40 protein-coding genes are annotated in these 45,420 nt (G+C 42.4%); 19 read left to right on the forward strand and 21 right to left on the reverse strand.

The window, feature by feature from the left end; translation table 11 throughout:
* Positions 1-70: 70 nt before the first annotated feature.
* The 7 genes from B3143_RS08730 to rpiA form a co-directional block, all read right to left on the reverse strand.
* Positions 71-424, reverse strand: coding sequence for a YnfA family protein (locus B3143_RS08730; protein ID WP_004786008.1), 354 nt, complete (start codon positions 422-424; stop codon positions 71-73).
* Between the two features lie 107 nt (positions 425-531).
* The gene (gene clpA / locus B3143_RS08735) at positions 532-2,808 is read right to left on the reverse strand and encodes an ATP-dependent Clp protease ATP-binding subunit ClpA (RefSeq protein ID WP_004786010.1); all 2,277 of its coding nucleotides are present in this window, start codon (positions 2,806-2,808) and stop codon (positions 532-534) included.
* Between the two features lie 9 nt (positions 2,809-2,817).
* The gene (gene clpS / locus B3143_RS08740) at positions 2,818-3,231 is read right to left on the reverse strand and encodes an ATP-dependent Clp protease adapter ClpS (RefSeq protein ID WP_034170359.1); all 414 of its coding nucleotides are present in this window, start codon (positions 3,229-3,231) and stop codon (positions 2,818-2,820) included.
* 18 nt (positions 3,232-3,249) lie between these two features.
* Entirely contained in the window at positions 3,250-3,996 is a 747-nt protein-coding gene (locus tag B3143_RS08745) for a DUF6776 family protein (RefSeq protein ID WP_004786014.1), read from the reverse strand.
* 76 nt (positions 3,997-4,072) lie between these two features.
* A complete protein-coding gene (argC, locus tag B3143_RS08750) occupies positions 4,073-5,128 on the reverse strand; it encodes an N-acetyl-gamma-glutamyl-phosphate reductase (RefSeq protein WP_171064832.1) in 1,056 nt (351 codons plus the stop codon).
* 198 nt (positions 5,129-5,326) lie between these two features.
* Positions 5,327-6,007 (reverse strand): M48 family metallopeptidase, encoded by a 681-nt coding sequence (locus B3143_RS08755; protein ID WP_004786018.1) that lies wholly within the window; start codon positions 6,005-6,007, stop codon positions 5,327-5,329.
* Between the two features lie 129 nt (positions 6,008-6,136).
* Entirely contained in the window at positions 6,137-6,808 is a 672-nt protein-coding gene (gene rpiA, locus B3143_RS08760) for a ribose-5-phosphate isomerase RpiA (RefSeq protein ID WP_004786020.1), read from the reverse strand.
* 104 nt (positions 6,809-6,912) lie between these two features.
* Here rpiA and ilvA point away from each other — a divergent pair, with 104 nt between their 5' ends.
* The 3 genes from ilvA to B3143_RS08775 all read left to right on the forward strand — a co-directional run bounded on the left by ilvA (position 6,913) and on the right by B3143_RS08775 (position 10,609).
* The gene (ilvA, locus tag B3143_RS08765) at positions 6,913-8,451 is read left to right on the forward strand and encodes a threonine ammonia-lyase, biosynthetic (protein WP_104426159.1); all 1,539 of its coding nucleotides are present in this window, start codon (positions 6,913-6,915) and stop codon (positions 8,449-8,451) included.
* 164 nt (positions 8,452-8,615) lie between these two features.
* Entirely contained in the window at positions 8,616-9,272 is a 657-nt protein-coding gene (locus B3143_RS08770; protein WP_004786024.1) for a potassium channel family protein, read from the forward strand.
* Positions 9,269-10,609, forward strand: a complete 1,341-nt coding sequence (locus tag B3143_RS08775; RefSeq protein WP_286740111.1) for a TrkH family potassium uptake protein — start codon at positions 9,269-9,271, stop codon at positions 10,607-10,609. The genes B3143_RS08770 and B3143_RS08775 overlap by 4 nt, the downstream gene beginning before the upstream one ends.
* 63 nt (positions 10,610-10,672) lie before the next feature.
* Here the strand turns inward: B3143_RS08775 and B3143_RS08780 are convergent, their stop codons facing one another.
* From B3143_RS08780 to B3143_RS08790, 3 genes are all read right to left on the reverse strand, one after another.
* Positions 10,673-11,815: a phospholipase A gene (locus B3143_RS08780; protein WP_286740113.1), complete on the reverse strand. Its 1,143-nt coding sequence runs from the start codon at positions 11,813-11,815 to the stop codon at positions 10,673-10,675.
* A gap of 22 nt (positions 11,816-11,837) precedes the next feature.
* On the reverse strand, positions 11,838-14,777 hold the full coding sequence (locus B3143_RS08785; RefSeq protein ID WP_004786030.1) for an insulinase family protein: 2,940 nt from the start codon (positions 14,775-14,777) through the stop codon (positions 11,838-11,840).
* Positions 14,778-14,924: 147 nt separating this feature from the next.
* A complete protein-coding gene (locus B3143_RS08790) occupies positions 14,925-15,374 on the reverse strand; it encodes a GNAT family N-acetyltransferase (protein ID WP_004786033.1) in 450 nt (149 codons plus the stop codon).
* A gap of 261 nt (positions 15,375-15,635) precedes the next feature.
* Between B3143_RS08790 and B3143_RS08795 the strand changes: the two genes are divergently transcribed.
* Genes B3143_RS08795 through B3143_RS08805 form a run of 3 tightly spaced genes read left to right on the forward strand, consistent with a single transcriptional unit; the run spans position 15,636 to position 17,604 of the window.
* Positions 15,636-16,640, forward strand: a complete 1,005-nt coding sequence (locus B3143_RS08795) for an adenosine kinase (RefSeq protein WP_004786035.1) — start codon at positions 15,636-15,638, stop codon at positions 16,638-16,640.
* Positions 16,641-16,654: 14 nt separating this feature from the next.
* A complete protein-coding gene (locus B3143_RS08800; RefSeq protein WP_373684488.1) occupies positions 16,655-16,963 on the forward strand; it encodes a Rieske (2Fe-2S) protein in 309 nt (102 codons plus the stop codon).
* Positions 16,964-16,983: 20 nt separating this feature from the next.
* A complete protein-coding gene (locus tag B3143_RS08805) occupies positions 16,984-17,604 on the forward strand; it encodes an OB-fold-containig protein (protein ID WP_004786039.1) in 621 nt (206 codons plus the stop codon).
* A 58-nt stretch (positions 17,605-17,662) separates the two neighbouring features.
* On the opposite strand, the gene B3143_RS08810 is transcribed toward B3143_RS08805, so the two are convergent.
* Both B3143_RS08810 and B3143_RS08815 read right to left on the reverse strand, forming a co-directional pair.
* Positions 17,663-18,337 (reverse strand): YidB family protein, encoded by a 675-nt coding sequence (locus tag B3143_RS08810; protein ID WP_004786041.1) that lies wholly within the window; start codon positions 18,335-18,337, stop codon positions 17,663-17,665.
* Between the two features lie 113 nt (positions 18,338-18,450).
* Positions 18,451-18,921: a DUF6231 family protein gene (locus B3143_RS08815; RefSeq protein ID WP_004786043.1), complete on the reverse strand. Its 471-nt coding sequence runs from the start codon at positions 18,919-18,921 to the stop codon at positions 18,451-18,453.
* A 35-nt stretch (positions 18,922-18,956) separates the two neighbouring features.
* Here B3143_RS08815 and B3143_RS08820 point away from each other — a divergent pair, with 35 nt between their 5' ends.
* Positions 18,957-19,829: a DUF2797 domain-containing protein gene (locus tag B3143_RS08820; RefSeq protein ID WP_004786045.1), complete on the forward strand. Its 873-nt coding sequence runs from the start codon at positions 18,957-18,959 to the stop codon at positions 19,827-19,829.
* A gap of 116 nt (positions 19,830-19,945) precedes the next feature.
* On the opposite strand, the gene B3143_RS08825 is transcribed toward B3143_RS08820, so the two are convergent.
* The 3 genes from B3143_RS08825 to B3143_RS08835 form a co-directional block, all read right to left on the reverse strand.
* Positions 19,946-21,811, reverse strand: coding sequence for a SurA N-terminal domain-containing protein (locus tag B3143_RS08825; RefSeq protein ID WP_286740118.1), 1,866 nt, complete (start codon positions 21,809-21,811; stop codon positions 19,946-19,948).
* A gap of 130 nt (positions 21,812-21,941) precedes the next feature.
* Complete coding sequence (locus B3143_RS08830; protein WP_004786051.1) at positions 21,942-22,214, reverse strand: HU family DNA-binding protein; 273 nt, start codon at positions 22,212-22,214, stop codon at positions 21,942-21,944.
* A gap of 157 nt (positions 22,215-22,371) precedes the next feature.
* On the reverse strand, positions 22,372-22,851 hold the full coding sequence (locus B3143_RS08835; RefSeq protein ID WP_004786053.1) for a phasin family protein: 480 nt from the start codon (positions 22,849-22,851) through the stop codon (positions 22,372-22,374).
* A gap of 205 nt (positions 22,852-23,056) precedes the next feature.
* On the opposite strand from B3143_RS08835, the gene B3143_RS08840 reads away from it, so the two are divergent.
* From B3143_RS08840 to fdx, 8 genes are all read left to right on the forward strand, one after another.
* Positions 23,057-23,707: a hypothetical protein gene (locus B3143_RS08840; RefSeq protein WP_004786056.1), complete on the forward strand. Its 651-nt coding sequence runs from the start codon at positions 23,057-23,059 to the stop codon at positions 23,705-23,707.
* A 111-nt stretch (positions 23,708-23,818) separates the two neighbouring features.
* Positions 23,819-24,292: an Rrf2 family transcriptional regulator gene (locus B3143_RS08845; protein ID WP_004786058.1), complete on the forward strand. Its 474-nt coding sequence runs from the start codon at positions 23,819-23,821 to the stop codon at positions 24,290-24,292.
* A 1-nt stretch (position 24,293) separates the two neighbouring features.
* Positions 24,294-25,511, forward strand: a complete 1,218-nt coding sequence (locus B3143_RS08850) for an IscS subfamily cysteine desulfurase (protein ID WP_004786059.1) — start codon at positions 24,294-24,296, stop codon at positions 25,509-25,511.
* Between the two features lie 104 nt (positions 25,512-25,615).
* On the forward strand, positions 25,616-26,002 hold the full coding sequence (gene iscU / locus B3143_RS08855; protein WP_004786061.1) for a Fe-S cluster assembly scaffold IscU: 387 nt from the start codon (positions 25,616-25,618) through the stop codon (positions 26,000-26,002).
* A gap of 36 nt (positions 26,003-26,038) precedes the next feature.
* A complete protein-coding gene (gene iscA / locus B3143_RS08860) occupies positions 26,039-26,359 on the forward strand; it encodes an iron-sulfur cluster assembly protein IscA (protein ID WP_004786063.1) in 321 nt (106 codons plus the stop codon).
* Positions 26,360-26,490: 131 nt separating this feature from the next.
* Positions 26,491-27,006, forward strand: a complete 516-nt coding sequence (gene hscB, locus B3143_RS08865) for a Fe-S protein assembly co-chaperone HscB (RefSeq protein WP_004786065.1) — start codon at positions 26,491-26,493, stop codon at positions 27,004-27,006.
* 39 nt (positions 27,007-27,045) lie between these two features.
* The gene (gene hscA, locus B3143_RS08870; RefSeq protein WP_286740122.1) at positions 27,046-28,905 is read left to right on the forward strand and encodes a Fe-S protein assembly chaperone HscA; all 1,860 of its coding nucleotides are present in this window, start codon (positions 27,046-27,048) and stop codon (positions 28,903-28,905) included.
* A 15-nt stretch (positions 28,906-28,920) separates the two neighbouring features.
* On the forward strand, positions 28,921-29,259 hold the full coding sequence (gene fdx / locus B3143_RS08875; RefSeq protein ID WP_004786069.1) for an ISC system 2Fe-2S type ferredoxin: 339 nt from the start codon (positions 28,921-28,923) through the stop codon (positions 29,257-29,259).
* 71 nt (positions 29,260-29,330) lie between these two features.
* Here fdx and B3143_RS08880 read toward each other — a convergent pair whose 3' ends face one another.
* From B3143_RS08880 to aspA, 5 genes are all read right to left on the reverse strand, one after another.
* Positions 29,331-30,821, reverse strand: a complete 1,491-nt coding sequence (locus B3143_RS08880; RefSeq protein ID WP_004786070.1) for an adenylate/guanylate cyclase domain-containing protein — start codon at positions 30,819-30,821, stop codon at positions 29,331-29,333.
* 57 nt (positions 30,822-30,878) lie between these two features.
* The gene (locus B3143_RS08885; protein WP_004786072.1) at positions 30,879-31,313 is read right to left on the reverse strand and encodes an HIT domain-containing protein; all 435 of its coding nucleotides are present in this window, start codon (positions 31,311-31,313) and stop codon (positions 30,879-30,881) included.
* Between the two features lie 226 nt (positions 31,314-31,539).
* Entirely contained in the window at positions 31,540-35,001 is a 3,462-nt protein-coding gene (gene mfd, locus B3143_RS08890) for a transcription-repair coupling factor (protein ID WP_004786075.1), read from the reverse strand.
* A gap of 124 nt (positions 35,002-35,125) precedes the next feature.
* Positions 35,126-35,485 carry a hypothetical protein gene (locus tag B3143_RS08895; RefSeq protein ID WP_004786077.1) on the reverse strand — a complete coding sequence of 120 codons (360 nt, stop codon included), beginning with the start codon at positions 35,483-35,485 and terminating at the stop codon, positions 35,126-35,128.
* Positions 35,486-35,609: 124 nt separating this feature from the next.
* Positions 35,610-37,058: an aspartate ammonia-lyase gene (aspA, locus tag B3143_RS08900; protein WP_286740126.1), complete on the reverse strand. Its 1,449-nt coding sequence runs from the start codon at positions 37,056-37,058 to the stop codon at positions 35,610-35,612.
* A gap of 415 nt (positions 37,059-37,473) precedes the next feature.
* On the opposite strand from aspA, the gene putP reads away from it, so the two are divergent.
* The gene (gene putP / locus B3143_RS08905) at positions 37,474-38,988 is read left to right on the forward strand and encodes a sodium/proline symporter PutP (RefSeq protein ID WP_286740128.1); all 1,515 of its coding nucleotides are present in this window, start codon (positions 37,474-37,476) and stop codon (positions 38,986-38,988) included.
* Between the two features lie 54 nt (positions 38,989-39,042).
* Here putP and B3143_RS08910 read toward each other — a convergent pair whose 3' ends face one another.
* Positions 39,043-39,540 carry an Lrp/AsnC ligand binding domain-containing protein gene (locus B3143_RS08910; protein ID WP_004786082.1) on the reverse strand — a complete coding sequence of 166 codons (498 nt, stop codon included), beginning with the start codon at positions 39,538-39,540 and terminating at the stop codon, positions 39,043-39,045.
* Between the two features lie 118 nt (positions 39,541-39,658).
* On the opposite strand from B3143_RS08910, the gene putA reads away from it, so the two are divergent.
* The 3 genes from putA to B3143_RS08925 all read left to right on the forward strand — a co-directional run bounded on the left by putA (position 39,659) and on the right by B3143_RS08925 (position 45,144).
* On the forward strand, positions 39,659-43,414 hold the full coding sequence (gene putA / locus B3143_RS08915) for a trifunctional transcriptional regulator/proline dehydrogenase/L-glutamate gamma-semialdehyde dehydrogenase (protein WP_004786086.1): 3,756 nt from the start codon (positions 39,659-39,661) through the stop codon (positions 43,412-43,414).
* Positions 43,415-43,594: 180 nt separating this feature from the next.
* Positions 43,595-44,677, forward strand: a complete 1,083-nt coding sequence (gene trmA / locus B3143_RS08920) for a tRNA (uridine(54)-C5)-methyltransferase TrmA (RefSeq protein WP_004786089.1) — start codon at positions 43,595-43,597, stop codon at positions 44,675-44,677.
* A gap of 242 nt (positions 44,678-44,919) precedes the next feature.
* On the forward strand, positions 44,920-45,144 hold the full coding sequence (locus tag B3143_RS08925; RefSeq protein ID WP_004786091.1) for a hypothetical protein: 225 nt from the start codon (positions 44,920-44,922) through the stop codon (positions 45,142-45,144).
* Positions 45,145-45,420: the final 276 nt, after the last annotated feature.

Below are 45,420 nucleotides of genomic sequence, written 5' to 3' on the forward strand. Positions count from 1 at the left end.
GGGATTCAGCGGACGCTTACGCTGCCTTTTATATTTAGATTAGTTCTAATTGCTAAACACACCTAGACGATTAACGAATCAAACCTTGTGGCTGTAAAATAATAATCAGCGCACCTAGAATGACCACCACTCCACCCAGCAGATCCCAACGTGAAAGGCTGACCTGATCCACGAATCTCAGCCACATCAACGCTGAGAAAATATAAATTCCCCCATAGGCGGCATAAACACGCCCAGAAGCGGCTGGATGCAAAGTCAAAAGCCAGACGAACGCAGCTAAGGCTAATGCCGCCGGAACCCACAACCACTGACTCTTAGCCTGATTTAAAATCAGGTAAGGAAAATAACAGCCCAAAATTTCCATCAATGCCGTTAATAAAAACAGAAAAAACGTAGTTAAAAGCTTGCTAATCTGAATATCCATATATTTCTCTAAATCAGAAACTCTTTAAACCAAGAGTACATAAATTAAGGGTAAATAAAACAACAAAACCCGTGCGAACACGGGTCTGATGATGATCTATTCAATGATTAAGCTGGTTCAGCAGTCTGGTCTTCGAAGACTTCAAGTTTCAGACCGACAGACCTACCATTTTCTTTCTTCACAGAAACTGAAACGTTACCACCATTTTCGGCCAGTTCACCAAACAGGATCATTTCAGCCAATGGTTTTTTCAGATGTTCCTGAATCAGACGTTGCATTGGTCGAGCACCCATCAAGCGATCATAGCCATTTTCAGCCATCCACTCACGTGCGCTTTGATCCACCTCCAGCACCACTTTCTTCTCATCCAGTTGTGCTTGAAGTTCAGTCAGGAATTTATCCACGACATTTTCAATAATGGTATTCGGCAACGCCTTGAACTGAATCACGCCATCTAGACGGTTACGGAATTCTGGCGAGAACGCTTTCTTCATTGCTTCCTGGTTGTCATTACTGTTGTCCTGTTCCATGAAACCAATGCTGACACGAGAAATACTTTCCGCACCAATATTAGTCGTTAGAACCAGCACCACATTACGGAAATCGGACTTACGACCATTATTATCCGTTAATGAACCATGATCCATGATTTGTAATAGCAAGTTAAATACATCTGGATGGGCTTTTTCAATCTCATCCAGCAGCAATACACAGTGCGGATTTTTGTGAATTGCATCGGTCAACAAACCACCTTGGTCAAAACCAACATAGCCAGGAGGCGCACCGATCAGACGAGAGACTGCGTGACGTTCCATATATTCAGACATATCGAAACGTACCAGCTCTACACCCAAAATTTTCGCCAATTGCTTGGTAACTTCAGTTTTACCCACACCGGTAGGACCAGCGAAGACAAAACTACCGACTGGCTTATCTGGAGATTTCAAACCTGCACGAGACAGTTTGATCGCAGAAGCCAAAGCTTCAATTGCTTCATCCTGGCCGAAGACCACACGTTTCAGATCACGCTCAAGGTTCTCCAGTACAGACTTATCATCTTTAGAGACGGTTTTCGGTGGAATACGGGCAATCTTGGACACAATGTCTTCGATGTTTTCAACCGTAATCAGGCTGTCATCTTGCTCAGCTTTCAAACGTCGTTGTGCGCCGGCTTCATCAATCACGTCAATCGCTTTATCTGGCAAGAATCGGTCATTAATAAATTTCGCTGACAGCTCAACCGCAGAAACCAGTGCCTGATCGTCATACTGTACATGATGGAAATCTTCAAATTTAGATTTCAGGCCACGCAAGATATCAATCGTTTCTGTAATCGAAGGTTCATTCACATCTATTTTTTGGAACCGACGTGACAAGGCATGATCTTTTTCAAAGACCTGACGATATTCCTGGAATGTGGTTGAACCGATGCAACGTAAAGATCCGTTCGCTAATGCTGGTTTGATCAGGTTCGATGCATCCATAGTGCTGCCCATGCTTGAACCTGCACCGATGATCATATGAATTTCATCAATGAACAGCACTGCATCCGGTTTTTTCTTCAAGGCATTTAATAGTTGTTTTAAACGCTTTTCGAAATCACCACGGTATTTAGTTCCCGCCACCAGCGCACCGATATCTAGGCTATAGATTTCAGCATTTTCTAGCGGTTTTGGTGCCTTACCATTTACGATCAACCAAGCCAGACCTTCAGCAATCGACGTTTTACCCACGCCTGGATCACCGACCAGCAATGGGTTATTTTTACGGCGACGGCATAAAATTTGCGCTGCCCGCTCAATTTCTTTTTCACGGCCAATCAATGGATCTGTCTTGCCGCGTTGAGCTTCCAGATTCAAATTGGTCGTATACAGCTCTAGCGGACCAGAATTATTGGAAGAAGCCGATTCACCATCCAGCTCTTCAATTTCTTCTTCAGACTGTACTTCGTCTTTACGCGTACCATGAGAAAGGTACTGAGTTAAAGTCAGACGGTTAATCTGATGACGTTTAAGCAGATAAACCGCAAAAGAATCACGCTCAGAATACATCGCAACCAGAATATCGGCGCCTTCTACAGTACGATCACCGCCACTGGATTGAACATGGAAAATTGCACGTTGCAAAATCCGGTCAAAACTTTCTGTAGGATGAGGTGCCTGATCACTATTTTCACCGAGTTTAGGGGTATGTTGTTCTACATACTCTTCTAATTCTTTACGCAAAACGATAATATCTGCACCACATGCTTTTAAGGCATTCACGGCAGAATCATTGTCGAGTAAAGCTAATAATAAATGTTCTACGGTCAGGAACTCATGTCTCTTTTGACGAGCCATGCTGACAGCCAAACGTAGTGATACTTCTAATTGACGACTGAGCATGCAACCCCCTTAATCTTTCGGCTCAATCTGGCAAAGTAAAGGATGACCTTGAGATCGAGCGTAATTATTGACTTGGTTCGCTTTGGTTTCCGCAATGTCTCGAGGATAGACCCCAGCTACACCTTTTCCTTCATAATGTACAGTTAGCATTACTTGTGTAGCTTGGTCAAGATTCATTGCAAAGTATTGTTGTAAAATTTCAATTACAAACTCCATTGGAGTGTAGTCGTCATTCAATAACACCACTGCATACATCGGTGGACGCTTCAGTTCAGGAGGTGCAGTCTGGACTGCAAGGTCAGCGTCATCATCGTGAAAAGGCTCGTCTGTTAAACGCGGGCTAATATGCCAATCAACCATGCCGGACTCGTAAAAAGAATTTTTGATCTCACTTAAACATTTTGGACGTTTATTGCTTGGCATACGATTTCTATTTCACACTTAATTTGCATTTGCTTCAGTTTTTGGAATCTCTGACAGGACTGTTGACTGGCTTTCAACAGCTTTCCCTTGATCCCAGCTAAAACGGCGAATTACAGGCTTAGCACCTGAGAGACGCACTTCAATAAATTCTGGTTTAAAGCCTTTAGGCATGGTCCAGCGACCAGTCAAACGTTCGTAATTGTCGAAATTAAAGTTTTTATCTTCAAGCGGCACGACCAGAATTTCAGTGCCCTTAATCAAGCGCAGTTCCACTGTACCAGAGGCGCGATTTTTGCCCGGACTGACCTGAACCAGATCAATCTGGTATTCAAAGGCATTATCAGGTAAAGCTTTGATCCCCAGATGTTGAACTGTTAATGCTAAACCACCGCGTTGACGCAAAATCTCGCGGTAGATCGTACCAACGCTTTCAGCCTGCTCCTGGGCATCACGCGCCTTATTTGCTGCAAGATAAAGATCATTGGCATTACTAACGGCCAGATCACGTTCTTGTACCGCTGTATTCAGAGATTTATTCAGTGTTTCCAAACTGGTTTTCTGTTTTTGTACTACTTCAACCAGTTGTTCCGCATCCGCCTCAAAACCCACCGCAGTCAAACCTTGCCGATGCCCGACCGTATAGCCCAGCAAGCCACTACCCAGAATCAACACAGCAGCACCGATTACCAAAGGTGTATTGCCTTTCATCAATGGTTTCTTTGTAGAGGGTTCCTGGATCGTCATGTTTGACTCATTATTCGGCATTTTGATCTCTGTATACTTTGTTCAAGACACACATTTAAATCCAAATCTAAATGTGTGTGAAGTTCTAATACGTTTTTTATGGTAATAAACCAATATTATTCAAGCCTGCATTTTCTGCAAAGCCAAACATCAGATTCATGTTTTGTACTGCCTGACCAGCTGCACCTTTGACCAGATTGTCCTGGGCCACCAGAATCACCAGTTTGGTTGGTTGTGGCTTATACAGTGCGATACGCAACTGGTTAGCACCACGCACCGAACGGGTTTCTGGCGAACTGCCTGCTGGCATCACATCAACAAACTGTTCATTGGCATAGAATTGCTCGTACAGTGACTGCAAGTCAGCTTCCTGGCCTGCTTCAGTCAAGTCGATATAAATCGTTGATAACATGCCACGAATCATCGGCACCAGATGCGGCACAAACAGGATATGGTCAAATACGCCTTTTTGACCTGAAATGTTTTCCAATGCTTCTACGATTTCAGGATGGTGACGATGGCCTGCAACGCCATAAGCCTTAAAATTATCAGCATTTTCAGAATAGATCATGCCCAGGCTTGCTTTACGACCTGCACCTGATACGCCTGATTTCGCATCGATAATAATGCTTTCTGGTTTTACCAAGGCTTCGTTTGATTTCAATACGGGTGCCAGACCAAGCTGAACTGTCGTTGGATAACAGCCCGGATTACCAATCACACTCGCCTGTTTGATCTGTTCACGATTAAGTTCAGACAGACCATAAACAGAATCTTTTAATACTTCTGGGCAAGCATGTTCCATGCCATACCATTTTGCGAATTGTTCCAGATTTTGCAAACGGAAATCCGCTGCAAGGTCAATTACCTTGGTATTAGCTGCAATAAGTTCTTCAGCATGTTTCATGGCAACGCCATGTGGTGTCGCGAAAAATACCACATCACATGATTTTAAAAGATCAAGGCTAAGGTCAGAAAATTGAAGATCCGTATGTCCACGCAGACTCGGGAACATATCGTCAACACGACGGCCTGCTTCAGTACGTGATGTCAGTGCTTTAACTTCTACATTCGGATGTCGCAGTAATAGACGTAAAAGTTCAACGCCTGTATAACCTGTACCACCCACAATACCCACTGAAATCACGATGATTACCTCAAACTAGATGTTTCCTTTATGGGCTGTAGTATGACAGGAACTTGAGGTTTTCTAAACTGTTTCACTAGGGATTGATGGTTTTTTATTTACGCTTCTATTTTGAGTGTTTTTAAAAACTTTAAGAGAATTATATCTTTTGCTTAGGCTATTTAGAAGTAAGTAAATACTATCTTCGTTCCTCTAAAGATATTCTTAAGCTGCCCACCAATATGGCATGACAGTATTTTTCAGAATTTTGCGGTGAGTTAAATAGTTTGGATCATGCTTTGCCACTTCCGCCCAGAAACGAGGACTATGGTCAAAATGCCGGGTATGGGCTAATTCATGCACACATAAATAACGCACGATATTTTCAGGAAACAGAATGATGCCACTATTTAGCATGATGTCATGTTTGGCAGAACAACTGCCCCATCGTGTTTTCGGTTGGCGAACATTACAAATGTTAAATGATAATCCTGTTTCTTGGCTTACTTTGTCCAGATAAACAGGCAACTGTTCTTTAGCATAAGAAATGGCAAAGGCTTTTAAATAGGTTTCAGGATGACGGTCACTGATCGATAGCTGTAATAATTTAGCATCAAAAACAAAGTTCTGCTTTTGACTTTGATACACGATCTGGATTGGCTGAGCCTGATCGAAAAGCTGCAATTCTGCTGGTAAAGATCTATCAATACTTTGATTTTTTTCCTGCTGCAATTTCCATGTTTTCAGTAGCCAGCTTTCAGCTTGATCAATAAAATTCTGAATCTGTTTTTTGCTACAAAATACAGGTGCGGTTAAACGGATTTGATCACCTTCTACACGCAGTCTGAGACGTGTTGAGCGAACATTTCGAGTAATTTGAATTTCAGGTAGGTCGTTTAGGGTCATTTTTTATATTTAATCGTTATTTAAATCCTCCTCCTTGCGCAGCAGTGCTGCTCACCTTTTCAAAGGAGGGAGAAAGCCCCTCTTTTTTAAAGAGGGGTTTGGGGAGATTAGCTCTTCAATGAGTTAAAATTAAACCGCAGTACGTTCTTCAATGCCGTTATTGGTCGCAACAATCGCTATATCCGCCTTGTTGATCGCAAAAATACCGTTACATACGACGCCTGGAATGTCATTAATGGTTTTTTCCAGCTCAAGCGCATTCAGAATATTCAGGTTATGCACATCCAAAATAACATTTCCATTATCAGTCACTACACCTTCACGGTAAGCAGGATCACCACCTAATGCCACCAACTTACGTGCGACTGCTGAACGTGCCATTGGAATCACTTCAACAGGTAGTGGGAAATCACGACCCAACTGCTCTACCCATTTCGAATCATCCACGATACATACGAATTTTTTCGCAATCGACGCCACGATTTTTTCACGTGTAAGCGCAGCACCACCACCTTTGATCATGTGCATATGACGGTCAATTTCATCCGCACCATCGACATAAGCATCCAGACCGCCCACGCTATTCATATCGACAACTTCAATGCCTAATTTTTTAAGGCGTTGTGCAGTGGCTTCAGAACTTGCAACTGCTGCTTCCAATTGAAGTTCAGGCAAAAGTTCGATTAAGAAGTTAACAGTACTCCCAGTACCGACGCCTAAAATGCCCCCTTTTGGTAAGTGCTTTAACGCAGCTTTTGCTGCAGCTTGCTTTTTCTCATCTTGGGTTGCATATAGACTCATGACATCACTCAACTATTTTGGACTTTCGCAGTATTTTTAAACCGCAAAGCCGCGTGGTTTGTTACAATAAGTGCTTATTTTAAACTGTTAGATGGAAAATTAACATGCTGTCTCGTTTGGTTCGACAAATTTTACAAGCAACTGTTTACGATGTTGCAATCGAAACCCCACTCGAAGCAGCGCCACGAATTAGCGAGCGCTTAAATAATAACATTCGCTTTAAACGTGAAGATTTACAACCGGTTTTTTCATTCAAGCTACGCGGTGCCTATAACCGTATTAGTCAATTACCGAAATCACAACTCGAACGTGGCGTTATCACAGCTTCAGCAGGCAACCATGCCCAAGGCGTGGCGCTGTCAGGGAAAAAGCTGGGGATTCGCGCGATTATCGTAATGCCAAAAACCACCCCTGATATCAAGGTTCAGGCGGTAAAACGCTTAGGTGGCGAAGTCGTATTGCACGGTGATTCATTTGATGTTGCCAATAAATATGCGATTCAACGTGCCCAAGAAGATGGCATGACCTTTATTCCACCTTATGACGATGAACTGGTGATGGCCGGTCAAGGCACCATTGCCAATGAAATTTTGCGTCAATGGCGTGATGTAGAATATGTCTTCGTTGCTGTTGGTGGTGGTGGTCTGATTGCCGGTGTTGCAGCGTACTTGGGAGATGTTGCTCCGCATGTCAAAGTTATTCCTGTGGAATATGATGAATCCGCGTGCTTAAAAGCGGCCTTAGAAGCCAATGAACGTGTGATTCTTCCATCTGTCGGTTTATTTGCCGATGGTACTGCAGTGGCACAAATTGGTGAAAAACCTTTTGAGGTCATCCGCCTGCAAAAATCAGATAACTCTGGTCCAATTGTTGAACCTGATGTGGTACTGGTCAATACTGATGAAGTCTGTGCAGCAATTAAAGATACCTATGACGAATGCCGTAGTATTGTAGAACCATCTGGTGCAATGGCGTTGGCTGGTATCAAAAAATATGTAGCGGAACACGGCATTGAAGGCAAGAATATCGTATCGATTGTTTGCGGTGCGAACATGAACTTCGACCGTCTGCGCTATATTGCCGAACGCACCGAGCTGGGCGAACGCAAAGAGGCCATCTTTGCCGTAACTATTCCAGAAGAAAAAGGCTCATTCCTGAAATTCTGTCGTGCCCTTCAAGGCCGTAATATCACCGAGTTTAATTACCGCTCTAGTGATGCTTCTGCAGCTCAGGTTTTTGTCGGCATCAGCCTAAAAAATGGCGAAAAAGAACGTCAGGAAATCTATGAAAACCTGAAATTCGACTATGACGTTGATGATCTGTCTGATGATGAAGTCGCAAAACTGCATATTCGTTACCTGATTGGCGGTCATGCCGATATTGAAAATGAACGCCTGTTCCGCGTGGAATTCCCGGAACGTCCAGGTGCGTTATTGACTTTCCTTGAACGTCTAGGCCCAACTCATAACATCACCCTGTTCCACTACCGCAACCACGGCGCAGCTGAAGGTCGCGTACTGGTCGGCTTGGAAGCGGAAGATGCAAAACAGAATCCAGATGGTTTGATTGAGACATTGGAAAGCATCACTTATCCATATGAAGAAATCACCAATAACCTGGGTTATCAGCGTTTCTTGAAATAATCAGTTTAATATAAACCGCCTTTCGAGGCGGTTTTTTTATATCCGGCTGAAAGAAAATGTATGAAGTATTTATGTAAGGCCAGATAGCTGAAAACTATAAAAATCTTTAAGATACTTACTTAGATACGAACTGATTTGAAATAAAAAGATTTAGGGAAATATGCATGGCATTATTTGCAGTCATTGGGCTGGGCAGCTTCGGTGCAACAGTAGCGACTCAACTGATCAGCCTGAAACATGATGTGATTGGAATCGATCTCGATAAAAAATATGTGGAAAATATTTCTGATCAGCTCACCCATGCGGTCATTGCCGATGCAACCGATGAGCATGTCCTGGATGAGCTGGATATCCAGCGCTGTGAAGCAGTCGTAGTCGCGATTGGTGAAGATATTGAAGCCAGCATTCTGTGTGTACTGCATCTAAAAAATATGGGTGTAAAGAAAATTTGGGCCAAAGCCAAATCCAAAGCCCACCATATGATTTTGACTCATCTGAACGTCGAAAAAATTATTCACCCTGAAGAAGATATGGGCGTCCGTGTGGCACAATCACTCAGCTACCCGATGGTTAGCCGTTATATGTCACTTGAAGATGATCACTATATTGTCAAAATCGAGATTCATGTCGATCATCATGACACTCCTTTACACAAGTTAATGAGTCAGGTTCCCGAAATCAAAGTTCTCTTGCATAAACGTGGCACTGAAATACAACATATCGTAGATCTTGGACTATTACTTAAGGAAGGTGACATTCTGGTGGTCGAAGGATTGCTGAACCCTCTACGCCGTTTGTCCAAGCATTTTAAGGTCATATGAAAAGCTCAAATTTAAACCAGAACAGGATTGTCAATCTCAGTCCACCGAGTCTGCTGGCCTTAGGTTTTCTCGGGCTGATTTTTATTGGTTCTTTATTACTGATGCTGCCCTTTGCCCATCAAACTGAAATCAGCTGGTTAGAAGCGATTTTTACAGCAACTTCTGCAGTGACGATTACCGGGCTATCTGTGGTCAATGTTGGTGAAGCTTATACACCTTTTGGGCAGGTCGTGATTATGTTCCTGCTGCAATGTGGTGGCCTCGGCTTTATGACCTTTGCCATACTCGCTTTCATGAGCCTGTCGCCTAAACTTGGCTTAAGACAGCAAGTGATGGCACAGGAATCTATTGGCCAGACCAGTTTAAAGAAAGTCAGTTTTACCATTAAAGCGGTATTCCTATATTCCCTGTTTTTTGAAGCGATTGGCACCCTGATTTTAACCTTGACGTGGCTAGAAGATTATCCTTTTGGTGAAGCACTGTTTTACGCAGCTTTCTATAGTGTTTCTGCGTTTAATAATGGCGGGTTTTCTCTTTTCCCCAATAGCTTAATGAGCTTTTCCGGCCAGTATTTCGTGACCTTCACGATCAGCATGCTCTATATCATTGGCGGGATCGGTTTTCTGGTTCTGATGGATGTAAAACAGAATAAAAGCTGGCGCAAGCTCAGTCCGAATAGCAAACTGATTCTGACTACCATTATGGGTCTTAACCTGAGTGCTTTTATTGTACTCTGGCTATTAGAAGCCTCTAATCCACAAACATTAGCGCTGATGAGCGTAGGTGATCAGGCGCTCAACGCCTGGTTTCATGCCACAGTTCCCCGCTCCTCGGGTTTTTATAGTCTGCCCATGGACCAGATGAGCGATGCCTCTAGTCTAGTCACCATTTTTTTAATGTTTATTGGTGGCGGCTCATTAAGTACGGCAGGCGGAATTAAAGTCGGCACCTTTATTATTGTGGTGATCAGCGTAATCAGTTTTCTACGCCGTGAAGATGAAATCCGCTTGTTCAACCATTCTATTTCTGAGAAAACTACTTTTAAAGCCTTAGCGGTTGTGTGTATTACTGCAGGTCTGGTCATGACCGGTTTTATGAGTTTACTTATTCTAGAACCCGATCATGATTTTTTAGATTTGCTGTTTGAGGCGGTTTCTGCTGCTTGTACGGTTGGATTAACGCGTGGTGTTACTGGAGAATTGCAGCCAGCGAGTTTAATCATTCTGATGCTAATGATGTATGCGGGTCGTCTAGGACCTTTGACCCTTGCTTATTTAATTGCAACACCGAAAAAGAGCCGTCTTAAACATCCGCCTTCAGAAATTCAGATTGGTTAAGATTTAAATGAATACGCATAAGCAAAAAACCACGCCTAAGCGTGGTTTTTTACATGAAACAGATTAGTACCAGTTCATTAATGACACACCCAGACCCACATAGGTCGCACGGTGATTGTAATCAATCAGACTTTCACCATAACCATCAAAGAGTTGGAATTGACCGCGTAGACGCCCACTGATCGGAAATGACCAGTCGAACTGGACTGCACCACGATTATCATCACCACCCTTAAGTGTATGACGTAACATTAAGGAGAAATCGTGGGCATTATGACGATAAAATGCAGTTAAATCCCCACGCCCGATATAGTTTTTAATCTCGGGATTATTGTCATCTGCACGATCTTCTTCAATACGATACCAAGGACGCAGCATCATGGCGAAGTTGTCTTTTTCAAAACCGAGATTCAGCATTACCCGGTTCCAGCTACGAGATAATGGATCGGAACGGCCATTTGATTGATGATTCAGGGTTAGTCCCAGCATACGCCAGTTCAAACCAAGCAGATCATAATTAGTACGGAAGATCAGGCTGGCTTCAGGCTCATAATTGGTTTCACGAAATGGTCGGGACTCTTCCGAGTTATACACCTGCCAACGTGAAGACTGGGTATAGCCCAGCCAGAGATCCCCATTATCACCCAGAATATTTTCAACCGCCTTGGTTTTTAAAGATAACTGGAATTTCCCCTCAATCGAGGTCAAATTCTGGTCTTCTTCAACGGTGTTATTTGGGTTTTCACTTTGCGGAAACTCGTTTTTCTTGGAAGTCCAGAATCCTGGCATCAGATAAATCGGCTGATAGGAACGGATATTCCAGGTACCCAGTTTACTTTCCGGCGACAGTTCCCAACGACTATCCAGCAAAGATAAAGCCGGAGTCAGCTTTGATCCTTCTGAAGCATAGATATTGGAAACGGTCTGTTCAATTTTCGCTTTGAGGTTATCGGGTTCGGGCGCAATTTCTATGGCTGCACGCCGTTCAGAAACAATCTCAGGCTTACTATCGGCCGGTATTTTAAATACCGCATCATAACAGGCCAAGCGTTCTGAATTGGTTTCAACCGCAGAGCAAGCCTCCGCCGTTGCCGGCATCGGACTACTCGCTACAGTTTTATCTTCCGCATTAACTTGCGTCCCAACTACACAGCCAAGCAAAACGCCCAGCTGCAAAGTTGAGCGCTTAATAGAATTAAGCGCCATCCTCTATCCTCATTGTTTTTATTTATTGAACTTGCTGAATTGTAAAGCCGAGTTGTTCTAAAGTTTCTCGTTTGGCAAATGGCGCAACCACCGCTTTTGAAGCTTGCTGTTCAACCAGATAAGTCTGTGCAACACGTTTCAAGTCATCTAAAGTGACATGCAACAAACGTTCCCGAAGCTGTTTACGGAATGCTGGCGTACGTTGATGCAGGTAGGCATAACAGGCAGTAATCGCTTCACCTGCTGGTGAGCCTGGTTTGTCCATACTGGCGATTAAACCTAAGATGGCTTCTTCCAGCTGATGCGGTTGTTGAGGTGCGTTCAGCAACCATTGGATACTTGCATCAAAGTCTTGGAAAGTCTCTGCCAAGCGTGGATCGCGGTAACTATAGAAGCGGAATGAACATGCATTGCCGTCATAGCTTGTGCCACCACCATAAGCACCGCCTTTTTCACGGATTGCGCTATGCAGATAACCATTACGCAAGTAGCCTGCCAATACCATCAAGGCAGCAGCATCAGGATGTGAAACTTCTACCGCAGGATAAGCTGCTGCACAGAACTGCACATTGGTCTGAATCAACCAGGCTTCATCATTGCTATGATTAACTTTTTCAACCTGAGTCAATTCTGCAGGTGCAGTATTCACTTCCAGCTTATCCCAGACATTTTGAATTTCTTCAATCAGACGCTCAGACTGCTGTTCTTCACACACCAACAGGAATTGTTTTGGTGCTTGCAGCAAGACTGCATGAATGCGTTTTAATTCATCAATCATGGCGTCATAAGCTGCTGGCTCTTTTTCAGCCTGATTGACCAAGTTAATCAGCCAGTTCAAAGCACCCAGACCGGTATTATGATAATCACGCAAGGCTAGAGCGCTATGCTGACGTGATGCCACTTGCATCGCATAGCTATGACCCGAACCGGAAATACGTGATTGCCAGCGAGTTTTACGCTGTTGTAATAACTCAATAATACGACCTTTTTCATCAAAGCGTAGCTGCTCAAAACCGATCTTTAACAGACGGATCGCATCTAGATGGCTGGCCAAAGATTTAGTCGTTAAAGTTAACCACGCACTGATCTTGTTTTTGTCATCCACTTTAGAACGCAATGAAGCGCCCATGCCCAGACCACCGCTGACTGCTGTTTGCAGTTGCTGGAATTGCAGGTAATCATATTCACCCGCACCAACTTCACCCATTAAAATAGACAACAGGTTGAAATACGGTGATTGCACCACTTTATCTGGAATTTTCACCAATACCTGTTGGTAATAAATCCCATTAGTACCTGCATGATAAAGATTCAACGGCGTATCTACGCGGTTACAGATAATCTCACGCAACTGGCCTTGAACAATCTGCAATTCCGCAGGCACATCTTCCAGACCAACTTTAGGTAACAGATTTAAATCGTCTGGGGTATCTTGGCGGATCTTTAATGCTTCAGTTTGGGCATTGATCTCTGCTTTTTGCTCTTCAGTTAAAGCTTTACCAATTTCAGCCAGACGTGCTTTTTCTTCTTCAGCTTCCTTGGTAGATTTGCTTGCATCTGGAACTAAAGTCAGTTGAACACGGTGCGGGTTATCTAAAAGATGATCTTTAATCAGATTTGATAACCACATTGGATCCTGTAGCTCTTCTTTTACTGAAGCAATTGCAGAATCTACATCCCAGACTTCTACCGGATCACGATGGTGAATTGCACTGCTTAAACCACTCAAGATCAGGCTTAGACCATACGGTGTACCATCGCCATTGATTTCACGCTGATGCAGCTCAATCTGATGCAGGATTGCATCCACTGCCTGTTGATCAACAGGTTTAGAGGCAACATCTTCCAGGACTTTGAAAACTCCGTTTTTGAATTCTTCAGCATGTTCAGGATTTGAACCTTGAACCGCACAGTAGAAAGTCATTTCAAAGTTGGAATCATCTACGCCCATGAATGGACCAGTTGACTGTGCATAACCACAGGTTTCCAAGTAATGACGTAGTGGAGATGCTGAATCTTCCAGCAAAATCCCTTCTACTAGACGCAAACCCAAACGTAGCTTGATATCACTCGCTTCCGGCAATAACCATGACAATACGTGATAAGTCTTGTCCTTCAGATCTTCGCCATCCACTGCATAGGTTTCTGTCACATTCAGAGGTGCAGTTAGACGGGTTTCTGGTGTTGAATAAAGTGTTTCACCTTTTTCAAATTTAGACAGCGCCAGATTTTCAAACTGTTCCTGTAACTCAGCAGCAGATTTATTACCAAAGGTCATAAATACAGCATTACTTGGGTGATAATGCGTTTTATAGAAGTTCACCAGCTCTTCATAAGTCAGATCTGGAATATCTTTAGGATCGCCGCCTGAGTTGTAGTGATAGGTAGTATCCGGGAATAGATGATGCGCCAAAGTATGATAAAGCTGATCTGAAGGTGAGCTCATTGCCCCTTTCATTTCATTAAATACCACGCCTTTGTACACTGGCTCGCCATTTTCCAGTTCAATACGGATGCCTTCCTGAGCAAAATCCAACGGATTCAGGTTCGCAGCGAAAGCCGCATCCATATAAACTTCTAATAAGTTCTGGAAGTCTTTATCGTTTTGAGTTGCGAATGGATAAGCCGTCCAGTCTGCCGCTGTAAAGGCATTCATAAAAGTATTAAGCGAACGGCGAATCATCAAGAAGAACGGATCACGTACCGGGAATTTTTCTGAACCGCACAGTGCAGTATGTTCCAGAATGTGCGCTTCACCTTTTGAATCCATTGGCTGAGTGCGAAACGCAACCAGAAAAACATTTTCATCATGATTGGTCGCCAGATGATAATGAGTGGCGCCAGTCACTTTATGCTTATATTCAGACACTAAAATGTCTAAAGCTTCAACATGTTGTTGACGTACCAACTGAAACGCAGGATGTACAGTTTGAGAAATGGTTTCAGTGACATCTACAGTCATGCGATCTCCTAATGCTTAAATTAAAAAATTATTATTCGCATTATAGCTGTAGTTGTTTGAATTATTCACGCAGAAAACCGAGGATTTTGATCGAATTAAGTAAACCTGATCATCTGATTTTTAAATGATCAGGTTTGGCAATGATCTCTAGATCATATACTTGAAATAGTTATAACTCGGGTGGTTTTCAACAAAGACGTAGTTCTGTTTCTGATAGAAACTGGCTGCCAGTTTGGTATCGGTCTGTAAACAAAGTGCTGAATAAAATGGGCGTGCCAACTGCTCCAGATAAGCCAGAAGCTGTTTACCTACACCATGTTGGCGATATTTTGGATGCACATAGAAACGACGTACCCGTCCAATCCGTTCTTCAATGCCGTTATCACCCCATTGCTGGTTTAATCCGCCACAGGCAATCAGTTTATTACCATCATAGGCACAGGCCAGAAATTCATTAGTTTGACTGAAACAGTTTTTTCCAGTGCGGTATTCTTCAATTAACTTATCAATCAGGTCATAACCTTCTTTACGCGCCAGTGTCGCTAAAGTGTCAATCTGATCAGGGAGTTGCTCGGCTGTTACAATCTTAATATCCATATACCCACACTGTTTTAGATGATTGTTCAAATGTCGCACCAGTATAACTGCTTGGTACTCTAATCTTATAAATAAAATCCAACCTTTAAATCAATGCCTGTACTCTCCACCGTTTAAAAATAAACCAATTCTTAGACCAAAGATTCAAGCTGAATAAGTTAGAGTATTTTTTAAAGTATTCTGAAAATGTTTCAGTGAACTACAGCAAACCCGAGCAATCGTGTAAACTTAGCACTTTCATTTTTAATGTGATATTTGAATATGTCTACTGTTGGCCTTTTTGCGATTGGCAATGCGCTGATTGACCAGGAATTTAAAGTTTCTGATGAGTTTTTAACTGCACATCACTTGCAAAAAGGCACCATGCAACTTGCGGATGGTGAAGCTCAGGCTACTCTGTATCAAAATTTAAAAGCAACTCAAACCTATAAAGGTCAGGCTTCAGGCGGTTCAGCAGCCAATACTACGGTTGCATTTGCAGCTTTAGGCGGCTCTGCATTCTATGCCTGCCGTGTCGGTGATGATGATCTGGGGCATATCTATCTGCATGGCTTAAATGAAGCTGGCATTAAAACCACAACCCAATCGATCAGCGAAGGTGTAACTGGCACCTGTATGGTTCTGGTCAGCCCAGATTCTGAACGTACCATGCATACCTATTTAGGTATTACTGCTGAACTCACAGATAAACAGATTGATTTCCAGCCATTAGCAACCGCTAAATGGCTCTATATCGAAGGCTATCTATCCACTTCAGAAACAGCGCGTCAGGCCGTAAAACAGGCGCGTGAAATTGCCAAAGCCAATGGGGTTAAAATCGCATTTACCCTTTCTGATCCTGCCATGGTGCAATATGCTCGTACCGGTCTGGATGAAATGATTGCAGATGGTGTAGATCTCTTATTCTGCAACCAGCAAGAAGCATTGATGTACACCCAAACAGATACCATCGAAGCAGCTTTGGCTAAACTCAAAGAATTAAGCCAATACGTTGTCATTACAATGTCAGCTGAGGGTGCGCTTATTTCCAATAATGGTGAAAGCTTTACTGTACCGGGCCGTGCTGTAACTGCAGTAGATGCCAATGGTGCTGGCGATGCTTTTGCGGGTGCTTTTTTATATGCACTTAACGCAGGTCTTGGCTTAAAAACAGCAGCAGAACTGGCAATTTTAGTGTCTAGCCAAGTGGTAGCGCAATTTGGTCCACGTCTGGCTGTTTCAGAATACGCAGCATTATTGAAAGATGTTCTTAAGGAATGTGCTTAATGTTTAAAATTTGCATGACTGACGATATTCCAGAGCGTGAAGCACGCTCTTTTGAACTTCCAAATGGGGATACAATTTTTATCACCCAGCGTGATGGTTCGTTTTATGCTTACCAGAATATTTGTCCACATTTACAGGTAGAACTGGAATTTCTGGAAAACCAGTTTCTGGACCGTGATCAGGAGTTTATTGAATGCTCTACTCATGGTGCGCTGTTCGTAGTAGAAAGCGGTGAATGTATTTCTGGACCTTGCCAAGGTCAATCACTTGAAAAAGTTGATATTACCGTGCATTCTGATGGCGGAATTTATCTTTCAGAATAATAGCTAAAACGGATTTTGCCATGCCTGAGTTTTTACTTGACTATAACCTGATGCCATTTCATCTCAGTTTATTGTTCATCATTCTGCTTGGTATGGCAAAAACAGTTGCCTTCTATTTTAAGCTTAAACCCAGTCAACTCCTGAAACGCATTTCCCCATATGACTTTCAGAATGTTGAATGGCTAAATGTTAAATTTTCCAAAACCCTGATTGTTTTTTTCTTCTTGATGAATTTTAGCTTTGCCGGCTATTTGCTTCAGTTTCTGATCTATTCAGAGGAATATCATTTCTTACCAGCCTATTACATCATTCTACCGGCATTGATCATTGCGATTTTCTTTACCGTATTTATGATTCATTGTCTGGATCAGGTCATTCCACCTAAATATAAAAAGAATGATGTAAACCTGTTAGGCCGTTTAGCCACAATTTCGAGCGGTAATGCCCGACCCGGGTTTTCTGCCCAAGCGCGAGTTCGGGATGAGTATGGTCAGTTGCACTATGTTCAGGTCGAACCTGAATTTGGCGAACTGGAATTTCAGTCTCAGATTATTTTAATCCGTCTTAGAAAATCGCATTATGTGGCCAAGAAGATCTGTAAATCCAACCGACTCTTTAGCTTGAATCTGGAAGAAGCTTAAAGAATTCAATAGAAAAAATCCCGGCTAAAAGTCGGGATTTTTTATTGGATAGATAGATTTATTTTTTAAACAAGCCTGAGACCATATTCAATACATTCTGAATATCATTATTGGCTTCCTGCTTGCTGGTTTGCTCACCTTGTGGTGTCAGTGAATCAATAATCTGCGGCAAGACCTGAGAAATGGCGCTATAGACATCCTGTTTAGGCACATGGGTCTGTTCTGCGACCTGTTCTACTTCCTGGTCATCAAACAGGTTTTGTACCTGCTGCGGATCAACATTGGCATTTTCACCCGGGCCAGTAGAGACCCAGTCATCGACCTGGCTATTTAAACCTTGTCCTTTGAGTTTGTCCAAGGCTCCTTGCAAACCGCCCTGTTTCTGAATCCAGGCCAAGACCAGAGGCAAGACAGCAATCAATAAAGTCTTTGTCGTTGAACTGCCACCCAGTCCAGAACTCGGTCGAGCGGAAGATTGGCTCCCACCTCCGAGCTGACTGAGTACAGAACCTAAAATTGCACCTAGACCATTTTGCTTGTTTTGCTGTTGTGAGTTTTGATGCTGCTGATTTGGATTCTGGTTTTGCTGACTGGCATTATTGATATGACCCAATACTGATCCAAGAATATCTGCCAATCCCCCTTGCTGGGATGAACGCTGCTGGGATTGCGACTGGTTATTTCCCAAGGCTTGCTTGGCCAGCATTTCCACAATACTACTAAGATTGGTCATAACTCATTCCTGTATACGGCTTCTCTACAGAATAGAGTCTTGGCTCCTATTTTCCATGCAGGATTTTGTTAATATTTGCAATACTGATATAAGACCTTATCAGCCCTCCAGTTTTACCAGCGATATTTATCCCAGTTTTCAGGGTTAGCCCAGAATTTAGAGTTAAACCAATCCGGCACATGTTTATAAGTCAAAATATTGAATTGCCAGAGTGCAAAATCTGCCCCATGAACCGTCTTGTCAATCAACTGGGTCAAACCTAGAGACCTGAGCAGTTTCTCGTCCTGCAAGCGACTCACCACCACCAGACGTTTTGCAAATAAATCACGCATTTTAACCAGAATTTGACTCTTCTGCTGCTCTGACAATGCTAAGGTTTCAGGAGTATCCAGCATCACTACTGCCAGGTCATAACGCTGTTGAAAAGGCAGATTTAAAACCTCAGATACGTTAAAATAGTGCCATTGAATAGATTGCTGAAATTGAGATTGGGTTAAATCCTGCCCGATACAAATAGCAGTATGAATTGGCTGTTCCTTAGCGAAATCGTCTAGCATTGAAGTGATGACATTCTGTTCAGCCATGACTGCATCCTTATGATTTAAGTGAGTAATTTTTTATGGAACTTCAGGGCATTTGCCATAAAATGCACGTCGGTCTTACAGAGCTTAGTGTAACTGATCAAAATACCCAGCGGGCAAATGTTGAATATAAATTAATATTAGATGGATCAGAAATTAACCTTCCATTCCAGTTAGGTCAGGAAATCGAGATTGAATGGACAGGAAATATCTATTGTGTTTCTTGCGGCAAAAAAACTTCTAAATCATTCTCACAAGGCCACTGTTTTAAATGTTTTAAAACTAAAGCTTCATGTGATATGTGTATCATGAAACCGGAAACCTGCCATTATCATTTAGGCACCTGCCGGGAAGATGAGTTTGCACAGAATGTCTGCTTCCAGCCACATATTGTTTATCTGGCCAATTCCAGTGCATTGAAAGTCGGAATTACCCGTATCAATCAAATGCCGACTCGTTGGCTGGATCAAGGTGCAACTCAAGCCCTTCCTATCATGAAAGTGGGTTCTCGCCGTCTTTCCGGTAAACTGGAAGTGATGTTTGGTACTCAGGTCGCAGATAAAACTGACTGGCGTAAATTACTCAAAGGCGAAGCGGAACCTTTAAATCTGATTGAGGTTCGCGATCAGCTGATTGAAGAATTTGCACCAAAAATCCAAACCATTCGTGAAGAGTTTAATCAGAATTTGCAGTTTAATGAGAATATTGAAGTACTGGACAAGGAATTACCGCGTGAGTTCATTTATCCGGTAGAGCAATATCCAGACAAAATCAAATCTCACAATCTGGACAAAACTCCAGTGATCCGAGGCAAATTACAAGGAATTAAAGGTCAATATCTGATTCTAAATACTGGCGTGATTAATATCCGAAAATATACAGGTTATGAGCTGATTTTTAGAGCGGAATAAAATAGCCGGATTTTAAAAGAAAGCTATATGCTCTCTTTTTTATTTTCGATATGATTTATTTCACTACTCAGAATAATAAAAAACCAGCCCTCAGGCTGGTTTTTTACAATCGAATCTTATTTGATTTTTGCGTGAGATTTTAAGTAACGCGTATAGTCATCAAATTCTTGTTGACCACGAAGCTGTTGATATAATTTCACCAGTTCACTACGTTGCTCTGCACTTAAAACATCGATCGGATTTTTCTTCACTTCAGAAACTGCCACAACAACCAATTCATTTGGCATATTTGCTGTCGTTACTGACCAGTGACCTGCTTTAGGCGCTGGTACGCTAAATGCTGCACGTTGTACATCACGCTTAAGCAGACCTTCTGCGCGTGTATAGATGCCTGCATCTTCAAATACCAGTTTACCTTTCGCAACTGATGCTGCAGGCTTGGTTTTAAACTCATTTAATGCAGTTTGCACTTCAGCTTTAGCCGCAGCAAATGCTTTATCTTGAATTAGTTTCGCTTTTACTGCTGGTTTAGCTTCTGCCAGTGTCTGCTCACCCGCTGCATGATAATTGCGAACTTTTACCCAAGCCACATCACCATTGGCTAACTGAATGCTTGACGATGCATTACGGTCGCCATTTTTCACGTCATCATTAAATAGTTTAACTTTGACAGCCGCATTACTTAGCAATGGATCACGTGTCGCAAGGGTCACACCATTTGCTTTCTGAACCTGAACACCCTTCACTTCCTGAGCAACAACATCCAGCGATTCCGCACTTACGACCATGTCATTCAGACTGTTTACCGTATCAGAGAATACATTAGATTTTTTTGCTGCCAATACTTCTTCAGATAAACGTGCTTTTTGAGATTCAAAAGATGGAACTGCCACATCAGGCAATTGGACTGAAATAATATGGTAGCCATAATCTGTTTTAACAGGCGCTGAAACTTGACCAGATTTTAAAGATGCAACAGTCTGATCAAAAGTAGTACCGAACACGCCTTTTTCATACACAGCAATAGCACCGCCTTTAGATTTAGATTCAGGATCTTCAGAGTATTGAGCTGCTGCTTGTGTAAAAGTGGTACCGGCTTTGATTTTAGCTGCAATTTCGCTTGCCAGTTTTTTGGCTTCAGCATCGCTACGACTATCAGCAGTCACCAGAATATGTTTAACCTCTGGTTTCACATTCTGCTTCTGGTCAGCCACAAATTTATTATAGGCTTCCTGCAATTCTGCATCAGTAACCGCTACATTGGCAGTATCAATATTGCTCGCCTTGATCACCACATAATCCACATCAACGCTAGTTGGTTGCTTGAACTGGGATTTGTGCTTTTCATAATATGCTGCAATATCAGCTTCTGATACTTTTACTGCTTTTTTATAGCTGTCCAGATTCACGCTAGCGATATGAATATGACGCTGTTCAGTTTGCAGATCTGCAATTTGCTGCATTTCTACCGGACTGACCAGTGGATAATCCATAAAAGTAGAAGACAGCATTTTCAGTGCATGGTCTTTACGTAAACTTTCTACTAAAGCATTGTTGGTCATGCCAATTGATTTCAGATAATTTTCATATAAAGCATTAGAAAATTTGCCATTCTCCTGAAAAGAAGGCTGCTGTGAAATCATTTGTGCGATCTGCTGGTCACTCAGGCTAATCCCCAGTTTTTCTGCCTGTTGCAAAAGCAAAGTACGCGCAACCAGGGTATCCATCGCTTTTTGATCGATGAAGCTTTGATTTAATAAGGTTTCATCACCATTGGCATAACTTAAGTATTGTTGTTTGAATGATTTTGTCAGTGACTCTAATTCTTGTTTAGAGATATCAGTTCCATTGACTGATTTTGCTGCATCAGAATTCCCGCCGCTAAAATATCCTTCAATACCTACAAGCGCTAAAGGGGTTAAAAACAGAACGAGCAAGACCTTGCCCAACCAACCCTTAATAACTTTACGAAAAGATTCCATAAGTATTCCAATATTTTATTTGCAGAGGATTTTAACCGAAAAAACCCATTGAATGAATGTGTTAATCAAAACAATTAAATCTATCAATAAAAAACGCGCCAAAGAAGGCGCGTTTTAGGATTGAAGCAGCTTAAGCAACAGCGTCTTTTAAGCCTTTACCTGCTTTGAAGCTAGGTACTTTGCTTGCTTTAATTTCAAGAGTAGCACCAGTTTGTGGATTACGGCCAGTACGTGCAGCACGCTCTTTAACGCCGAAAGTACCGAAACCAACTAGAGTTACTGTATCACCCGCTTTTAAAGCTTCAGTAACAGAAGCAATTGTAGCATCTAAAGCTTTACCTGCGTCAGCCTTAGATAATCCCCCTTTCTCTGCAATTGCATCAATTAATTCTGATTTATTCATGAAAACTACGTCCTCTTAATATCGTTTATTTAAGGTCCAAGAATTTGTTTAAACTACCATAACGCCTTTATAGCAATGCTTTAGGTATAAACGCAATACTTATAAACCTCTTTTTTTTCAAAATATATGCGAAAAAAACATTGAATTATGAAGAAAGTCATTTTGTGTGTATTTTTTCCGATAATTCTTTCTGTATTTTTTCTTGCTGCAAGGTCAATTCATCAACCTTGGCATGCAACTGAAGAATTAAACGCTCCAGATGTTGTACATCCTTCAGTGTTACTAATCCTATACGATTCAAGGAATGATGAACAGAGTTGTCGATCAGTTTTTCAACCTTATCTTTGGTATCTGTCACAGATTCGCGTGCTTTTTCGGAGACTTTTTCCACAGTTTGATCTGCAATATCGGCTGTTTTGGATTCCAGCTCTTCTCCGACCTTGACCAGCGAGTCAAACAGTTTATTGCCTTCTTCCTCTGCGCGGGAAAATGCTCCAAGGCCAGCTAACCAGATCTGCTTGGTATATTTTCGAAAGTCCAGCATCGAGCGTCGCTCTGAGGCAGCCTTTGACTTACTCTTCACTGGTTTCTTAATCAATTCCTGATCTGTATCTTGTGTCGTTTTTGTTTTATCCATGTACACGACTCCTGCTTATTTTCTATGCAAATATCATAAAATTATCTACAAAATCACCGCATAATAGCAAATTTAGGGCTTGATAGATTTGCTAAACTGTTCTACAAAGCACTTTATTTCAAGTCTAATTTGATTTAACCCTGAAATCTTTTACTCAGCAGGATGCTTTTTCATTTTAATTTTCAGGTAAGGATTGGTTGTATATATGAGTGGATCGCAACAAAGTCAAAATCAACCACATTTGTTGCTTACAATGACTTTGATCGTTTTAGAAACAATATTCACGTTCATTCTCAAACATGACCGTGTTGTTGCTCTTCAGGCGAAGAAGTTTGTAGATGAGAATATTACAATAAAAATCAATAGTTATATTCCATATTTTGATTTCTATGTTCAGTTTACCAAAGACGGGCTGTTATTTGACTATAAAGCACCAGGCAGAGTTATTGATCTGGATGTTCGCACCACTTTAATAGATCTGATTAAAATTTTTATCTTTGGCAATCGCAGAAGCATTCGTGCGATGCGTATTGACGGCAATCAGGTTTTAAAAGACGAGTTCCGTGATTTACTGACTTTATTTGCCTTACCTAAAGTATTGTCCGACTGGAAACACTGGTTATCTGAACCACCAGCAGATGAGACCGATATTGTTTCATCAAGAAAACGTATTGCGCCTTTATTAAAGAAAATTGAAGATCAACGTTCTAAAATTAATAGCCTGCAAGTTGAAGTTAAACAGTATCGCAACCGCATTAAACGTATGGAACGCCGTCAAAAGCAGATCAATATGGCCTTTAGTATAATCACATTACTTTTGATTGCATTATTAGTGTATAATTGGATCAACGCGTAATTCTTTCAATTTCAGAAAATGAAATACGCTCGCCATTCACAAAAATAACTTGACTAATTTAGTCGGGATTCATAAAATCTACACATCTAGTCTAACCATGTGTATCGAATCATGCGCCTAACCACTCGCGGTCGCTACGCAGTGACTGCTCTACTTGATTTAGCTTTGCAGCCATCTGAACAAACGATCACGCTTGCTGAAATTGCAGCACGTCAAACTATTTCTGTTGCCTATCTCGAGCAGTTATTTGCGAAACTAAAACGTCATGGTCTAGTTTCGAGTGTTCGCGGTGCCAATGGTGGATACCATTTAGCACGCAGCGCAGATGAAATTACTGTGTTAGCAATTATTGAAGCTGTAAACGAAACAGTTGATGCGACTCGCTGTGACCATAAAGGCAACTGCCAAAATGGCGCGATGTGCTTGACTCATGATTTATGGCAAGAACTCTCCCACCACATTGCCGATTATCTCGCAAAAATCACCCTTGCTGACCTTGTAGCCCGTGACAACGTACAAACCGTGTCATTACGCCAAAATTCAGCAAACATTGATTCAGCCCTTTTATCGGTTACAGGTATTTGACATGAAACGTCCGATTTATCTTGACTATGCAGCAACAACTCCGGTAGATCCTCAAGTTGCAGAACGTATGATGGAATGCTTAACTTTCGAAGGCACCTTCGGTAATGCAGCATCTCGTTCACATGCTTATGGCTGGCAAGCGGAAGAAAAAGTTGAATACGCCCGTGAACAAGTGGCGAATTTAGTAAAAGCTGATCCGCGTGAAATCGTATGGACTTCAGGTGCAACAGAATCTGACAACCTTGCATTGAAAGGTGTAGCTCAATTCTATGCATCTAAAGGCAAACACATCATTACTTCTAAAATTGAACATAAAGCAATTTTGGATACATGTCGTGAGCTAGAGTCTGAAGGTTTTGAGATTACTTATCTTGAGCCGCAACCAAAAACTGGCTTAATTACTCCAGAAATGGTTGAAGCAGCAATCCGTCCAGATACCATTCTTGTTTCCCTAATGATGGTAAACAACGAAATCGGTACGACAACTGATGTTGCTGCGATTGGTGAAATCACCCGTGCGAAAAAGATTTTCTTCCACGTTGATGCCGCACAGGCTGCGGGTAAAGTTGAAATCGATCTTTCTCAATTGAAAGTCGATTTGATGAGCTTCTCTGCACATAAAATTTATGGTCCTAAAGGTATTGGTGCCCTGTTCGTACGTCGTTCACCACGTGTACGTCTAAAAGCACAAATGCATGGTGGCGGTCATGAACGTGGTATGCGTTCAGGTACTCTTGCAACTCACCAGATCGTTGGTATGGGTGAAGCATTTGAACTTGCAGGCAAAAATTTACAATCTGAACAAACTCGTTTACGTGTACTTCGTGACAAGCTTTGGAATGGCTTACAAGGTCTTGAACAGGTATTCCTGAACGGCCACCCAACTCAAAACGTTGCAAACTACTTAAACGTAAGTTTCAACTTTGTTGAAGGTGAATCATTGATGATGGCACTGAAAGATGCAGCGGTATCTTCAGGTTCAGCATGTACATCTGCAACACTTGAACCATCTTATGTACTTCGTGCATTAGGTCTTTCTGATGAGCTTGCACACAGTTCGATCCGCTTCAGCTTCGGTAAGTACACCACTGAAGAAGATATCGATCACGTTTTAAATATCACTAAAGCTGCTGTTGAGAAATTACGTGAACTTTCTCCGCTTTGGGATATGTACAAAGAAGGTATCGACCTTTCTACAGTTGAATGGGCTGAGCACTAATTTTTGACTTTGAGATAGTTATATTTATACCGCTATCTCATTGATAAAAAAATTTTAATCCCCACATTTATATTAAGGCTGACCCCGAGTTTTGGAGAAGCAACATGGCTTATAGCGAAAAAGTAATTGATCATTACGAAAACCCACGTAACGTTGGTGTTTTAGACAAAAATGCAGAAAACGTTGGTACTGGTATGGTCGGTGCACCTGCTTGTGGTGACGTAATGCGTTTACAGATCCAGGTTAATGATGAAGGCGTGATTGAAGAAGCACGTTTTAAAACTTATGGTTGCGGTTCTGCAATTGCATCAAGTTCATTAGTGACTGAATGGTTAAAAGGTAAAACCCTAGACCAAGCACAAGCGATCAAAAACATTGATATCGCAAATGAATTGGCTCTTCCACCAGTAAAAGTGCACTGCTCTGTATTGGCTGAAGATGCAATTAAAGCGGCTGTTGAAGACTACCGTAACAAGAAGTCTAAAGCTTAATCATTCGTTTTTTGAAGAAAGATTCACGGAGTTTTCATGATCCACTTAACTGAAAATGCAGCAACTCATATCAGCAATTACCTCAAAAGTCGCGGTAAGGGTGAAGGCATTCGTGTTGGTGTGAAAACTTCAGGCTGTTCTGGTCTTGCTTATGTTCTTGAGTTTGTTGACGAAGTCGATACTCATGACCAGGTCTTTGAACAGTTTGGTGTTAAAGTTTTCGTAGACCCAAAAAGTCTGGTTTATCTCGAAGGTCTAGAAATGGACTACGTGAAAAACGGCTTGAACGAAGGCTTCGAATTTAATAACCCAAATAAAAAAGGCGAATGTGGTTGTGGTGAGTCATTCACTGTCTGATTGCAACAATAATTCTCTTTTTTCAGCATTAAAACAGTGTGAAATACACTGTTTTAATTGCATTTAGGTAGTTATTTTAATTGTCATCAAGCTTAATCATTTTTGCATATTAATCGCGGACTCTATCTCCCATGAATCATTTTGAGTTGTTCAATCTTCCTGTAGCACTCGATATTGATTTAGCCACTTTAAAAGCAGAATTTTTAAAGTTGCAGCAACAATATCACCCCGATAAAGCTGAAGATAAAGATCAGGCTTTGATTAAATCAAGCGAGATCAACCAGGCATTCAAGGCTTTGTCAGCGGTTGATAGCCGTGCAGCTTATTTACTGTCTTTAAAAAAACAGGACTATCATCTGGATCAGTCTATTAGCGATTTTGAATTTCTTCAGGATGCGCTGGAAATTCGCGAACAATTAGATGAAGCCTCATCTGCTGAAGATCTTTCTTCTCTTAAAGTTGAAGTTCAGCAATGGATTGATGGTCTGGTTCGTGAGTTCAAAATCGACTATGAAGATGAAGACTGGGGTGAAGCTCGCGATACCGTGCGTAAACTGCGTTTCTTTGTTAAAGTCATGGCGGACATCGACAAAGCGGAAGACCGTTTCTTGGATGATGACAGCTTTGATCTTGATGATGAATTTTAATTTTTCTATTTAATTTTAACGTGCAAAGGATGTAACACTATGGCTCTCTTGCAGATTGCAGAACCAGGTCAATCAAGTGCACCACATGAACACCGCATTGCGATTGGTATCGATTTAGGCACCACCCACTCTTTGGTTGCCACGGTTCTTTCAGGTCAAGCCAAAGTACTCAAAGATGAACAAGGTCGTGTGTTACTTCCTTCTATCGTTCATTATGCAGCACAAAGCACTGAATATGGCGATGATGCCAAACCTTTTATTACCACCGATCCTAAAAATACGATTGTATCCGTAAAACGTTTTATGGGTCGCTCCCAAGCAGATATTAAATTCCAGCATCCTTATGCCTTGGTGGGCGAAGCGAATGAAATGCCAGCATTTGAAACTGCACAAGGTCGTAAAACGCCAGTTGAAATTTCTGCGGAAATTTTAAAGCAGCTCAAAGAACGTGCTGAAGCCAGCTTAAAAAATGAGATTAACGGTGCCGTGATTACGGTTCCTGCATACTTTGATGAAGCACAACGTCAGGCAACACGTGATGCTGCGCAACTGGCTGGTTTAAATGTTTTGCGTTTATTGAATGAACCAACGGCTGCTGCGGTAGCTTATGGACTGGATCAAGAAACCAACTTGATCACAGATCGCAACTATGTGATTTATGACTTGGGTGGCGGTACCTTTGACGTTTCAATTCTGCGTTTCTCTCAAGGCGTATTCGAAGTATTGGCGACTGGCGGCCATACTGCTCTGGGTGGTGATGATCTGGATCGTCTGATTCTGAAATGGGCTAAAAAACAGCTTAATATCGAAACCCTAGATGATGCTGAATATGCGCATTTCATTACTGCTGCGCGTAAAGCTAAAGAAGCATTATCTGATGCTGACTCAGTTGAATTAAAGCTGCTTGACCAAAGCCTGACTTTAGATTGTCCAACCTTTGAAGAAATCATCAAGGTTGCCTTGGATAAAACCATCAGCGTATGCAAGCGTGTCATACGTGATGCTAAGCTAGAACTTGATGATATTCAAAATGTAGTTCTTGTGGGTGGTTCTACCCGTTCATATGCTGTGCAAAAGGCAGTGCGTGATGTGTTTAACCAAGAACCACTTTGTACCATCAACCCGGATGAAGTGGTTGCGATTGGTGCTTCAATTACAGCAAATCAGCTCATTGGTAACAGCAAAGATGGATCATTATTATTAGATGTGACTCCACTTTCTCTTGGTCTGGAAACTATGGGTGGCCTGGTTGAACGTCTGATTTCACGTAATACCGCGATTCCAGTCGCACGTCGCCAGGAATTTACGACCTATCAGGATGGTCAAACCGCTATGCTGATTCACGTAGTTCAAGGTGAACGTGATCTGGTAGAACATTGTCGTAGCTTAGGCCGTTTTGTACTGCATGGTATTCCTCCAATGACTGCAGGTCAAGCACGCATTGAAGTGACTTTCCAAGTGGATGCAGATGGCTTGTTAACCGTTTCTGCCAAAGAAATGACTTCAGGTGTGACTGCACAAATCGATATCAAACCATCTTATGGTCTGTCGAGTGAAGATACTGAACGCCTATTGTTAGAAGGTTATCAGTTTGCTGAAGAAGATAAAAACCTTCGTCATCTGCAGGAAACCAAAGTTGAAGCACAACGTGAACTTGAAGCACTGGTTCAGGCACTGAAAGTAGATGCTCAATTGATGAATGAACAGCAATTGGCAGAACTGACTGCTGCGCAAGCACGACTTGAGTCCGAGCTACAAGGTACAGATATCAAAGCCATTGAATCTGCAGTAGAACAGCTTAAAATACATAGTGATGCATTTGCTGCTCTGCGCATGAATCAACATATTGATGCTGCCCTTAAAGGCACTAAACTCGACGATTGGTCAAACTCAAACTAATTTAAGGTAAAGACTATGCCACGTATTAAAGTTCTTCCACATGCGCAAATCTGCCCTGAAGGCGCTGAGTTTGAAGTTGAACAAGATGCCAATCTATGTGAAAGCATGCTGAAAAACGGAATCAAGATTGAACATGCGTGTGATATGTCATGTGCATGTACCACTTGCCACGTAATTGTCCGTCGCGGTTTCGACAGCCTTGAAGACATGAATGATGTCGAAGCTGACTTGCTCGATCGTGCTTGGGGTTTAGAACCCGACTCTCGTCTGTCTTGCCAAGTGAAGATTGTAGATGAAGATCTGGAAGTTGAAATTCCAAAATACACCATCAACCATGCTTCAGAAAATCATTAAGATTCAAAATCAAAAAACCACGCTTAGGCGTGGTTTTTTATGGTCTTTATTATTTATTTAAATCATAAAAATTAGATGACTTTTGATCGTTCAGCTGCTCGAAATGCTTCATCAGTAGATAAAGGCTCAATCACTTCATCTTCAAGTTTTAATTTCACAATTCCTTGAGAGTTGGTCAGTTGCTGCTGGGTCTGAATGCGTTTAATCATTTTCTCCAGCACATGCAGCAACTCTGGGTAATCATAGTTTTGCACTTCATCCAGATTTAACAGTAAATGGAAACCTTTATATTCATAATCAAACCAGCGTTGATATTCAACTTTCTGGAAGGCATATTTTTCCATCACCTGCCAGGTGCGAACTGGTGCCTTAATCCCTTTCAGGAAAATTGGCTCTTTAGGTGCACATAGATAGTCATTTTTGATCAGGTTATGGGTATCTTCAGAAATCAGGATTTCATCAACTTCCGCAGCACTTTGTAAGCGTGCAGCCAGATTGGCATCACGACCAACAATCGTATAGGCCATACGGTGATTGGCGCCATAGTTCCCCACGTGGCAATAACCGGTTGAAATCCCCATACGGATATGTAATGGCGGATAACCCATTTTGATCCAGCGTTCGCGTAACAATTTCATTTGCTGACGCATTGAAATTGCCATTTCCAGACAGTTTTTAGCATCCTGCTCTACACCATCTGAATGCGGATCGCCAAAGAAGATCAGGATGGCATCACCCATAAACTTATCGACTGTTGCTTCATATTTCTTGGCGATTTCAGTCATATGACTTAAATAGTCATTCAGCAGGAAAGCCAAGTCATCCGGAATCAGAGTTTCAGAAAGCTCTGTAAATCCCTGAATATCCGAAAAGAAAATCGTGAGTTTTTTACGTTTGTATTCGATCTTAGCTTCAGATTCGCCTTTCATGATGGATTGCCATAACTGCACTGGCGCATAACGGCTGAGCTGATTGGCGAATTCCATATAACGGTTCATCTGGTCGAAATAATGGTTTTTCTTCTGGGTCATATATTGCATACGACCGCTTTGATAGAAATTTCCAACACCAAAATAAGTAATCAGACAGATGAAACCTAGTACGGTGAGTTCGGTACTGGTTGGACTGAAATAGCTGGTAAATCCAAAAATACCAATGGTAGACAGATAAAAGATCATCGTGCCAATCAGGCCAGCCAGTGACACCATCATGAATGAAATCTTGTTATTAATGGCAGTATACAGCAATGTGACCACTGCCAGCAGGGACAACACCAGATCCAGATGCACAGCTGCAAGTACAACCGATACGATAATCACATCTAGAACAAAGAAGAAATTACGTTTTAAATTATAGTCGTATTTATAAATCATCCACCGGGATAATTTCGGTGTGATCACCAAGACCAGTGCCAGAAACAACGGAACGAAAATCTGGTAATTGGTATCCGGCTCCGTATAGTGATAGACGATCAGAACCAGAGACAGCATGATATATCCCATCATCCGATGGAAATATTCAAACTGTTTCGGTTCCTGATGAATCCAGTCGTCTAATTGCACTCAATTACTCTCTTAAAGTCCAGAATCCTGAATGGACCATAAAATGTATGTCAACGCTTAGTCCATACGCCAGTCAAATGGCATATCCCCTTGACCGCGTAAAGCCAGCATCAAGGTTTGACGCATATGTGCCAATACTTCACTGCTATAAGGAACTGCTGGAGTACCCCATACCGGCTTAGGCCATGCTACATCATTTTGATAACGCACCACATGATGAAAATGCAGTTGTGGCACCATATTGCCCAAAGCTGCGACATTCATTTTATCGGCACGGAATACACGCGCTAACTGGCTAGATAACCAGCTTGATTCACGTAAAAACTGTTCTTGGTCAGCTTGGCTCAATTCATATAATTCGGTAATGCCTGGTACACGCGGAACCAGAATCAACCATGGAAATTGCATATCATTCATCAAACGACATGTTGATAAAGGAAAGTCGCCTACAAAAAACGTATCTTGAGCAAGTTGTGGATGCAAACTAAACATATCTTTATAAATGATGCAAAATTAGAATGATGGCTAATACTACCATATACAATTGCGACTGAGTATTGTAAGCGGGCGCTTTAGGGCAATTTTGTATGAATTGTGAAGGACAAAACGGCAAACTATTAGCTTAAATAATTTCATATGAAAACAAGCTGATATTCACACTATATTTATAAAAATGAAATATAGCGTGAATATTCATATTCCATGAAATCTAAAAATATTAATTTAGCTCTTTTAATAGGCTATCCAGTAAATCGCTGATGAACTGGATTCGTTTTTGATAATCTTCCAGCATCACCATCACTTTTAATCGCTGGCCGCCTTCCATCCTGAAATAGGTCGAATGTTTCTGCATCATCTGGATAATACTCATAGCCTGAACTGGCGTATCTGGCGCAAACTCGATATGGCCGCCCTGCCCACCAATGTCAATTTTAGTGATGCCCAATTGCTCGGCTTTAAGACGTAGCTGATGCACAGCAAATAATTGTTTCACCGGTTGCGGCGGAATGCCAAAACGGTCAATCAGTTCCATACGGATATTATCGAGTTTTTCCTGAGTATCAGTATTACTGATGCGTTTGTAGAACAGCAAGCGCTGATGTACATCACCCAGATAATCGTCTGGAATCAGGGCTGGCATATGCAGGTTGATTTCCGCAGTTAAAGACAGTGGCGCATCAAAATTCGGCGTTTTACCTTTTTGAATCGCTTTAGTCGCCTTTTCCAGCATTTCCATATACAGGCTATAGCCGATCGCCTGCATCGAACCACTTTGCTGCTCACCTAGAAGTTCACCTGCACCGCGAATTTCCAGATCTTCGGTGGCCAGCATAAAGCCTGCACCCAAAGTCGAGGCACGTTGAATCGCTTCCAGACGTTTTTCTGCATCACCTTTCAAGGCTTTTAAGGATGGCACTAACAGATAGGCATAAGCCTGGTGATGCGAACGCCCAACCCGGCCACGCAACTGGTGTAACTGTGCAAGACCGAGCTTGTCTGCCCGCTCAATAATAATAGTATTGGCATTTGGTACATCAATTCCGGTCTCAATAATGGTCGAGCACACCAGGACATTGTATTCCTTGTGATAGAACTGCTGCATGACCTGCTCAAGCTCACGTTCACGCATTTGCCCATGTGCCACAATGACACGTGCTTCCGGCACCAGATTCCGGATATTTTCTGCAGCACGTTCAATGGTATCGACTTCATTATGCAGGAAATAGACCTGACCACCGCGCAGTAATTCACGCAGAATTGCCTCTCGAATGGTGTCGCTGGTATGTTCCTGCACAAAGGTTTTTACAGCCAGACGGCGTGCTGGTGGCGTCGCGATAATCGACAGATCACGCATTCCACTAAAGGCCATATTCAGTGTACGTGGAATTGGCGTTGCTGTTAGGGTCAGCATATCAACATCGGCACGCAAAGCCTTAATACGTTCCTTATCACGCACCCCGAAACGGTGTTCTTCATCGACAATCATCAGTCCCAGATTATGGAACTGGACATTTTCCTGTAAAAGCTTATGGGTGCCGATGACAATATCGACTTTGCCATCTGCTAGGTCTTCAATGGTTTTGGTATGAGCTTTAGAAGAGCCGAAACGGGAAAGTACTTCAATGCGTACAGGCCAATCTGCAAAACGGTCTTTAAAAGATTCATAATGCTGCTGTGCCAGCAAAGTAGTGGGTACTAATACCGCAACCTGGCGATTATTCTGTACTGCGACAAAGGCTGCACGCATGGCGACTTCAGTTTTACCAAACCCGACATCACCACAGACCAGACGGTCCATTGGTTTGGCCAGTTGCATATCATATAATGTGGCTTCAATCGCATTGGCCTGATCCGGTGTTTCTTCATAGGCAAAGCCGCTAGCAAACTGCATATACAGGCTTTGATCAACCTCAAAACTGATCCCCGGCTTAGATGAACGACGTGCCTGGATATGTAATAACTCGGCTGCGACATCATGAATCTGTTCCAAAGCCTTACGTTTGGCTTTATTCCAGGCATCTGTACCCAGTTTATGTAAAGGTGCCAGATCTGGATCACCGCCACTATAGCGGCTGATCAGATGCAGGTTAGTCACTGGGACATAGACTTTAGCACCTTCTGCATAATCCAGTTGCAGAAATTCATGATCCTGATCATCAATACTTAAAGTAATTAAGCCTGCATAACGTCCTACACCATAATCAATGTGTACCACTGGCGCACCAATGCTCAGCTCGGTCAGACTGCGGATCAGGAATTCTTCTGACACTTCCTGCTGACGCTTGCGACGACGTTGAACTACACGATGTTCATAGAGCTGATTTTCCGAGATCACACTGATCCGATTTGTCAGAACCAGACCACGTTCTAATGGTGCACTGGTAATCGCAATCGCATGCAGAGATTCAACAAAAGCATCGAAGTTTTCTACGGTCGGAATATCACCCAGACTTGGACGCAGCGCATCTTTTAAGGTTTCACGCCGACCGGCACTTTCAGCGACCAGTAAAACCGGATGATTGGCCGCATCAATATATTTTTTGACTTCGGTAAAGGGCTTTTCACGTTTTGGATCAACAGGCAAGCGTGGTGGTAACTGGGTATCCAGATTAATCACGCCAGCTTTCTCCTCAAAAGCTTCTTGTGCCGCAATAATGCGACTAAACTGATTTAGCTGTTCTAAAAGCTGATTGGTCGGACAGAACAGTGCTTCAGGCGGCAGAATCGGCTGATCAATATTATGGCGGCGATCTTCATAACGGCGAGTTACGTCCTGCCAGAACTGTTCTAAACTCTGCTCCAATGCCTTATCTGTAATGACAATGCCATTCTTTGGTAAATACGAAATCAAGGTACTTTGCCCTTGCATCGCTTCATGACTAAAGAATAAAGGCAGGTAGAACTCAATTCCAGGTGAAGCAATGCCATCCATCACATCCTGATAAATTGGATTTTTCTTTGGATTAGCTGTCGGGAAAAATTCTGCATAACGGTCACGGAAAGTAGCACGACCTTCCTTAAGGGGAAATTCTTGTGCGGGTAATACCGTAAATTGTTCTAGAGTTTGCGTAGTACGCTGGGTTTCCGGATCAAAAAATTTCAGGGTCTCAATTTCGTCATCGAACAGGTCAATCCGGATCGGTGCATCCTGACCTGAAGCATATATATCGATAATGCTACCGCGAACTGCAAATTCACCATGGTCATAAACGGTATCGACCAGATGATAACCAGCCTGAATCAGTTTTTTCTTTTGCTGTTCCAGATCCAGCTTTTGTCCAACTCGAATATCGAAGTGTTCACCCAGCACCCATGAAGTAGGTGCAACACGCTGTGCCAATGTAGAAGCTGCCAGCAACAATACGCCACTTCGAGGCATATTAGATAAAATTGCCAGACGTTCAGAAACGATATCCTGATGCGGTGACAGACGGTCATAAGGCAAAATTTCCCAATCTGGAAATATGGTTGGTTTAATCCCATAAAATTCCAGTTCGCTTTCCAGTTGACCCAAATGCTGGTTATTACGTGCAACAATAACAAATAGGCGCGATTGCTGCTGCTTGATAATTTCTTTCAGCAAGAATGCAGTAGACGAGCCTTGCAGATTGCCTAACCAGCGTTTCTCGCCTGCCTTGAGCTTGGGTAAATTAAGTTGGGAAATTTCTTGTTGGAACATGTATATAGCTTTAAAGTCTAAACAACATGAAGCTTATACTATCACGATGATCTGGTGCTATTTCGTTATTTTTATGCAGTCGTTACAGATTGACTGCACAGGATAAAATCAGCCTATGATTCATCTATTTTTTGTCGCGTAAAAAGTTACGATAATAGTCATTTAACTTTTTCACAATCATTTTAAATTGCAGCAAGTTTTCTTCGGTATTTCCTAATCTTGCATTAAAACGTTGATTGGCAATTTCCAGATCAATTTTTTCATTAATGATCATTGCAGTTGAATATAGCGATTTTAAATCATCAAATGTTTTCATACGTCGGTTAGACAAGTATTCCAGCCGCTCACCCAGCTCCTGATTTAAATTAATCCCATCCACAATATAGCCAGTCCCTTCTACATATTGGATATGATTCTCTTCCAAAAAAGCCTGAGCCGGATCAGGTTTGTTTGATTTAAACAAGTTACTGATTTTATCAAACATGCTATACACTCAATTCATCGTATGATCGATATAGTCTAGATGAAAATGCCCCAAACCTACAGACGGGATTTGAGGCAAATGGTTAAAATCAGCACGAATCTATATTCAGCTCATCTTTAAGCTTTCAGGATACCTGTTCCCATTGATTCATCATTGGGACTTCTGAAACCAAATTTTCAAAGGCAAAGATTTCATCCAGCTGAATTTCACTCAACAAACCGAGCTCCAGCACCACTTCGGGTACAGTTTTATTTTCACGGATACATTGCTTGCCAATTTCATCGCAAGTGGCATGACCTAAAAGTGGCTCCAGTAAGGTGATAATCCCGATACTACGCATCACTGCATTTAAACAGTTCTGTTCGTTGGCCTGAATCCCGGCAATACATTTTTGTTGTAGGGTCTGCATACTTTGAGTTAATAATTGGATGGATTCATTTAAAGATATCGCGATGACAGGTTCCATGACATTGAGCTGTAATTGCCCTGCTTCTGCTGCCATCGTTATAGTCAAGTCATTGCCAATCACGCGAAACGCAATCTGATTGACTACTTCCGGAATAACCGGATTGACCTTGGCTGGCATGATAGAAGAACCTGCCTGCAATTCTGGTAAACGGATTTCCGCCAGACCGGTACGTGGGCCAGAACTCAAAAGACGCAAGTCATTACAGATCTTGGATAATTTAACAGCCAGATGTTTCAGACTGCTCGATAGAATAATAAACACACCACAATCGCTGGTCGCTTCGACATAATCTTCCGCGCCTTTTAAAGGTAGGCCAGTAATTTTCGCTAAAGTGTGTACTGCATGTTTGGCATAACCATCTGGAGTATTCACGCCGGTTCCAATGGCTGTCGCACCCAGATTCACTTCCAGCAACAACTGACGCATTTGCTCAATCAGCTTCAGGTCTTCCTTTAATAGAGTCGCGAAAGCACGGAATTCCTGTTCCAGGGTCATTGGAACCGCATCCTGTAACTGGGTACGCCCCATCTTGATCACATACTGAAACTCTGATGCCTTGCTATATAAAGTATCAATCAACGATTTTTGCACATGAAGCAGTTCATCCAGACGTGTATATGTCGCTAGACGTAGTGCCGTGGGATAGACATCATTGGTGGATTGCGAAGTATTCACATGATCATTTGGATGCAGGATATGGTAATCGCCTTTACGATGCCCGAGCAATTCTAGCGCCCGATTTGCAATGACCTCGTTTGCATTCATATTGATAGAAGTACCGGCTCCCCCCTGATAAGGATCAAGCGGAAATGCTTCCTGCCAATCCTGAGGTTGATGAATCAACTCATCACAGGCTTGTTGAATAGCACTACTTTGTTGTTCTGATATTTTCTGAAAATGTAAATTCGTTTGTGCTGCTGCTTTTTTAACTTGCGCCAGTGCGCGAATAAAGTGTGCTTGCTGGCCTACTGCCAGACCTGAAATCTGAAAATTTTCAATCGCACGCAAAGTATGAATACCATAATAGCTGTGCTGGGGAATCTGCTTCTTACCCAATAAATCCTGTTCAATTCGGCTTGATTCTATTTGCAACATATTGTCCATGTCATATTACTCTTAAGCGATAATGCGCCATTCAGAATGGCATTACTGCACTATGAAGAGAGGCTCTAAAAACAAATAGAAGGGATTTAAGCAGGATTTGAAACAAAATATGACTAATTCGAGCTTGTTGTTAGTTTTGTAAATTTGTGTAATTAAAATACAAAATTTCAATGAATTTAACCGTTTATTAAAATTACCTATTTTTCTTCAAAACCATGTGTAACTTTGCATTTTAGAACCCTCTACTAACTCTGCATTTTTATGAGAAAATTCTTAATTTACACAAAATATACATAAAAGCTGATCAACTGTTACAGAGTGTAATTTTTAAACCGTGTTTGAATCACTGCCCTGTAAACGCAGTTCAAAAAATCATCCCGGATGATGATGTTTAAAATTTAAGGATACTCTGCCTATGAGCTCGCTAAACCCGACACTGATTACTTTTATGTTTTATATCGTCGCCATGATTGGGATCGGTTTATACGCCTATCGTGCGACGTCCAATTTTGATGAATATATTCTGGGCGGGCGAAGTCTGGGCAGTGTCGTGACTGCGCTTTCCGCAGGTGCTTCCGATATGAGCGGCTGGTTGCTGATGGGTTTACCCGGAGCCATTTATCTGTCTGGCCTGTCTGAAGTCTGGATTGCGATTGGCCTGATTATTGGCGCCTGGCTGAACTGGTTACTGGTTGCTGGCCGTCTACGGGCGCATACCGAGTATCAGAACAATGCCCTGACCCTGCCGGATTATTTCACCAGCCGTTTTGCGGATAAGAAACGAATTTTACGCTTACTATCAGCCATTGTGATTTTGGTGTTCTTTGCAATTTACTGTGCTTCCGGCATGGTCGCAGGTGCACGTCTGTTCGAAAGCCTGTTTGGCTGGGATTACACCACGGCGCTCTGGCTTGGTGCAGTGGCTACGATTCTATATGTGTGTATTGGCGGCTTCCTGGCAATCAGTTGGACCGATACTTTCCAGGCAGGATTGATGATCTTTGCCCTGCTCATTACACCGATCATTACCTATTTGGCATTGGGTGATAATGCTCAACAAGTAGGTGCTCTATTAGAAACCGCCCGTCCACATGCATCCAATATGCTGGAAGGTCTGAGTTTTATGGCAATTATTTCCAGCCTAGCTTGGGGCTTAGGCTATTTTGGTCAGCCACATATTCTGGTGCGCTTTATGGCGGCAGATTCGGTTAAAACCATTCCTGCTGCACGCCGGATCGGGATGGCCTGGATGATTCTGTGTCTGGTGGGTGCGATGTCTGCGGGCTATATCGGAATTGCTTATTTTGCGGCAAATCCTGACCTTCCTGCTGCTGCAATCGTGAACCAGAATCCTGAAACCGTGTTTATGGAACTGACTAAAATTCTGTTTAATCCCTGGATTGCAGGCATTATATTGGCGGCAATTCTGGCTGCGATTATGAGTACGTTAAGCTGTCAGTTGCTGGTTTGTTCGACCACCCTGACTGAAGATTTATACAAAGGCTTTCTGCGTAAAAATGCGTCGCAAAAAGAACTGATCTGGGTGGGTCGTGGCATGGTGATTGTGATTGCCTTAATTGCAATTTCCTTGGCCATTAATCCGAATAGTAAAGTTCTGGGTCTGGTAGCTTATGCGTGGGCTGGCTTTGGTGCTGCCTTTGGTCCACTGATCATTTTCTCATTGTTCTGGAAACGCATGACCCTCAATGGCGCGATTATCGGAATGGTAGTTGGTGCTGTAACCGTAATTGTCTGGAAAAATTATATGGGTGATACCGGTCTGTACGAGATCATCCCGGGCTTTATTCTGGCAGCGTTAAGTATTGTGATTGTGAGCCTATTGGATAAAGCGCCAAGTCACGATGTCGTTAATCGTTTTGAACTGGCGAAAGCTGAATATCAAAAAGAAATGGCTGAAATGAATAAATAATCTTTCTATTTCAAATTAAAAAGGGACTTTATGTCCCTTTTGTTTTGTCTGAATTTATACCTTAGCTTTAGCCGGCATTTTCAACTTGATCTGCTGGGTTTCCTTGATCACTTCCATGACCGGATAACTACGGGTTTCTTTTACCCCCGGTAATTGCCACAAAATATCACCGGAGATTTTTCGGAATTCATCCATATTGGCACAGCGAATTTTCACTACGAAATCAAAGCCGCCGCTAATCATATGACATTCCACAATATCCGGAATATGCTGCACTGCCTCGGAAAATTCTTCCAGCACATTCGGTGTGGTTTTATCCAGCAGGATTTCGACAAAGACCACAAAACCGTTATTCAGCATAATTGGATTGAGCCGCGCTTCATAACCGAGAATAAATCCCTCCTTGGTTAGTTTTTGTACACGCGCCAGTACCGCAGTTGGTGATAGATTCACCATTTCTGCCAGTTTAATATTGGAAATTTTCGATTCAGACTGCAGCAAATCAAGGATGCGAATATCTATTCGGTCAAGGCTTAAATAAGGGCTATTCATTAGAATTATTCTCTAAAAATGATACAAACTATAGTGAGATATTCGTCAATTATTTTGGGATTATAGATTAAAACTCATTCAACTCAAAGAACCGATTGACGCAGTACAGGAAGTCACTATGTCCACTACATTACGCCCAAATTCGCACTCGAATGCCCTACAGCAATCGAATTATATTGTTGAATTTAAGGATAAAAATGAATATGAACAGCACATTAATTCTGCATGGCGACGTGCAGAATCCGAGTGCGTGGAAACCCTGCTGGAACATAGTGAAATTTCCTCCGAACTGACGGATAAAATCCAGAGCCTGGCTTTTGATCTGGCGCATTCCCTGCGCGAGCGTAAAGGTTCAGGTGGCAAGGCCGGCATTGTGCAAGGACTATTACAGGAATTTTCGCTGTCTTCTCAGGAAGGTATTGCATTGATGTGTCTGGCAGAAGCCTTGTTGCGTATTCCGGATACGGCAACCCGTGACCTGCTGATCCGTGACAAGATCAATCAAGGCAACTGGAAAGAGCATCTGGGTCAAAGCCAACTAATGTTTGTGAATGCAGCAGCTTGGGGATTGATGCTGACCGGAAAACTGATGGAAACCCCACAGCAGAAAAGTCTGTCAAGTCTGTTAACTGGCCTTTTGGCACGCAGTGGCCGTGGCATTATCCGCAAGGCAGTCGATGTGGCGATGCGCATGATGGGTGAACAGTTTGTGACTGGCGAAACTATTGATGAAGCACTGAAAAATGCCGAACGTCTGGAAGAAAAAGGTTTCCAATATTCTTATGACATGCTGGGTGAAGCAGCACTAACCGATCCGGATGCAGAACGTTATTATCAGGATTATCAAGATGCGATTCATGCCATTGGCAAGGCATCAACAGATAAGGATGTTTATAACGGTCCGGGAATTTCTATCAAACTGTCTGCACTGCATCCACGTTATCAGCGTTCGCAAATGGATCGCGTGAATGATGAATTGTATTCAAAAGTACTGAATCTGGCAGTTCTGGCGAAAAACTATAATATCGGGCTGAATATTGATGCCGAAGAAACTGAGCGTCTGGAAATTTCCCTAGAGCTTTTAGAACGCCTGTGTTTTGAACCTGAACTCAATAACTGGAAAGGCATTGGTTTCGTGATTCAGGCTTACCAGAAACGCTGCTTCTATGTCGTGGATTACATCATTGATCTGGCTAAACGCAGTCAGAAACGCCTGATGATTCGTCTGGTGAAAGGCGCTTACTGGGATAGCGAAATCAAGAAAGCTCAAATTGAAGGCATGTCAGATTATCCGGTATTCACCCGTAAAGTGCATACTGACCTATCCTATATTGCCTGTGCACGAAAACTATTAGCAGAACCGGACTATATCTACCCGCAATTTGCGACGCATAATGCGCAGACTGTTGCCACTATTTACCAACTAGCCAATCCAGAACGTTATTATGCCGGTCAATACGAATTCCAGTGTCTGCATGGCATGGGTGAACCACTATACGAAAATGTGGTGGGTGACAAGGTTGCTGGAAAACTCGGTGTTCCATGCCGGATCTATGCACCTGTCGGGAACCATGAAACTCTACTGGCTTATCTGGTGCGTCGTCTGTTAGAAAATGGCGCCAATACTTCATTCGTGAATCGCATTGCCGACAAAAATTTAAAAGTCGAAGACCTGATTGAGAATCCACGTCAAACCATTTTAAAAGCAGCCCAACAGGAAAATGCCTTAGGTGCTAAACATCCGCAAATCCCTTATCCAAAAGATTTATATGGTACTTTACGATCAAATTCTTCTGGTTTAGATCTGGCCAATGATACAGACCTGCAAGCCTTAAATGAAGTTGCGACAGACTTGGCGAGTAGCCAATTCCAGGCTGCGGCGATGGGTACTGCTTTTTCAGAAATCGATAGCAGCCATTCAGTACAGATTATCAATCCAGCACAGCATCAGGACGTTGTTGGTACTGTCTATGAAGCCACCACTGAACAGGCTAAAATAGCCCTAACTCAGGCAGTGAATGCACAAAGTTTCTGGAGCAATTTGCCAAAAGATGAACGTGCTGCCTGTTTGAATAAAGCCGCTGACCTGATGCAGGAACGTCTGTTGCCACTGATGGTCCTACTGTCTCGTGAAGCCGGTAAAACTTATGCTAATGCGATTGCCGAAGTCCGTGAAGCGATTGACTTCCTACGCTACTATGCTGGCCAGATGCTGGACCTGTCTAATGATGTACATATTCAGCCTTTAGGAACTGTACTCTGCATTAGTCCTTGGAACTTCCCGTTAGCGATCTTTACCGGACAGATTTCGGCGGCATTGGTTGCTGGCAATACAGTCATCGCAAAACCTGCTGAACAGACTCCGTTGATTGCCGCTCAAGCTGTGCAGATTCTCTGGGAAGCGGGTATTCCACAAGATGTACTGCAATTATTACCGGGTCGTGGTGAAACCATTGGTGCTCAACTCAGCCAAGATTCACGCATCCAGGGCATCATGTTTACCGGTTCAACCGAAGTAGCGAAGATTCTGCAAAAAACTGTCGCAGCACGCCTGAATCAGTTTGGCGAAAGCGTCACTTTAATTGCCGAAACTGGTGGTCAGAATGCCATGATCGTAGATTCGTCTGCGCTCACCGAACAGGTTGTGCTGGATGTGGTCAACTCTGCTTATGATAGTGCTGGTCAGCGTTGTTCCGCCCTGCGTGTATTGTGTGTACAGGAAGATAATCTAGATACCGTACGTAAGATGCTAAAAGGTGCAATGCAGCAATTGCGAGTCGGTAATCCGGTTCTACTCAAAATGGATATCGGTCCTGTGATTGATGCCGAAGCACAGCAAAACATCCAGGAACATATTGAGCAGATGCGCAGTAAAGGTCATAAAGTTCATCAACTAATGTTTAATCAGGATGCTTTTGATCTAGCTCAAGGTACCTTCATCCCACCAACTTTGATTGAACTGCCGAATTTGAATGATCTTGAACGTGAAGTCTTTGGTCCAGTGCTGCATCTGATTAGCTATAAAGCCGGTGAGCTGCCACAACTTCTAGATCAGATCAATAGTAAAGGTTATGGCCTAACCATGGGCCTACATACCCGGATTGATGAAACCATGCAAACCGTGATTTCAAAAGCGCATGTCGGGAACTTGTATATCAACCGCAATATTGTCGGTGCTGTGGTGGGTGTACAACCCTTCGGTGGTGAAGGTCTGTCTGGGACTGGTCCTAAAGCTGGCGGTCCACTTTATATCTACCGTTTAATGCATCAGGTGTCTGAGAAGAAACTGGCTCAGCCTTATGCCATGCAGCCTGCCCAAGCTTCCTTTGGAAATCCGGTGTTACAGGACTTTAAGGCCTGGGTAAACAAGACTTTCCCAAGAGTTTCTTTGCAAGCTCCTGCTCAGATTACAACGGTACATAGCTTTAGCCTACAAGGTCCAACGGGTGAAGAAAACCAGTACATGATCTTGCCGCGTGAGAGTGTGTTATCACTAGCAGAAAATGATATGGATCAGATTCAGCAAATCTTGTCAATTTTATCGGTCGGTAGCCGTCCGGCTGTACTGGCAGACAATACTTTTATACTCAAGTATCTGCAAAGTATGCCCGCGAGTGTGGTGAAGGCCATTAAAGTTATCAAGGATATTGAATCAGGTGATTTTGAAGCTGTATTGCATCATGGCGAGACCTCTGCATTGATGGATTTGCAGCAACGTATTGCAAGACGACAAGGAGCTATTGTAGGTATCACCCACTTAAGTTCCGGTAATTATGATATTCCTGTTGAACGTTTCGTGATTGAACGTGCAATCAGTATCAATACCGCAGCTGCAGGTGGTAATGCCAGTCTCATGACCATGTCAGGTCTGTAAAAAGCTTTAGTACTGAGATTATTTTAATCCCTTTCCTCTTATGGCCAAATCTCTCCCCCTTTGAAGATTTGGCCTTTTTTTAACTGCTTTTCCAGCCCGTTTCCCTGAATAGTCTTAGGCAGAACAGCAAATTTTTGCTACCATCTTGGCTTTCAAAATATTTGCGATTTTTTACTGCATATGACCTCATCTTATCAGCAACAACTGGATGCCAAAGTTGAACGCATTAGCGCGCAATTTGCCGAATATCAACCACCTGCCCTTGAAGTATTTGAGTCACCTGAACAGTACTATCGCATGCGTGCTGAATTCCGGATCTGGCATACTGAAGATGACCTGTTCTATGCCATGTTTGAGCGTGATGAGAACAATAATAAGAGAGTGATCCGTATTAATGAATTCCCTGTGGCTGACCGCAGTATTAATGACTTAATGCCGCAATTACTAGAAGCCTTCAAAGCCGATGCAACTCTGGGTCACCGCCTATTTGAAGTGCATTTCCTGGCAACACTAAAAGGTGAAGTACTGGTTTCCCTGATCTATCACCGCAAGCTGGATGAAAGCTGGGAACCTGCAGCTAAAGCACTGGCTGAAAAATTGAAGATCAAGCTGATTGGTCGTAGCCGTGGCCAGAAATTTGTCTTGAGCGATGAGTTTGTCGTAGAAGAACTCAGTGTATTTGACCGCAAATATCAGTACAAACAGATCGAAAGCAGCTTTACTCAACCAAATGCGCAAGTCTGCCAGAAAATGCTGGAATGGGCATGTAATGTCGCGCAGCAGTCTGATAAAGACCTGTTAGAGCTTTACTGTGGCAATGGTAACTTTACCCTGCCATTGTCTACCCGTTTCCGTCGTGCATTGGCAACTGAATTGGCCAAGTCATCTGTGTATGCGGCTGAATGGAATATCGAGCAGAACGGTATCGACAATATTCAGGTAGCACGTCTATCTGCGGAAGAATTTACACAAGCTTTTAATGGTGATCGTACTTTCCGCCGTCTACAAGAAGCCAATATTGACCTGTCAACTTATGACTTCGATACGGTATTCGTCGATCCTCCGCGTGCAGGGATCGATGATGAAACACTGAAACTGCTACAGCGCTTTGAACGAATCATCTACATTTCTTGCAATCCGGACACATTACATGACAATCTGAAACAACTGTCCCAAACCCATAAAATTACCAAGTTTGCCCTATTCGATCAGTTCCCTTATACCCATCATGTAGAGTCCGGAGTACTGCTGGAAAAACGCTAAAAATATTGTTTCAATTTATTTTTTTGTTACATAAATGGAGCTTTTGTTAGCTCCATTTTTTATACATAAAATTAACAACTTATCCATGAATTATCTTGTTTCAATCAAATAATATCGTTTAAAATCTCTTCTACAATCGAAAATTTAAAATACTGACTGCTGCTTTTATCACATAGGTCCTATTGCTTTATTTATTAAATTGGATATATTTCACCCTATGTTAGGTTGTGTATGAAGGCTCTATGAGTTTCTGGCAGAAGTTGTTTTCAGATGAACAACAAAATGAACACAAGAACCAGATTGCTTGTGTTGAAAATGATTGCTCTTGCAAGACAAATGAACAGCTCCTTGAAGCACTGTCTAAAGCAACTGATGAAGATATCATTATCGGAATCAAAAAAGTTCTAGCTTCTCGCGGTTACAGCCGCAAAGAACTCAATGAACTTCAGCACCTGCCGCTGCAATAAGCGGTTTAGGTCTTGATAAAAAGCATTTGCATACGCAAATGCTTTTTTTTATATCTATCATTTGGATTTTTGCCTACCCCTCTCTGCTTTCAATCAAATGGAACCTACTCCTTATATCTAAACCTAAGTGTCTATATCTTTATTCCTTTTCAAATATGCAGATTAGTGGCTTTCATATTTGCTTAGGCTATTTAAATATTATAATTTTAGGTCTGCCTTAATCAGTTCACATACAGCATTTATAAGGTTCAAGAAATTTGGTGGTGTTTCAAAAAG

The sequence above is a fragment of the Acinetobacter sp. UBA1496 genome (assembly GCF_002324975.1).
Classification (GTDB): domain Bacteria; phylum Pseudomonadota; class Gammaproteobacteria; order Pseudomonadales; family Moraxellaceae; genus Acinetobacter; species Acinetobacter variabilis.

Excerpts from the sequence above, each read along its gene's own strand:
- B3143_RS08730 (WP_004786008.1), bottom strand. The coding sequence starts at position 424 with ATGGATATTCAGATTAGCAAGCTTTTAACTACGTTTTTTCTGTTTTTA.
- clpA (WP_004786010.1), bottom strand. The coding sequence starts at position 2,808 with ATGCTCAGTCGTCAATTAGAAGTATCACTACGTTTGGCTGTCAGCATG.
- clpS (WP_034170359.1), bottom strand. The coding sequence starts at position 3,231 with ATGCCAAGCAATAAACGTCCAAAATGTTTAAGTGAGATCAAAAATTCT.
- B3143_RS08745 (WP_004786014.1), bottom strand. The coding sequence starts at position 3,996 with ATGCCGAATAATGAGTCAAACATGACGATCCAGGAACCCTCTACAAAG.
- B3143_RS08755 (WP_004786018.1), bottom strand. The coding sequence starts at position 6,007 with ATGACCCTAAACGACCTACCTGAAATTCAAATTACTCGAAATGTTCGC.
- rpiA (WP_004786020.1), bottom strand. The coding sequence starts at position 6,808 with ATGAGTCTATATGCAACCCAAGATGAGAAAAAGCAAGCTGCAGCAAAA.
- ilvA (WP_104426159.1), top strand. The coding sequence starts at position 6,913 with ATGCTGTCTCGTTTGGTTCGACAAATTTTACAAGCAACTGTTTACGAT.
- B3143_RS08770 (WP_004786024.1), top strand. The coding sequence starts at position 8,616 with ATGGCATTATTTGCAGTCATTGGGCTGGGCAGCTTCGGTGCAACAGTA.
- B3143_RS08775 (WP_286740111.1), top strand. The coding sequence starts at position 9,269 with ATGAAAAGCTCAAATTTAAACCAGAACAGGATTGTCAATCTCAGTCCA.
- B3143_RS08780 (WP_286740113.1), bottom strand. The coding sequence starts at position 11,815 with ATGGCGCTTAATTCTATTAAGCGCTCAACTTTGCAGCTGGGCGTTTTG.
- B3143_RS08785 (WP_004786030.1), bottom strand. The coding sequence starts at position 14,777 with ATGACTGTAGATGTCACTGAAACCATTTCTCAAACTGTACATCCTGCG.
- B3143_RS08790 (WP_004786033.1), bottom strand. The coding sequence starts at position 15,374 with ATGGATATTAAGATTGTAACAGCCGAGCAACTCCCTGATCAGATTGAC.
- B3143_RS08795 (WP_004786035.1), top strand. The coding sequence starts at position 15,636 with ATGTCTACTGTTGGCCTTTTTGCGATTGGCAATGCGCTGATTGACCAG.
- B3143_RS08800 (WP_373684488.1), top strand. The coding sequence starts at position 16,655 with ATGACTGACGATATTCCAGAGCGTGAAGCACGCTCTTTTGAACTTCCA.
- B3143_RS08805 (WP_004786039.1), top strand. The coding sequence starts at position 16,984 with ATGCCTGAGTTTTTACTTGACTATAACCTGATGCCATTTCATCTCAGT.
- B3143_RS08810 (WP_004786041.1), bottom strand. The coding sequence starts at position 18,337 with ATGACCAATCTTAGTAGTATTGTGGAAATGCTGGCCAAGCAAGCCTTG.
- B3143_RS08815 (WP_004786043.1), bottom strand. The coding sequence starts at position 18,921 with ATGGCTGAACAGAATGTCATCACTTCAATGCTAGACGATTTCGCTAAG.
- B3143_RS08820 (WP_004786045.1), top strand. The coding sequence starts at position 18,957 with ATGGAACTTCAGGGCATTTGCCATAAAATGCACGTCGGTCTTACAGAG.
- B3143_RS08825 (WP_286740118.1), bottom strand. The coding sequence starts at position 21,811 with ATGGAATCTTTTCGTAAAGTTATTAAGGGTTGGTTGGGCAAGGTCTTG.
- B3143_RS08830 (WP_004786051.1), bottom strand. The coding sequence starts at position 22,214 with ATGAATAAATCAGAATTAATTGATGCAATTGCAGAGAAAGGGGGATTA.
- B3143_RS08835 (WP_004786053.1), bottom strand. The coding sequence starts at position 22,851 with ATGGATAAAACAAAAACGACACAAGATACAGATCAGGAATTGATTAAG.
- B3143_RS08840 (WP_004786056.1), top strand. The coding sequence starts at position 23,057 with ATGAGTGGATCGCAACAAAGTCAAAATCAACCACATTTGTTGCTTACA.
- B3143_RS08845 (WP_004786058.1), top strand. The coding sequence starts at position 23,819 with ATGCGCCTAACCACTCGCGGTCGCTACGCAGTGACTGCTCTACTTGAT.
- B3143_RS08850 (WP_004786059.1), top strand. The coding sequence starts at position 24,294 with ATGAAACGTCCGATTTATCTTGACTATGCAGCAACAACTCCGGTAGAT.
- iscU (WP_004786061.1), top strand. The coding sequence starts at position 25,616 with ATGGCTTATAGCGAAAAAGTAATTGATCATTACGAAAACCCACGTAAC.
- iscA (WP_004786063.1), top strand. The coding sequence starts at position 26,039 with ATGATCCACTTAACTGAAAATGCAGCAACTCATATCAGCAATTACCTC.
- hscB (WP_004786065.1), top strand. The coding sequence starts at position 26,491 with ATGAATCATTTTGAGTTGTTCAATCTTCCTGTAGCACTCGATATTGAT.
- hscA (WP_286740122.1), top strand. The coding sequence starts at position 27,046 with ATGGCTCTCTTGCAGATTGCAGAACCAGGTCAATCAAGTGCACCACAT.
- fdx (WP_004786069.1), top strand. The coding sequence starts at position 28,921 with ATGCCACGTATTAAAGTTCTTCCACATGCGCAAATCTGCCCTGAAGGC.
- B3143_RS08885 (WP_004786072.1), bottom strand. The coding sequence starts at position 31,313 with ATGTTTAGTTTGCATCCACAACTTGCTCAAGATACGTTTTTTGTAGGC.
- mfd (WP_004786075.1), bottom strand. The coding sequence starts at position 35,001 with ATGTTCCAACAAGAAATTTCCCAACTTAATTTACCCAAGCTCAAGGCA.
- B3143_RS08895 (WP_004786077.1), bottom strand. The coding sequence starts at position 35,485 with ATGTTTGATAAAATCAGTAACTTGTTTAAATCAAACAAACCTGATCCG.
- aspA (WP_286740126.1), bottom strand. The coding sequence starts at position 37,058 with ATGGACAATATGTTGCAAATAGAATCAAGCCGAATTGAACAGGATTTA.
- putP (WP_286740128.1), top strand. The coding sequence starts at position 37,474 with ATGAGCTCGCTAAACCCGACACTGATTACTTTTATGTTTTATATCGTC.
- B3143_RS08910 (WP_004786082.1), bottom strand. The coding sequence starts at position 39,540 with ATGAATAGCCCTTATTTAAGCCTTGACCGAATAGATATTCGCATCCTT.
- putA (WP_004786086.1), top strand. The coding sequence starts at position 39,659 with ATGTCCACTACATTACGCCCAAATTCGCACTCGAATGCCCTACAGCAA.
- trmA (WP_004786089.1), top strand. The coding sequence starts at position 43,595 with ATGACCTCATCTTATCAGCAACAACTGGATGCCAAAGTTGAACGCATT.
- B3143_RS08925 (WP_004786091.1), top strand. The coding sequence starts at position 44,920 with ATGAGTTTCTGGCAGAAGTTGTTTTCAGATGAACAACAAAATGAACAC.